The organism is Candidatus Zixiibacteriota bacterium, from assembly GCA_029860345.1.
Taxonomy (GTDB): domain Bacteria; phylum Zixibacteria; class MSB-5A5; order GN15; family FEB-12; genus JAJRTA01.
Genome location: JAOUBJ010000020.1, coordinates 1 through 57,671 on the forward strand (window position 1 = coordinate 1; position 57,671 = coordinate 57,671).

56 protein-coding genes, 1 tRNA gene and 1 pseudogene (1 of these 58 running past the window's edge) are annotated in these 57,671 nt (G+C 53.6%); 54 read left to right on the plus strand and 4 right to left on the minus strand.

Annotated features, from left to right (window positions below; genetic code table 11):
- Positions 1 to 211 precede the first annotated feature (211 nt).
- The 5 genes from OEV49_16090 to nrdR all read left to right on the plus strand — a co-directional run bounded on the left by OEV49_16090 (position 212) and on the right by nrdR (position 4,635).
- On the plus strand, positions 212 to 1,462 hold the full coding sequence (locus OEV49_16090; GenBank protein ID MDH3892587.1) for a serine hydroxymethyltransferase: 1,251 nt from the start codon (positions 212 to 214) through the stop codon (positions 1,460 to 1,462).
- Between the two features lie 225 nt (positions 1,463 to 1,687).
- Entirely contained in the window at positions 1,688 to 3,364 is a 1,677-nt protein-coding gene (locus tag OEV49_16095; protein ID MDH3892588.1) for a hypothetical protein, read from the plus strand.
- A 3-nt stretch (positions 3,365 to 3,367) separates the two neighbouring features.
- Positions 3,368 to 3,676: an MTH1187 family thiamine-binding protein gene (locus OEV49_16100; GenBank protein ID MDH3892589.1), complete on the plus strand. Its 309-nt coding sequence runs from the start codon at positions 3,368 to 3,370 to the stop codon at positions 3,674 to 3,676.
- Positions 3,677 to 3,854: 178 nt separating this feature from the next.
- Complete coding sequence (locus OEV49_16105) at positions 3,855 to 4,175, plus strand: divalent-cation tolerance protein CutA (protein ID MDH3892590.1); 321 nt, start codon at positions 3,855 to 3,857, stop codon at positions 4,173 to 4,175.
- A gap of 10 nt (positions 4,176 to 4,185) precedes the next feature.
- Entirely contained in the window at positions 4,186 to 4,635 is a 450-nt protein-coding gene (nrdR, locus tag OEV49_16110) for a transcriptional regulator NrdR (protein MDH3892591.1), read from the plus strand.
- 26 nt (positions 4,636 to 4,661) lie between these two features.
- Here nrdR and OEV49_16115 read toward each other — a convergent pair whose 3' ends face one another.
- Positions 4,662 to 5,345, minus strand: coding sequence for a hypothetical protein (locus OEV49_16115; GenBank protein ID MDH3892592.1), 684 nt, complete (start codon positions 5,343 to 5,345; stop codon positions 4,662 to 4,664).
- Positions 5,346 to 5,443: 98 nt separating this feature from the next.
- Between OEV49_16115 and tatC the strand changes: the two genes are divergently transcribed.
- The 18 genes from tatC (at position 5,444) to OEV49_16205 (ending at position 22,780) form a co-directional block, all read left to right on the plus strand.
- Positions 5,444 to 6,232, plus strand: a complete 789-nt coding sequence (gene tatC, locus OEV49_16120) for a twin-arginine translocase subunit TatC (protein MDH3892593.1) — start codon at positions 5,444 to 5,446, stop codon at positions 6,230 to 6,232.
- Positions 6,233 to 6,573: 341 nt separating this feature from the next.
- Positions 6,574 to 6,645 (plus strand) — tRNA-Gly (locus OEV49_16125).
- Positions 6,646 to 6,669: 24 nt separating this feature from the next.
- A complete protein-coding gene (locus tag OEV49_16130; protein ID MDH3892594.1) occupies positions 6,670 to 7,950 on the plus strand; it encodes a DUF512 domain-containing protein in 1,281 nt (426 codons plus the stop codon).
- The gene (gene der, locus OEV49_16135; GenBank protein MDH3892595.1) at positions 7,947 to 9,257 is read left to right on the plus strand and encodes a ribosome biogenesis GTPase Der; all 1,311 of its coding nucleotides are present in this window, start codon (positions 7,947 to 7,949) and stop codon (positions 9,255 to 9,257) included. The genes OEV49_16130 and der overlap by 4 nt, the downstream gene beginning before the upstream one ends.
- An 86-nt stretch (positions 9,258 to 9,343) precedes the next feature.
- On the plus strand, positions 9,344 to 10,636 hold the full coding sequence (locus OEV49_16140) for a SpoIIE family protein phosphatase (GenBank protein ID MDH3892596.1): 1,293 nt from the start codon (positions 9,344 to 9,346) through the stop codon (positions 10,634 to 10,636).
- Complete coding sequence (locus tag OEV49_16145) at positions 10,633 to 11,061, plus strand: ATP-binding protein (GenBank protein ID MDH3892597.1); 429 nt, start codon at positions 10,633 to 10,635, stop codon at positions 11,059 to 11,061. The genes OEV49_16140 and OEV49_16145 overlap by 4 nt, the downstream gene beginning before the upstream one ends.
- Positions 11,062 to 11,089: 28 nt before the next feature.
- Positions 11,090 to 11,440: an STAS domain-containing protein gene (locus OEV49_16150; protein ID MDH3892598.1), complete on the plus strand. Its 351-nt coding sequence runs from the start codon at positions 11,090 to 11,092 to the stop codon at positions 11,438 to 11,440.
- A gap of 29 nt (positions 11,441 to 11,469) precedes the next feature.
- The gene (locus tag OEV49_16155) at positions 11,470 to 13,377 is read left to right on the plus strand and encodes a HEAT repeat domain-containing protein (protein MDH3892599.1); all 1,908 of its coding nucleotides are present in this window, start codon (positions 11,470 to 11,472) and stop codon (positions 13,375 to 13,377) included.
- Entirely contained in the window at positions 13,377 to 13,760 is a 384-nt protein-coding gene (locus tag OEV49_16160; protein MDH3892600.1) for a response regulator, read from the plus strand. Before OEV49_16155 ends, OEV49_16160 begins: the two co-directional genes overlap by 1 nt.
- A gap of 2 nt (positions 13,761 to 13,762) precedes the next feature.
- Positions 13,763 to 14,254, plus strand: coding sequence for a response regulator (locus OEV49_16165; GenBank protein ID MDH3892601.1), 492 nt, complete (start codon positions 13,763 to 13,765; stop codon positions 14,252 to 14,254).
- Between the two features lie 32 nt (positions 14,255 to 14,286).
- Positions 14,287 to 15,288, plus strand: a complete 1,002-nt coding sequence (locus tag OEV49_16170) for a protein-glutamate O-methyltransferase CheR (GenBank protein MDH3892602.1) — start codon at positions 14,287 to 14,289, stop codon at positions 15,286 to 15,288.
- Between the two features lie 31 nt (positions 15,289 to 15,319).
- Positions 15,320 to 15,709, plus strand: coding sequence for a response regulator (locus OEV49_16175; GenBank protein ID MDH3892603.1), 390 nt, complete (start codon positions 15,320 to 15,322; stop codon positions 15,707 to 15,709).
- A gap of 16 nt (positions 15,710 to 15,725) precedes the next feature.
- Entirely contained in the window at positions 15,726 to 16,100 is a 375-nt protein-coding gene (locus tag OEV49_16180; protein MDH3892604.1) for a response regulator, read from the plus strand.
- A gap of 25 nt (positions 16,101 to 16,125) precedes the next feature.
- Complete coding sequence (locus tag OEV49_16185; GenBank protein MDH3892605.1) at positions 16,126 to 16,716, plus strand: protein phosphatase CheZ; 591 nt, start codon at positions 16,126 to 16,128, stop codon at positions 16,714 to 16,716.
- A gap of 20 nt (positions 16,717 to 16,736) precedes the next feature.
- On the plus strand, positions 16,737 to 18,491 hold the full coding sequence (locus OEV49_16190; GenBank protein ID MDH3892606.1) for a chemotaxis protein CheA: 1,755 nt from the start codon (positions 16,737 to 16,739) through the stop codon (positions 18,489 to 18,491).
- A gap of 34 nt (positions 18,492 to 18,525) precedes the next feature.
- Complete coding sequence (locus tag OEV49_16195; GenBank protein MDH3892607.1) at positions 18,526 to 19,623, plus strand: chemotaxis response regulator protein-glutamate methylesterase; 1,098 nt, start codon at positions 18,526 to 18,528, stop codon at positions 19,621 to 19,623.
- A gap of 458 nt (positions 19,624 to 20,081) precedes the next feature.
- Positions 20,082 to 21,431 carry an ATP-binding protein gene (locus tag OEV49_16200; GenBank protein MDH3892608.1) on the plus strand — a complete coding sequence of 450 codons (1,350 nt, stop codon included), beginning with the start codon at positions 20,082 to 20,084 and terminating at the stop codon, positions 21,429 to 21,431.
- Positions 21,428 to 22,780, plus strand: a complete 1,353-nt coding sequence (locus OEV49_16205) for a sigma-54 dependent transcriptional regulator (protein MDH3892609.1) — start codon at positions 21,428 to 21,430, stop codon at positions 22,778 to 22,780. Before OEV49_16200 ends, OEV49_16205 begins: the two co-directional genes overlap by 4 nt.
- A 402-nt stretch (positions 22,781 to 23,182) precedes the next feature.
- On the opposite strand, the gene OEV49_16210 is transcribed toward OEV49_16205, so the two are convergent.
- Complete coding sequence (locus tag OEV49_16210) at positions 23,183 to 23,800, minus strand: DUF4276 family protein (GenBank protein ID MDH3892610.1); 618 nt, start codon at positions 23,798 to 23,800, stop codon at positions 23,183 to 23,185.
- A complete protein-coding gene (locus OEV49_16215) occupies positions 23,797 to 24,993 on the minus strand; it encodes an AAA family ATPase (protein MDH3892611.1) in 1,197 nt (398 codons plus the stop codon). Before OEV49_16215 ends, OEV49_16210 begins: the two co-directional genes overlap by 4 nt.
- A gap of 495 nt (positions 24,994 to 25,488) precedes the next feature.
- Here OEV49_16215 and OEV49_16220 point away from each other — a divergent pair, with 495 nt between their 5' ends.
- The 11 genes from OEV49_16220 to fliJ all read left to right on the plus strand — a co-directional run bounded on the left by OEV49_16220 (position 25,489) and on the right by fliJ (position 33,887).
- Positions 25,489 to 26,253, plus strand: coding sequence for a MotA/TolQ/ExbB proton channel family protein (locus tag OEV49_16220; GenBank protein MDH3892612.1), 765 nt, complete (start codon positions 25,489 to 25,491; stop codon positions 26,251 to 26,253).
- A 2-nt stretch (positions 26,254 to 26,255) separates the two neighbouring features.
- Entirely contained in the window at positions 26,256 to 27,005 is a 750-nt protein-coding gene (locus tag OEV49_16225; GenBank protein MDH3892613.1) for an OmpA family protein, read from the plus strand.
- A gap of 175 nt (positions 27,006 to 27,180) precedes the next feature.
- Entirely contained in the window at positions 27,181 to 27,594 is a 414-nt protein-coding gene (gene flgB, locus OEV49_16230; GenBank protein ID MDH3892614.1) for a flagellar basal body rod protein FlgB, read from the plus strand.
- A gap of 10 nt (positions 27,595 to 27,604) precedes the next feature.
- A complete protein-coding gene (gene flgC, locus OEV49_16235) occupies positions 27,605 to 28,099 on the plus strand; it encodes a flagellar basal body rod protein FlgC (GenBank protein MDH3892615.1) in 495 nt (164 codons plus the stop codon).
- A 19-nt stretch (positions 28,100 to 28,118) separates the two neighbouring features.
- The gene (locus OEV49_16240; protein ID MDH3892616.1) at positions 28,119 to 28,445 is read left to right on the plus strand and encodes a hypothetical protein; all 327 of its coding nucleotides are present in this window, start codon (positions 28,119 to 28,121) and stop codon (positions 28,443 to 28,445) included.
- Positions 28,446 to 28,453: 8 nt separating this feature from the next.
- The gene (fliE, locus tag OEV49_16245; GenBank protein ID MDH3892617.1) at positions 28,454 to 28,774 is read left to right on the plus strand and encodes a flagellar hook-basal body complex protein FliE; all 321 of its coding nucleotides are present in this window, start codon (positions 28,454 to 28,456) and stop codon (positions 28,772 to 28,774) included.
- Positions 28,775 to 28,838: 64 nt separating this feature from the next.
- Positions 28,839 to 30,386, plus strand: coding sequence for a flagellar basal-body MS-ring/collar protein FliF (gene fliF / locus OEV49_16250; protein MDH3892618.1), 1,548 nt, complete (start codon positions 28,839 to 28,841; stop codon positions 30,384 to 30,386).
- 7 nt (positions 30,387 to 30,393) lie between these two features.
- On the plus strand, positions 30,394 to 31,404 hold the full coding sequence (fliG, locus tag OEV49_16255) for a flagellar motor switch protein FliG (GenBank protein MDH3892619.1): 1,011 nt from the start codon (positions 30,394 to 30,396) through the stop codon (positions 31,402 to 31,404).
- Positions 31,397 to 32,110: a FliH/SctL family protein gene (locus tag OEV49_16260; protein MDH3892620.1), complete on the plus strand. Its 714-nt coding sequence runs from the start codon at positions 31,397 to 31,399 to the stop codon at positions 32,108 to 32,110. Before fliG ends, OEV49_16260 begins: the two co-directional genes overlap by 8 nt.
- Positions 32,107 to 33,423, plus strand: a complete 1,317-nt coding sequence (locus OEV49_16265) for a FliI/YscN family ATPase (GenBank protein MDH3892621.1) — start codon at positions 32,107 to 32,109, stop codon at positions 33,421 to 33,423. Before OEV49_16260 ends, OEV49_16265 begins: the two co-directional genes overlap by 4 nt.
- Before the next feature lie 14 nt (positions 33,424 to 33,437).
- The gene (gene fliJ, locus OEV49_16270) at positions 33,438 to 33,887 is read left to right on the plus strand and encodes a flagellar export protein FliJ (protein ID MDH3892622.1); all 450 of its coding nucleotides are present in this window, start codon (positions 33,438 to 33,440) and stop codon (positions 33,885 to 33,887) included.
- 231 nt (positions 33,888 to 34,118) lie between these two features.
- Here the strand turns inward: fliJ and OEV49_16275 are convergent, their stop codons facing one another.
- Positions 34,119 to 34,865, minus strand: a complete 747-nt coding sequence (locus tag OEV49_16275; protein MDH3892623.1) for a hypothetical protein — start codon at positions 34,863 to 34,865, stop codon at positions 34,119 to 34,121.
- A 282-nt stretch (positions 34,866 to 35,147) separates the two neighbouring features.
- Between OEV49_16275 and OEV49_16280 the strand changes: the two genes are divergently transcribed.
- From OEV49_16280 to OEV49_16375, 20 genes and pseudogenes are all read left to right on the plus strand, one after another.
- Positions 35,148 to 35,354, plus strand: a complete 207-nt coding sequence (locus OEV49_16280; GenBank protein MDH3892624.1) for a hypothetical protein — start codon at positions 35,148 to 35,150, stop codon at positions 35,352 to 35,354.
- Positions 35,355 to 36,430: 1,076 nt separating this feature from the next.
- A complete protein-coding gene (gene flgF, locus OEV49_16285; GenBank protein ID MDH3892625.1) occupies positions 36,431 to 37,162 on the plus strand; it encodes a flagellar basal-body rod protein FlgF in 732 nt (243 codons plus the stop codon).
- Between the two features lie 26 nt (positions 37,163 to 37,188).
- Positions 37,189 to 37,977, plus strand: a complete 789-nt coding sequence (gene flgG / locus OEV49_16290; GenBank protein MDH3892626.1) for a flagellar basal-body rod protein FlgG — start codon at positions 37,189 to 37,191, stop codon at positions 37,975 to 37,977.
- A 6-nt stretch (positions 37,978 to 37,983) separates the two neighbouring features.
- Positions 37,984 to 38,673 (plus strand): flagellar basal body P-ring formation chaperone FlgA, encoded by a 690-nt coding sequence (gene flgA / locus OEV49_16295; GenBank protein ID MDH3892627.1) that lies wholly within the window; start codon positions 37,984 to 37,986, stop codon positions 38,671 to 38,673.
- A 27-nt stretch (positions 38,674 to 38,700) separates the two neighbouring features.
- Positions 38,701 to 39,288 (plus strand): flagellar basal body L-ring protein FlgH, encoded by a 588-nt coding sequence (locus OEV49_16300; protein ID MDH3892628.1) that lies wholly within the window; start codon positions 38,701 to 38,703, stop codon positions 39,286 to 39,288.
- Positions 39,289 to 39,297: 9 nt separating this feature from the next.
- Positions 39,298 to 40,434, plus strand: a complete 1,137-nt coding sequence (locus OEV49_16305) for a flagellar basal body P-ring protein FlgI (GenBank protein ID MDH3892629.1) — start codon at positions 39,298 to 39,300, stop codon at positions 40,432 to 40,434.
- Positions 40,434 to 41,411, plus strand: coding sequence for a transglycosylase SLT domain-containing protein (locus OEV49_16310; GenBank protein ID MDH3892630.1), 978 nt, complete (start codon positions 40,434 to 40,436; stop codon positions 41,409 to 41,411). The genes OEV49_16305 and OEV49_16310 overlap by 1 nt, the downstream gene beginning before the upstream one ends.
- 10 nt (positions 41,412 to 41,421) lie before the next feature.
- Entirely contained in the window at positions 41,422 to 41,907 is a 486-nt protein-coding gene (locus tag OEV49_16315; GenBank protein MDH3892631.1) for a flagellar protein FlgN, read from the plus strand.
- Positions 41,907 to 43,304: a flagellar hook-associated protein FlgK gene (flgK, locus tag OEV49_16320; protein MDH3892632.1), complete on the plus strand. Its 1,398-nt coding sequence runs from the start codon at positions 41,907 to 41,909 to the stop codon at positions 43,302 to 43,304. The genes OEV49_16315 and flgK overlap by 1 nt, the downstream gene beginning before the upstream one ends.
- Positions 43,305 to 43,349: 45 nt before the next feature.
- A pseudogene (gene csrA, locus OEV49_16325) lies at positions 43,350 to 43,532 on the plus strand (carbon storage regulator CsrA).
- A 186-nt stretch (positions 43,533 to 43,718) separates the two neighbouring features.
- On the plus strand, positions 43,719 to 45,659 hold the full coding sequence (gene flgL, locus OEV49_16330; GenBank protein MDH3892633.1) for a flagellar hook-associated protein FlgL: 1,941 nt from the start codon (positions 43,719 to 43,721) through the stop codon (positions 45,657 to 45,659).
- 21 nt (positions 45,660 to 45,680) lie between these two features.
- Positions 45,681 to 46,157: a flagellar assembly protein FliW gene (fliW, locus tag OEV49_16335; protein MDH3892634.1), complete on the plus strand. Its 477-nt coding sequence runs from the start codon at positions 45,681 to 45,683 to the stop codon at positions 46,155 to 46,157.
- 87 nt (positions 46,158 to 46,244) lie between these two features.
- Positions 46,245 to 48,944: a tetratricopeptide repeat protein gene (locus OEV49_16340; GenBank protein ID MDH3892635.1), complete on the plus strand. Its 2,700-nt coding sequence runs from the start codon at positions 46,245 to 46,247 to the stop codon at positions 48,942 to 48,944.
- Between the two features lie 312 nt (positions 48,945 to 49,256).
- Positions 49,257 to 51,470: a flagellin gene (locus OEV49_16345; protein MDH3892636.1), complete on the plus strand. Its 2,214-nt coding sequence runs from the start codon at positions 49,257 to 49,259 to the stop codon at positions 51,468 to 51,470.
- 115 nt (positions 51,471 to 51,585) lie between these two features.
- On the plus strand, positions 51,586 to 53,922 hold the full coding sequence (gene fliD, locus OEV49_16350) for a flagellar filament capping protein FliD (protein MDH3892637.1): 2,337 nt from the start codon (positions 51,586 to 51,588) through the stop codon (positions 53,920 to 53,922).
- Between the two features lie 15 nt (positions 53,923 to 53,937).
- A complete protein-coding gene (fliS, locus tag OEV49_16355; protein ID MDH3892638.1) occupies positions 53,938 to 54,369 on the plus strand; it encodes a flagellar export chaperone FliS in 432 nt (143 codons plus the stop codon).
- Positions 54,370 to 54,371: 2 nt separating this feature from the next.
- Positions 54,372 to 54,833, plus strand: a complete 462-nt coding sequence (locus OEV49_16360; protein ID MDH3892639.1) for a hypothetical protein — start codon at positions 54,372 to 54,374, stop codon at positions 54,831 to 54,833.
- Between the two features lie 76 nt (positions 54,834 to 54,909).
- Positions 54,910 to 55,332 (plus strand): hypothetical protein, encoded by a 423-nt coding sequence (locus OEV49_16365; GenBank protein ID MDH3892640.1) that lies wholly within the window; start codon positions 54,910 to 54,912, stop codon positions 55,330 to 55,332.
- A gap of 6 nt (positions 55,333 to 55,338) precedes the next feature.
- Entirely contained in the window at positions 55,339 to 56,226 is an 888-nt protein-coding gene (locus OEV49_16370; GenBank protein MDH3892641.1) for an HDOD domain-containing protein, read from the plus strand.
- A gap of 284 nt (positions 56,227 to 56,510) precedes the next feature.
- Positions 56,511 to 57,671 carry the 5' end (the start) of a TIR domain-containing protein gene (locus OEV49_16375; protein ID MDH3892642.1) on the plus strand. It continues 2,331 nt past the right edge of the window, so only the first 1,161 of its 3,492 coding nucleotides appear in the window; the start codon lies at positions 56,511 to 56,513; the stop codon falls past the right edge of the window.

The window sequence follows — 57,671 nt, forward strand, 5'->3', positions numbered from 1 at the left end:
ATTCCGATGCGATCATTCAATAACAAAAGCAGTGCCGAGAGAATCATATATGGACTAATAGCTTACGTACTAAACAACCCAACGGATATGCCAAATACAGAATTTACACAAAACCCTTGACAGTATGGAGTTGCCCCCCCCCCACAACTCCCATTGACCCCTCCCCAACAATTCCGTAAATTCCGCAAAACGATTTAGACGGAGTTGCGAGATGTCATACCTGAAAAATGCCGACCCGGAAATATACGACGCCATCACCAAAGAAACCGACCGTCAGTCCACCAAACTCGAACTGATAGCATCGGAAAACTTCGTGTCCGAAGCGGTGCTCGAAGCAATGGGCGGCGTCATGACAAACAAATACGCCGAAGGATACCCGGGCAAACGCTACTATGGCGGCTGCGAGTATGTCGATATCGCCGAAGGCCTTGCGCGCGATAGGCTAAAGCAACTGTTTAATTGCGAGCATGCCAATGTCCAACCCCACTCCGGCTCGCAGGCCAATATGGCGGCCTATTTCACCATGCTCAAACCGGGCGACAAAGTGATGGGGCTCGATCTCAACTGCGGCGGGCACCTGACCCACGGCCACCCGATCAATTTCTCAGGTTTCCTGTTCGATTTCAGCGGCTACGTGGTAGACAAAGTGACCGAGCAGGTCGATTACGATGAACTGTTGAAACAAGCCAAAGAAGTTCGTCCGAAACTGATCGTGGCCGGCGCCTCGGCCTATCCACGCACCATTGACTTTGGAAGAATCCGCACCATCTGCGATGAGGTAGAGGCTTCGATGATGGTCGACATTGCGCACATCGCCGGACTTGTCGCGGCCGGATTGCATCCCTCGCCGGTGCCATACGCCGACTTTGTGACCTCGACCACGCACAAGACGTTGCGCGGCCCGCGCGGTGGGATTGTCATGTGCAAAGAGCAATACGCCGCCGACCTCGACCGCATGGTCATGCCGGGTATTCAAGGTGGACCGTTGATGCACGTTATCGCAGCCAAAGCGGTCGCATTCAAGGAAGCGCTGACCGATGATTTCAAAACGTATCAGAAGCGAATTGTCGACAATGCTCAGGCGATGGCCGCCGCCCTTATGGACAAAGGACACAGACTGGTATCCAACGGCACCGACACGCATTTGATGCTCATGTCGTTCATTGACGTCCCCAAAGTCACCGGCAAGAAAGTCGAGAAAGCGCTCGATAAAGCAGGCATCACGGCCAACAAAAACACAGTGCCGTTTGACCCGGAGAAACCGTTTGTGACTTCGGGCCTTCGCTTGGGCACACCGGCCGTGACGACGCGGGGGATGGGTACCGATGCCATGCGCACGATTGCCGACTTCATCGACCGAGCTATTACCAACCGTCGCAAAGATGAAATGCTGGCGGCAATAGCTGACGAAGTCGCCGCGTTGTGTAAGGATTTTCCGCTCTACCCGGAGCGGCACCCATAAATGGTTCTACGCGCTTCGCGCCTTGGGTAACCACCAGGCAGCGCCGTGAGCGGTATGAGCGCAGTGCGAGAAACAGGCTTGTCTCTTATAGCCACAGCCAGACCGTGTGCCATCCACGGCTTGACCCTGTGTCATTCCCGCGCAGGCGGGAATCCATCTTCTAACGAATCGGGAGTGTAATAGTTGTTCGCCGTCTCCAAGGTCAGCCCCAACTTGGGCGACAGAATGTCCTTGTGGGCACGTTCCTGGCCGTACCTTGGATACCTGCTGTTCGTAACAGCCTACAGCCTGCTGTACCTGGCCGACGGTTTCAACGGCACCGATGAGGGATACCTCCAGTCGCTGGCCATGCGCATCCTCGGTGGTGAGTTGCCCTACACAGACTTCTACTTTCTCCGCCCGCCCCTTTCGTTGTACATGCAGGCCGGGCTGATCCGGGTGTTCGGCGATCAATACACCATACTTGCCGCGCGGTGGTTCTGGACCGGTGAGATGGCTCTATTAGTCATTATGCTCAGCAGCGTGTACCGAAGGCACGTCACGTCCATCGAACTATTTATCATGCTGGTCGCAAGCTGGATCGTGTCGACTTTATTGATCGCTTTCCCCTGGTACAGTTATGACGCTGTGTTCTTCGCCGTGGTTGCGTTGGTGATGATCCATAGACACTGGTTCGTCGCTGCCGGTCTTGCGATCATGCTGGCCGGAATGTGCAAACAGAACTATCTGATGACCTTGCCTGCCCTTATCTTCGTTTCAGTACTCATCCGATGGTGGAAGAAACCATGCGCAATGACCATGCGGCAAACGGGTGCGGTGGTTATTGGTTTTGTTGTCGCCGCGGTTGGCTATCTTTGGTATTGTCATGCTCTCGGGAGCGGGGTATATGCGTTTTTTCTAAACGTATTCGCGCTGCCCAGACTTACCAGCGAGATCGGAACAACCTTTGCGATTTTTCAGGACAATCCGACCGGCCTGCTCATCTCGTTGCCCACAATCGCTATGGTTGTGCTGTTGGTGTTCTTCGGCGGCCGCCACCGAAACGTAGGCTACGCTGCTTTGCTTTGCGGGTTGGTCGCGGTCGGCCTATCGTTTTGGGACCACCGTTGGTTCATATATCAATTGGTATTCCTCAACTACACGCTGCTGTTTGCCATGATCGTCCGATGCCTCATCGGTTCACGGACGGCCGACCAACCGTTGACGCACCGATTGATGCCGGTCGCTGTGATGGCGTTGTTGATTCAATACCTGGCCGGTTTCAACTACTCCGGCCTGGTGTTCAGCTACATGGGTGCCGCCCCAGGCTTGATGATTGGATACCTGATGATCCGTGAGACGTGCAGGTCGGAGCATCGTCGCATGATGTGTACGGCGTTGTTGCTTGTGATGATCGGCATCGGTGTGTTCCACAAGTATGACTTTGTGGCCCGCGACGCCGGACGGAGCCAATTGGACACCGAGTTTGCTACGCCGAAACTGGCTGGTGTCTATTCTACCGAGCGAAACGTGAACCAGGTCGATGGTCTGGTTGCTGCGGTCGAGAAGTATACAGAGCCCGGCGATGACATTCTTGTCTTTCCCGACTTCCCTCTGCTTTATTATTTGACGGGACGAAAGAACCCGACTCGGGTTGGATGGTACGCTCTGCGTGAGTTCAATCTTGAGATGCTCGACGAGTCGATAGCCGCCCTGCAAAGTCATCCGCCAAAACTGATCATGCTGCAGGAGTATCCCGAAGGCGACCATCGGCGGGTCGGCAGACCGATTGACTATGTTGCGATCAATCGTTTTCGACCGTTCGTCTTGTGGCTTTTTGCCAATTACAAAAAGTTGGAAACTGTCGGCGATGTGGCTATATTCGTTCCAGTAAGTCCGGGCGCAGATCAAGAAGGAGACTGAAAGATGCTTTTCAATTTGACTATGTTTCCGACCAGTGGTCGTAAGGCTTCGATCTCGGCCGATGTAGCCCGCGTGATCGACCTGGTCGACAAATCCGGACTGCCGTACAAACTGTCACCGATGTCGACCGCTATCGAGGGTGATTGGGATTCGGTCATGACCCTGATCAACAAAGCGCGCCGCATGCTGCGCCGAAGTCACGACCGGATTTACATCCAGATTACTATCGATGACCGCAAGGGCGCCAAGAGCCGTCTCACCGGCAAAGTAGCATCGATTGAGAAACGGCTGAAACGTGTGGTTAGAAAGTGAGTGGGAGCTCTTGTAGGTCGAAACCCCTGGCCCGAAGGGACGCCGCTGGCGGGTTTCGACGGCGCGCGCTAAGCGAAAGACAGAGCTTGTCTCTGTGTCATTCCCGCGGAGGCGGGAATCCATCTTTCTCATGTCACCCTGAGCGCAGTCGAAGGGTGAATGAAGGAAACACCTGAATATGAGCACCGATATTAGAGCCGTACTCGTCACCATCCCGCGTGACAAGGCGCAGGAGTTGGCGTGCCTGATTGTCGAGAACCGCCTGGCTGCTTGTGTGAATATCGTGCCTCGGATCGAGTCTTTCTATTGGTGGGAGGGGAAGGTGCAATCCGACGACGAAGCGCTTCTGATCATCAAAACGACCAATGCTGGCTTCGATGCACTCCAACAATTCGTCCTCGACCACCATCCTTACGATCTCCCGGAGATTGTCGCCCTTCCCATCGACGCCGGGTTGGATGCCTATTTGAAGTGGGTGGTTGGGGAAGTTAGAAAGTGATTTATCACCCATGAAATGCCCGCACTGTGGACATGAGGAAGATAAAGTCGTTGATAGCCGACCCTCAAACGAAAACCGTGCTATCAGACGAAGGCGTGAATGTCTCGGCTGCAATGAACGATTCACTACTTATGAGTACGTCGAGCAGTCCACTCTCACCGTTATCAAGTCGGACAACAGGCGCGAACCGTTCGACCGTACCAAACTGCTCCAGGGACTCAAACTGGCCTGCAACAAACGTCCGGTGTCGGCCAAACAGATCGAGAACCTGGCCGATCAAGTCGAGGGGGAGATCAATAGTCGCTCCAAAAGTGAGATTCTCAGTCAGGACATCGGTGAGATCGTGATGGATCGCTTGCGCGATGTCGACGAGATCGCCTACGTGCGGTTCGCATCGGTCTACCGCAAGTTCAAAGACAAGGAAGAGTTCCTCGAAGAGATGAAAAAGTTGCTGGAGTGACACGGTCTGCCGGCAGAGCGTTTGTACTAACCGTCGTCGTTCAATGTCGACAACGGTATGGTAACACCGATGCTGTAGCTCAGATACCGCGCCGTCCGTCCGGTGCGCACTACCCCGACACCCTCCCGGTACTCGTCGACATGGTCGAGACTGAGGACGTGGTCGTAAGTGAAGTCGAAACTAAGTCCCCACTTGGTGACAAAGAACAAGTCGACCCCGGCCATTCCCCGCCAGCCGAGTTTCCATTGCGATTCGGTCTCATCCGACAACGGCTCCTCAACATCCGGGATGGTCAGCACGGTCTCGGTCTGAAATCCGTAGACACCCGGTCCGAGCGCAACGCGGGGACGGAAGAAGCCGCGCCGGGTGTCCGCGCCTATCTGCAAACCGCCATGCAACGACACTGCGTATTCACTCACGCGCTGGTCGGCGCCGGCGAAATAGGGGTCGTCGATAATCTCGACATAGGTTTCATCGGATGAAAAGTGGGAAAAGTTGCCGTCGACCCAGCCGGCCGCAAAGCCTAAGCCCGGCACTCGGAATGTCAGACGGAAGTTTCCGGTGAAACCAGGGTCGGCGAACTGGGCGTAATTTCCCTGCGGGAAAATCCCTCCGATCGATAGGTTCAACTCGCCGATGCCTCCGGCCGAAACCGGACCGCCGACACAGAGAACCAGGCCGATTAGAAATAGTATTGGTAGTGTTTTCATAGTGCCAAAGATTATCCCAAGCGGTCGATGTTGTCAAGCGATTATGTCCTCAACATTCCGTTTGACTTTTGGACCGGCTTTGCCGAATCTTACCAGCTATGATAGATGGACCTGACTCAGCGGAACAAGCCGACGAGCATCTGGACTCCGGTTCCAGCATGCCGTTTTTGACGCATCTTGAGGAGTTGCGATGGCGGCTGCTGAAGTCGATTCTTTCGATTGTAGTTTTGGCAGCCGCTGCTTTCTACTTTCGCAATGTTCTCTTCGATTTTCTGATCCTGCCACTTGGCGACACCGAGCTTCACTTTACCGAAGTCACCGGTTCGTTCTATGCCTACATGAAGGTTGCGCTGATTACCGGATTGCTGGCGGCGCTACCGTTTGTGTTCTACCAGTTTTGGTCATTCATTGCGCCCGGTCTTTACCAGACCGAGAAGGCTGCTGTGCTGCCGTTGGTGCTGGTCTCGACCATTCTGTTCTTGATCGGCGCCACTTTCTGCTACCTGACCGTTTTGCCGACGGCTTTGTGGTTTCTGATCCACTTCTCAGAAGTGTTGGTTCCGGTGATCACCGTGAATAGCTACATCAGTTTTTCCGGAATGCTCTTGGTGGCTTTCGGCTGCGGTTTTGAGTTGCCGGTTGTTTCGTATTTTCTCGGACGACTGGGTATTATCAACGCCAGATTGATGTCGAAGGTGCGGCGGTACGCTTTTGTGGCCATCCTGATTGTGGGGGCCATAATAACGCCGCCGGACGTTCTCACGCAGGTGCTCCTGGCCGGACCGGTTTATCTGCTGTACGAGATTTCGATCATAATAGTCCGAATGACCGAACGAAAACGTGAGAAGGATCAGGCTACCGAAGAGGACGAAACGCCATCTGAGTAAGGCTACCAGGCTTTACCTCGGTATCACGGCGCGTGGGCAGGGTGTTCAGTCGGGGAAGTTCATGGTTCAACTCCGCTCACCATGAGGTGATAAATCACTTCTTGCGCTTCGCGCCCTGTGACCCTGTCAAGCATTACCTGGAGTAGCACGCGCGCAGCGCGAAAAACAGGCTTGCCTGTCACCCTGAGCGGAGTCGAAGGGTGGATATATTTTGCTATCTACTGTCCCAAACAAGGTTTGAGACGGCCACCCGCCGCACCATCTGTTTGGCACAAAAGAGACGTCTGGCCGGTTGACATCCATGCCGGGGTCAGCTAAATTGTCTAAGCTGAAAGATTTCGGCGGGCGTAATTCAGTGGTAGAATGTCAGCTTCCCAAGCTGGACGTCGTGGGTTCGAACCCCATCGCCCGCTCTTTTTTTGTGGTTGAGATTTGATATGAAGGTCCGTGAAATTGACCCCACCTCGCCGCTGTTTGGGCATGTTCGTCCCGGCTACAGGCTGGTCTCGCTCAACGGTGTCAAAGTCGTCGATTCGTTGGATTTTCAGTTTCGAAGCGCCGATGAACAGGTACACCTGAAGTTTGCCGACGCCGCTGATCAGGTTCTCGAATTTGAGGTCGACGGACTGAACGACGATCTGGGACTGATGTGGGAAGAGGGCGACATAGGGCGTTGCAAGTGTCAATGTATCTTTTGTTTCGTTCATCAGCAGCCGAAAGGGATGCGTCGAACGCTCTATATCAAGGATGAAGATTACCGGCTGTCATTTACTCACGGCAACTTCATCACTTTGTCAAATGTGTCCGACAGGGAGATCGAACGGATAATCGATCAGCGACTATCACCTCTCTACGTGTCGGTCCACACCACCGACGACCGCTTGCGCCGCGAGATGCTGGGAAACCAAAAACTTGTTCCTATCAACGACCAATTGAAGCGCCTGACCGACGGCGGCATAGAACTCCACACCCAGGTGGTGTTATGTCCCGGCATCAACGACGGTGAGCATCTCGACAAGACCGTCCACGAGTTGGCTTCGCTACATCCAAAGTTGACTTCGCTGGCCGTGGTGCCGGTTGGGTTGACGCGATACCGCCAACGCCTGCCGCAACTTCGCACATATACAACCGTTGAGTCCGGCCAACTAATCGGCACCGTGCACCGGTGGCAAAGACAGTTTTTGAAATCGCTGGGCACCCGCTTTGTCTGGCCGGCCGATGAATTCTATGTAAGCGCCGGATGTAGTTTTCCCACCCATGCATCTTATGAAGCGATGCCGCAGTTTGAGAACGGGGTCGGCATGGTCCGCGAGTTTGTCACCAGGTTCAATAGGCGACGTCGCCGACTCAGACAGTTGACCAGTCACAAGCGAGTCTTGTTCGTCACCGGCCGCTCAGCCTGGCCGGTGCTGAAGCATGAAATCTGGCCGTTTCTCACCGATGAGGTTGGCCTGGCGGCCACACTGCATCCGGTAACCAATCGCTTCTGGGGCGACACGGTGACCGTTTCCGGTCTGCTGGTTGGCCGGGACTTAGAAGCCGAACTCATCAAGATGGCGCCCCAGTACGACTGCATCGTTCTTCCGCCCAATTGCTTGAACGGCGACCGGCTATTTCTCGATGACCTGTCCTTCAAAGAACTCCAGAGTGCTCTCGGGTGTCCGGTGATTGTCGGTAAGTATGACTTCGTCGAAACCATCATGGAGGTGTTTTCATGAAGCTCCCGACGGTAGCCATTGTCGGTCGCCCCAATGTCGGCAAATCGTCTTTGTTCAATCGTTTCCTGCGTCGCCCGATTGCCGTTGTTGCGGAGCAGCCGGGGGTGACGCGCGATCGCAATTACGCCGTGTGCGATTGGAGTGGGCGCAGCTTCTATTTGATCGATACCGGCGGCATAGTGGCCGGTGCCGACGAGCTGATGGAAAAGCTGATAAGCGACCAAGCGGAATTTGCAATTGCCCAGGCCGATGTCGTGTTGTTCGTGGTTGACACTCAAGTGGGTCCGGACCAAATGGAGGTGGCAATTGCGCGACGTATGAACAAAGCTGGGAAAAAGACCCTGTTAGTGGCCAACAAGGCCGATACCGATCAGTTGGAATTGCAGCGGTTTGAGTTCTACAAACTGGGTCTGGGTGATCCCATGGCCGTATCGGCCACGGGCGGACGTGGAGCGGGGGACCTGTTGGACAAGGTTGTGGAACTCCTGCCGCCACTCGATGCCGATAAGGTCGAGTCGCCGGTTATCCGAGTGGCGCTGGTCGGTAGACCCAACGTCGGCAAGTCCTCATACATTAACAAGCTCGTTGGCAAAGATCGACTGATCGTGACACCTACGGCGGGGACGACCCGTGACGCCGTGGATACGCCCTTTCATCAAAACGGACGTGACTACATGCTCATCGACACGGCCGGACTTCGAAAGTCATACAAAGTGCACGAGAACATCGAGTTCTACTCCAATCTCAGAACCAACCGGGCTATCGCCGAGTGCGATGTTGCCATCGTGTTGGTGGATGCAACCAGTTCGGTGACGGCACAGGACAAACGTATCCTGGAGCAAGTGCTCGAAAACCGGCGTCCCGCTGTGCTGGCTGTAAACAAGTGGGACTTGATCGAGAAAGACAGTCACACGGCCGATGAGTTTACTCGTCAGATCAAAGACCTGTTGGCGCGGTTTTCCTACGTGCCGGTGATTTATACCTCGGCCCTCTCTGGACTGCGCGTGCCCAAAGTGCTGTCGCTGGTCAGCGCAGCATACGATGAAACCAAGAAACGAATCCCGACCGCCGAGTTGAACGAATTCCTACAACGGGTGATCAACCGCAAGCATCCGCCATCCCGGCAAGGGAAATACATCAAGTTCAATTACGTCACTCAAAGTGAGGTCGCACCGCCGACTTTCATATTCTTCGTCAATCATCCCAAACTGATCGACAAGTCCTACCTCGGTTATCTGAGCAATCAGATACGTCACGAGTACGGTTTCGAGGGAGTGCCTTTTCGGATGAAGTTTCGACGCAAGTAGTTCCGAATCCGGTTTTTCGGTTTCCTTTCATCCCCCAAACCCGTTACGACATAAACTGATCTGCCGGCCTGCCGATACAAATCAGTATGAACGTGGTTGCCGGACAACGAAGTGCGATTAACGACCTTGAAGCACGACTTGAGGCCAAACGCGCCCAACTGCGCGACATGGCCACTATGGGGGCGGTGATCACGTCGATCCAGGAGATCAATGCCGTTTTGTCGGTAGTCATGGACATGGCTATCAGGCTGGTCGACGGCGAGGTGGGGCTCATTATGCTCGAAACCGATGGGGTGTTGAAAGTCGAGATATCCTGGGGTGTCAACGAGGAATTCGCCAAGTCACTGATGTACCTCGACGGCATGGATTTGCCCAGCTACTGCTTCAAAGTACGTGAAACCATAACATTGAATGAACTCGACCTAAAAGCCGAAGACGGGTTTGTGGTTCAGTCACTCGTATGTGCTCCTATTCAGACGTCGGAAAAATGTCACGGCGTGATGGTGATCGTGAACAAGTCGGACGCCTCGCTTTATGGCGATGAGGACAGAGAGATTCTTCAGATGCTCCTGAACTTTGTCGCCGTGGCCATCGACAATTCCAACTTGATAAGAGCCAGGCTGGACCAACAGAAGGTCGATCAGGAAATGGCCATCGCGCGACAAATCCAGGAAACCATCCTGCCCCAGGACATAGACAGTATCGACGGTGTCGACATAGGGGTAGCATACTATCCTGCGCATGAGGTGGGCGGAGATTTCTATGATCTGATCCGGGTCGACGATTCCCGGTTCGTGGTCGTGCTCGGCGACGTTTCCAACAAGGGTGTCCCTGCGGCGCTGGTAATGTCGGCTGCAGCCGGTATTATCAAGTCGATAATCAAATCCGATACCGAAATATCGGTGTCAAAGCTGGCCGAATCGCTCAATGATATCCTGGCCAATGAGATCATTAAGGATCGAGAGATGTTCGTCACTCTGTTTTTTTGCAAGTTTGATCTGGAGGCTCGTCGCTTGACCTACAGCAACGCCGGTCACATGCCGGGGCTGTTCTGGGATTCTGGCGAAAACTCTATATGTGAACTTGCCGAAGGTGGGCCTATAGTCGGGCAGTTTCCCGGCATCCCGTTCAAACAGGGTGAACGAAAACTCCATCCGGGCGACCGGCTGTTCCTGTTTACAGATGGGCTGACCGAGGCAACCGACGCCGATGACAACCTGTTCGGACGAGAGCGAGCCGAGCAGGTATTCTCCGCGGAGACCGGTCTGGAGCCGAAAGAATTCTGTGTTCGGGTCAAAGAGTGGATCGACCGATTCAGCGAAGGAGCGGGCGAAGAAACCCACGATGATTTTACCATCATGCAGGTGAAGGTCTCATGATGAGTGTTCACCTGGAACTCGAATATCCCTCCGAAATCGCTTCAGAGGCAAAACTTGTACAGCGCCTCAGGGAGCTGTTTGCGGCCAACCATGTGAGCAGTGATGAGCAAAGGGCTTTCACCCTGGCCGTTTCCGAGGCTTTCACCAATGCCCTGATCCACGGCAACCAGTTTGACCCCGACAAGACAATAAAGATATGCCTCGACATTAACGAGTCTTCGCTCCGTGCCGATATAATTGACCAGGGCCGGAACGGGCTCAGGGATGTTAACCAGCCCCGGCAGACAGATCCTCTGGCCGATGGAGGCCGGGGTATCGGGTTGATGGAACGATATGTAAGCGAAGTTCAATTCGAACAAACCGGGGATGGGGGACTCAAGGTGTCGATAACGTTAGAACGTAAACAACTTACGAATATTGAATGAGAACTTTTTATAAACCACGGAGGACACCATGGAAATCAGTGTGAAGGAATCCAACGGTGTTGCAATTCTCAATCTTCAGGGAAGACTGGATTTGTCCAGCGGTTCCTCGCTCAAGGAGCAGGTCAAACTGCTGTTCAACGACGACAAGTCAAACGTTCATCTCAATCTGGCCGACGTGGAGTTCATCAACAGCTCCGGGTTGGGTTCGCTGGTCTCAATCATGAAAGAGACCAGATTGCGCAAAGGGCGACTGACCCTTTCCAACCTGGCCAGCTATGTACAGGAGATATTCGATATCACGCAACTGTCGCATATATTTGAGATTTACGCCACTCAGGAGGAAGCCTTGAATTCCTACCAGTCGATCAATGTCGGCTGATTTGTCGGGACAAGGAAAAAGGGGTTTGTATGAATACTGCTGTTGATCAGATAGCCGAACTGCTGGCGCGTTTGCAGTCGCCGGACTTCTACGAGAGAGAAGAGGCGGTTCGGAACCTGGGCTCATACGGCGAGGATGAGGCGGTGGCCGGCCTGGTGATGGCTCTGGAAGATCCGGACATGGGCATCAGGGAACTGGCTGCCAACCTGCTCAGTCAGATGAAGGGCAATACAGCCTCTCAGCTACTGATCAGTTTCCTCGGCCACGCCGACATCGGCACCCGCAATCTGGCCGCCGAGATTCTGGTGAAGATCGGCGAAGAAGCCGTGGGGCCGCTGCTGGACGATATCGATAATGATGACTACGACATACGCAAATTCATCGTCGATGTGCTTGGGCTCATCAAAGACCGGCGGTCGGTAGAGCAAATCTGTCGCAAACTGTATGATGAAAACTCCAATGTGGCCTGCTCGGCCGCCGAAGCGCTCGGTGAAATAGGTTCCAAAGAAGCTGTGCCGGCGCTGATCGGGTCCTTTGAAAACGTCGAAGATGCCCGTCTTCAGGCCGCCGAAGCACTCGGAAAGATCGGTGATCCATCATCTTTGGACAAACTCTATGGCTTTGCAAAAACTGATGATCCGATGATACAGTATGTCGTTCTGGAGGCAATCGGGAATATTGGCAGAACCGAATCGATATCGCATTTGATGCCGCATCTCGATGACGAAGACAGCACCATAGCCGAAACCGCCTTGATGGCCATCATCAATATCAGCCTGAAAAACGATGGAAAGATAGAGTGCGACCTGCCTTTGGACAAATTCACTCATTTCCTGTTCGACGGTTTGAAGAACCACAACCGAAAAATCACCGAATTCACCTTGAGCACGCTGAAGCACTGGTACGGGGAAGAAGTCTTGTCGCCACTGCTGGATACTTTGGATTCGGTCGAGGAAGAAGATCGTTGTCGGATTTCGGACATTCTGGTCGAGGTCGGACCTTCGTCTGTTAGCTCGATGCTGGACCTGTTCGCCGACTCTTCGCTCGTTGCCAAACTGACCATGCTGGATGTGATCAAGCAGTTCATTGATCCCAACACTGCCCAACGCTTGATTACGTTTGCCGAAGACCCTGAGCCGGACGTCAGACAGAAGATTGCTCACTTGCTGGGGATATCCGGATTCACCGGCGCTATTGAGCCCTTGAAAGTGTTAGCCGGCGATAAGATCGGACATGTTCGTTCAACGGCTTACGCGGCTTTGGGCTGGCTGGCCACGGAGAATGAAATCGACTTTCTGTTCGAAGGGTTGCAAGACTCTTATGCCGACGTTCGGCAGGCCGTGCTGGGCGCGCTTATCGTAATCGGCGCACCGCGAGTTGTCGAACGGTTCACCAGCGACCTTTATCATGATGATGTCGAACGACAGCGGTTGGCCGTGACTGCTCTCGGAATGATCGGTGACGCCGACGTGGTTGGACCGCTGCTGGGTGCCGTCAATCATCCCGATGCCTCAGTCAGAAAACTGGCGATAGCATCGTTGGGCAGAATTCAATCGGTAACCGATGTGCAACCGTTGGTACTGGCATTGTCCGACGAGAGTGCGGCAGTTCGCAAGGCGGCGGTCTCGGCACTCCTGGAAGTAAAGGGCCAGGAAGCTGTCCACGACATCCGAGCTTTGTTGGAGGACGTTGATGTTTGGGTGCGCTACCATACGATAAATGCGATTGGTGAATTGGGTGTCGCCAGTTATGCAGACCATATATTGCCATACCTGGAAGATGACCAGGACATCATACGAATCGCCGCCGTCAAGGCCCTGGCCCTGATGGGCAGCCTGGAGGCCGTTCCCAAATTGCGCGAGCTCGGGTCGGACAAAAACGAAGATATCGTGCGAGCTGTCCAGTCGGCGGTGTCGGAACTGGAGGGAAGTGTCTGATGGATAATCCGTCAATATTGGTGGTCGATGACGAACTGCTGATTAGAGACCTGTTGTATGACTTCTTTCACGATCAAGGTTGGGACATAACCGTGGCGGAAAGCGGCCAGAAAGCTCTCGACATCATGCAGGAAAGACAATTCGATGTTCTCCTGACCGATTTGCGCATGCCGGCGATGGATGGAATGACCCTGACCAGCCAGGTGCAACAGGACTATCCGGATGTTCCGGTGGTAATCATGACCGGATACCCGTCGGTCGATTCGGCCGTGGCGGCCTTGCGCACCAGGGTAGCCGACTACATAACCAAACCGTTCAACGTTAACGACCTCTTCAAGCGGGTGCTATCCCACCTGCCCAAAGAGGGTGAAGGAGCAGACTGATTATGACGCTTCAAGACCAACAGCGCGTTTTGATAACCGATGATGAAGCGGCCATCAGGGATGATCTGAGTGAGTATCTCACTAATCTGGGATATGTCGTCGATGCAGTTTCCGACGCAGCTACCACCGTGTCTTCGGTTACAGATGCCGAATACAACGTTCTGCTGTTGGATCACATGCTGCCGGACAATACGGGCCTGGACATCCTGCCCGACCTGCTTGCAACTTGTCCCAAGTTGAGCGTCATTGTGATGACGGGTTATCCCACCGTGGACATGATTATCTCAGCCGTGCGACGGGGGGCGTGCGATGTTGTGGTCAAACCTTTCGAACTCAAAGAGCTGTCGCAGGCGGTTGAGCGGGCCTTGGCTCGCAATCATCGACTGATTGAGGGGATTGTCGACGGCGGGGATGCTATGACCGACGACCATGCAGCCGGTCCCAGTGCGGACGTATACAACCGGCCGAAAGCCAGGTCGACGGCCAATAGCTAAAAAGGGCGCTTGAATTCTCAAAAGGGTGGAATATGCTAACATCGTCCACGGCTGAACCGGAAATGACCGCTGAAGAATTCGTGATGATAAGAGATTTCATCCACGAAAAAAGCGGCATTTTCTTCGCTGAAAATAAAACATACCTGTTGAAAAACAGACTCATCAAGAGAATGAGTGATCTGGAAATCAAATCGTATCGCGACTACTTCTATCATGTCAAGTACGACACATCGCTCGTTGAGTTCAAGGAACTCATGAACCTGATAACGACCAACGAAACCAGTTTCTTCCGCAACGAACCCCAGTTGCTTTCCTTTTCCGACGAAGTGCTGCCCCTGATGGTTAAGACCAAGAAAGAGGGCGGGGGACCGAAAAGTATCAAAATATGGTCAGCCGGGTGTTCGACCGGAGAGGAGCCCTACACGCTGGCCATGATGATTATGGAAAAGCTGGGTAACCTGAGCGGGTGGAAAGTAGAGGTGATTGCCAACGACATCTCCGAACAAGTCCTTTCGCAGGCTCGCAAAGGAGAATACTCGGGCATTACCTTGCGAAATGTAAAGCCGACCGTCCTCAATCGGTTCTTTGACAAAGTCGGAGACAGCTTTCGAGTGAAACCGGAGGTCAAGGCTTTGGTCAAGTTTTCGCACATCAACTTAAACGAGCCGCGCCAGATGTCGATGCACTCCGGGTTCGACACGATTTTCTGTCGTAACGTGATGATCTACTTCTCAGATGAAGTCAAGCGTCAGATTGTGCGAGGTTACTACAACAGCCTCCAGCCCGGCGGCTACTTCTATATCGGACACTCGGAAACGCTTCACGGTATTTCCAAGGCCTTCAAATTGGTCTATTTCAAGAACGCCTTGGTCTATCAAAAGGAAGCTGTAGCGGCTGCATCCGGCTCCAAACCAGGCAGCATGTCGGCCTCGGCAACGGCCGGACCATTGGCCGGGAAACCCAACGCAGCAGGCGGTGCGCGGCGCGCCATGGATCTATTGAGCAAAATAAAACCGATGACGGTGAATAGATAACGGCAAATGCCTCTACACGGGACAAGTACCTATGGCACTCAAAATATTGGTAGTAGATGACTCACCGACCGTGGTGAAATTCGTGTCTTTCTCCCTTAAGAAAAGCGGATACGAGGTTGTCACCGCCTGCGACGGGATGGATGCAATTGAGAAGATATCGAATCTGACCGAGCAGATCAGTCTGGTAATCACCGATCTCAACATGCCCAACCTGGACGGATATGGCTTGATCGAGGCCCTGCGTCAGAACCCCGAGCATGTCGGTACTCCGATAATCATACTCTCTTCGGAGGATGGCGAAGAAGATCGCAAGAAAGGTATCGAGGTAGGTGCCAGTTCATATCTGGTAAAGCCGTTCAAGGCCTCAGTCTTGATCGACGAAGTCTCACGATATTTGAATCAAGAAGAAAAAGTAAGTTGAGCAATAAGGAGGTTGCGTGGCAGATCTTAAAATTCTAGCGGTCGATGACAGCCCTACGATGCGGCGAATCATCATCAATACGCTCAAACGCGCCGGGTTCGAAGATGTTGTCGAAGCCAGTGACGGCCGGGATGCTCTGGCCAAGATGAAGGTTGAGAAGATCAACTTCATTATTACCGATTGGAACATGCCGGAGATGGATGGACTCTCGTTCGTAACTACTTTGCGCGGTATGGCCGAGTATAAAAGCCTGCCGATTCTCATGGTGACCACCCGTTCAGTCAAGGACGATATCATGGAAGCCTTGAAGGCCGGAGTCAACAACTACATCGTGAAGCCGTTCACCCCGGAGACTCTAAAGGACAAAATCGAACAGGTTCTGGCCGGTTAACGGCCTGTTTGAATAGGAGAATACGATGTCGAATAACCAACCGCTACCAATGAAAATCCAGCAGGAGATAGAGGAACTGGCTTCTTCCATCAACGAGATAGTAGTCAAGTTCAAAGAGTTGCACCACCCCCTTCTCGAGTCCAGCGAGAAAGTTCCCAAGGCCACGGAACAACTCGACAAGATCAGCGAGCAAACTGAAGCAGCCACGCATCAGATGCTGGATCGGGTCGAAAAGATCGTGCAACACGTTGAAGATTCAAAATCCAGTCTGACGGAGATCAAAAGGTGTGTCACCGAAGATCGCGTAGGCGAAATCGAAGGGTTGGCCGATGCCTTGATAGACAAAGCAAATGTCACCTGCAACGACGCCTATACCATAATGGATGCCCTTCAGTTTCAGGACATAACCGCCCAACAGATGAACCACGCTGCCGCTCTGTTGGAAGACATAGAAGCTAAACTCCAAAACATAATGGGTGCACTCAAAGGCAATCAGGATTCTCAATCCGAAACTGACTCAGACAAGAAGTCTCGCGTCTATGATCCGCACGCTGACCTCTTTGAGAAGAAGACTGATCAGTCGGCAATTGATGACATGTTTGCGCGAAAAACCTGATTCATCCTGAGAGTTTCAACATGACTACCGACACCGACTTCGAACTGGATGAAATGCAGGAGATCATAGATGATTTCCTCATCGAAGCTGATGAGTTGATCGGCTCGCTCGACAACAACTTTGTCAAGCTCGAATCCTCGCCCAAGGATCTGGATCTGCTCAACGAGATATTTCGTGCCGTGCACACTATTAAGGGTACCTCTAGTTTCCTGGGCTTTGACCAGGTCACGACTTTGTCGCATAAAATGGAGGACATTCTTAACAAACTGCGCAAGGCCGAAATGACCGTATGTCCGGAAATCATGGATATCCTGCTTGAAGGTCTGGACCTGCTGAAAGTGCTTTTGGACAATGTCCGGAACAAGGTTACCGACGAGATCGATCTTGCCGACATTCTAAATCGGTTGCAGGTCAAGATCGATGGAGCAGCCGAAGTCCCGCCGGAGACTCCTGAAGAATCAGAACCGGTGTCAACGGTTGGCAACCCACCTGCGCCGGCCGAGACAAAACCGATGCCCTCGGCGGCCGTTGCCGAAAAGGCAAAAACCAAAGCGTTAGCGCCAACTCAACGTAGTGGCGCTGACCAGACAATTCGGGTCGACGTAGATCGACTTGACAGCCTGATGAACATGACCGGTGAATTGGTGCTCAGCCGCAACGGTCTCATGCAGACAGTTGGCAAGCTGGGAACCGAGCACGATGGTGAGTATCAGCTGGAGGACCTAAACCGTGCGGCCAAAGCGGTGAATTTCATCACGACAGAACTTCAGATGGCCGTGATGAAAATGCGCATGCAGCCGGTCGGCAAGGTGTTCAGTCGCTTCCCACGCCAGGTCCGTGATCTTGCCCGCGAATCAGGCAAACAGATTGAGTTGGTCATCTCCGGTGAACACACCGAGCTGGACAAATCGGTGATCGAGGAGATCGGAGATCCCTTGATGCACATTATTCGCAACTCCTGTGACCACGGATTGGAATCGGTGGAGGAAAGGCGCCAGAAAGGCAAGGCCGAAAAAGGCACCGTGAACCTCTCCGCAGCGCAGGAAGGCTCCAGTATTATCATCAAAGTATCCGATGACGGCCGTGGCTTCGACGTTGCTGCCATTCGCACCAAAGCGGTCGAACGAGGATTGGCTAGCCGGGATGAGATCGACCGCATGAGCGACCGCGAAGCCTTTGCCTTCATCTTTGAAGCCGGCTTCTCAACCGCCCAGAAGATCACCGACGTTTCCGGTCGTGGTGTCGGTATGGACGTCGTTCGAACGAACATACAAAAGCTGAATGGCATTGTCGAGCTCGATTCCGCTAAGGACGTCGGCAGCACCATCAGCATCAAACTGCCTTTGACCTTGGCCATCATCCAGGGCCTCCTGGTCGAGAGTGACAACGACATTTTCATATTGCCGCTGTCTTCAGTTCACGAGACCGTCAAAACCGAGGGATCGGAAATACATTATGTAAATCAGCACCCTGTGTTTAGACTGCGTGATGAGATAATCCCGCTGATAAACCTATCACACATTATCAACAACGACAGCAAAGGCTTCGAGATGACAGAGAAGCCATACATAGTAGTGGTAGGGCTGGCCGAGAAAAAGCTCGGAATGATGATTGATCGGTTCCTGGGGCAGGAGGAAGTGGTCATCAAGTCCATGGGTCAGTACCTGGGTTCCACTACCGGTGTCGCAGGTGCGACAATTCTGGGCGATGGCCGTATTCGACTCATCGTTGACCTGATAGGTTTGTTCAAACTGGCGCGCAAACTTGGCGGCTGACGAAAGGGTGTCTGTGGTCGTATCACAAAAGCAAATCAAAGTACTTGTGGTTGACGATTCCGCTTTCATGCGGAAGGCTTTATCGATGATGCTGGAGTCCGATCCCGGCATCAAAGTCATCGGTACTGCGCGCGACGGGGAAGAGGGTATCGAAAAAGTTCGCAATCTCAAGCCCGACCTGGTCACGATAGATATCGAGATGCCGCGTATGGACGGACTGGCGGCTTTGCGTGAAATCATGAACACCTGCCCACTGCCGGTAATGATGATTTCATCACTGACCACCGACGGCGCCAGCGCTACTCTTGACGCTCTGGAAATGGGTGCGGTCGACTTCATCCCCAAGCAGTTATCGTTTGTCAGTCTTGACATCGTCAAGATCAAAGATGAACTCCTGGCCAAAATCAAAGACATCGCCCGCCGCAAAAACGTGCTCATGGCCTGCGCTCGACGAGCCAACTTCGCCCGGCTTACCGACACTCGCACAAAGCCGTCATCGACACGACCATCTCGTCGGGTGGTCAGCCCTACTGTTCCGATCAAATCACTAAGAAAACGAAATCACCTCATCGGACTGGTAGCGGTCGGATCATCAACCGGTGGACCGCCGGCCTTGCAGAATATCATCCCGCGACTCCCGCGCAATCTGCCGGTCGGCATCGTGATTGCACAGCACATGCCGGCGACATTTACGACATCGTTGGCCGAACGACTGGATAAACTGTCCAAGCTGTCGGTAAAGGAAGCAGAGGACGGCGACAAAATAGAACCGGGTACCGTGCTGGTTGCTCCCGGCGGAAGACAGATGACGATAAAACGCAGTACGCGGGGAGCCAATGTCCACGTCGGCGACCAGCCGACCAGCGCTCTGTACAAACCGTGTGTAGATGTAATGATGAATTCGGTCGTTAACGCCTACGGCAGTTCGACCATGGGCGTGATCCTCACCGGGATGGGCAGCAATGGTGTGGCCGGACTGAAAAACGTCAAGTCCAAGGGGGGGGTAGTACTCGCACAAAACGAAGAGACCTGTGTAGTCTACGGTATGCCACGGGCCGCTGTCGAAGCCGGTGTTACCGACCATATCGTTCCGATCGAAATCGTTGCCGACGAAATCATGACATACTTCTGAGTCGGTAATCCCTCGCCGGTATTCAATAACTCTATGTAGGGCGGGCCCGTCTTCGCCTGTGCGCCGCGGCGTGAACCGGCCGAAAGTGTTGTGCGTTTGTGGTGTCGTGGCGACCCGGCCCGACACCCGGCCACAGACCCACTGGCTGTCACGCGAGTCGCATGACAGCACCTGAAACCGAAGTTCATGGTTCGACTCCGCTCACCATGAGGTTGTCGAAACCTCGTGCCTCGACTACGCTCGGCATGAAAGATTCTTGTGCCCGGCAAATGTCCACATCTGCCGTTGTCTTATGCCTCCAACTACGCTCGGCATGACAGGTTCCAGCAACGACGGCATATCCGCGAATTCCCCCGACCGGCCCCGAAACCGGATTCGGGCTAACATGTTTTAGTTGATTGCAATTGCCGTCTGGGCGTTTTTATCACCGAATTGCGTATTGTCACTGGAATGACGTCATGGATGACAAGGAAAGAACAGCCGTACTGACAACCGAAGATACCGAGGATGTGTCTCGTTTCACCGAGTCGTATGCTTCGTTCAACCGCATCGTGAACTCCCTGCAGCGAAAATACATTGAGTTGCAAAAGGAGTTCACCAATCAGAACGAGGAACTGGCCAAGGCCAATCGGCAGCTAATCAAGCTGAGCCGTGTTCAGGCAGATATCACCAGTTTTCTCAACAGCATTCTGGATTCACTGTCAGCCGGTGTTATTGCCGTTGATCAGTCCGGGCGAGTCACACACTTCAATCCAGTGGCTGCGAGAATTATGGAAATCCCACATGACGTGCCATTGGGGAAACTGTACCGGGACTGTATCAATCCGGGTCATCCCTCTGAGGCCAACGCACTGCGGGCAGCCGAGACCGGCCGCGAAGTGTCGGCCCAGGAAAAAGAGATCGTAGTCTCCTCGGGCGCCACCCGGCAGTTGTCGGTTTCCACAACGATCTTGAGGGACCAGGATGGGCAGGCCAGCGGGGCTGTGGAACTGTTTCAGGATGTCACCAAAACGCGCAAGATGGAATCGGAACTGGCCAGATTGAACACTATGGCGGCGTTGGGTGAAATGGCCGCGACTGTAGCGCACGAGGTCCGCAATCCGCTCTCGGCTATCGCCGGTTTTGCCGGATTGTTGAGTCGTGAGTTTGACGAAAACGATCCACGGAAGGCCACGGCCGGAAAAATCACACAAGGGGTCGAGCGGCTGAACCAGACGGTCGAGACACTCTTGAATTATAGTCGCTTTCAGGAGATTAGTCGACACGAGGTTGTGCATCACGATTTTGTATTGTCGACGATTGAACAATACCGACGTGAAAACCAGAATCGCCTGCCTAATCTGCAGGTTCGCGTGGAAGAATTTGAACCTACAGAAGCGGCCCATACCATCACCAATCTGGACACCGTGCTCTACCGGCAGGTTCTCATAAATATACTCGACAATGCCGTCCAAGCCCTCAATGGCTCGGGCGAGGGCGAGATTAGGGTTCGGTCCCGCTTGTGGACGTCTGAAGAGGCGGCCCGGGTGTCCAGCCAGCATGTAGTGCTTGATGTCGATGAGACAATTTTGGAAACAATCATCTCAGATAACGGTCCCGGGATTGATCCGGAGCATGTTGACAAGGTGCTTGCTCCGTTTTTCTCCACTCGTCCCGACGGGAACGGGCTCGGGCTGGCGATGGCCTGGAAGATAATGAAAACGCACGCGGGTGATATCCTGGTTCAATCGAGTTCTGTGGGGGGGGCGGCTTTCCACCTGTTGCTACCCACCAGAATCAATCACCACAAGAGGGAGCAATCCAAATGAAACACTCAGTGTTGGTTGTCGATGACGACAACCTGGTGAATGAACTTGTCTATGAAACGCTCAATCGGGCAGGGTATGATTGCCGCACAGCTCATTCGGCTGAAGAAGCGATGGCCGAGTTGAACGACCGCGAGGCCGACATCATTCTGTCGGATCTAAAAATGCCCGGTATGGATGGTATCGAACTGTTGAAATACGTCAAAAAGTCTTCCCCGGATGTAGTTGTTATCATGATCACAGCCTTTGGGACTATCGAGACAGCGGTTCGGGCCATCAAGTTGGGCGCCGATGATTTTCTTATCAAGCCGGTCGTCCCGGAAACAATCGAGCATATCACGGCGCGCGCTTCCGAGATGCTGGACCTGCGACGCGAGAACGCTATCATGAAGCGCGACCTGACCCACAAATTCCAGAACCTGGTGGGTAAGTCGACCTTGATGAAGGAAATCTTCGATATGGTCGAGTCGGTCGCTGATGCTCGTTCGACTGTGATGATCACCGGCGAGTCCGGGACCGGCAAAGAACTGGTGGCGCGTGCGCTTCACTATACGTCGAACCGAAGCAGTGGTCCTTTCATCAAACTCAACTGCGCGGCACTGCCTGAGAACCTGGTCGAGGCTGAACTATTCGGCTACGAAAAAGGCGCTTTTACCGACGCCAAAAAGACCAACCGGGGTCGCTTTGAATTGGCCGATGGCGGCACGCTGCTACTCGATGAAATCTCAGAGATGCCGTTGAATCTGCAATCCAAGCTGCTCAGAGTAATCCAGGAGCGTGAATTCGAGCGCGTCGGGTCCAGCTCGACAATAGCTGTAGATGTCCGTCTGATTGCTACTTCCAACCGCAATCTAAAGGAATACATTAATAATGGTCGATTCCGCGAAGACCTCTTCTATCGCCTCAATGTAATCCCTATCGCCATCAGCCCATTGGATGAACGCAAGGAAGACATACCGCTCTTGGTCGAGCATTTTATCGACAAGTACAACCGTGAGAATTCTCGCCAGATAATGGGCGTCGATTCGACTGCTCTGAAACTTCTCATGAAGTACCATTGGCCCGGCAATGTGCGTGAACTTGAAAACTTGATCGAGCGGGCGGTTGTAACCACTCGTGGCGACACGCTCACCGAGGATGATTTCCCGGCCGATTTGGCGCTGGGTCCGATTGCCGACGACCTGCCGTCTTTGCGGGTGCCGATGAAACTCGAAGAGGGCAGCAAGTATCTGATACTCAAGACGCTTGAGAAGTTCAACGGCAACAAAACCAAGGCAGCGGAAGCCCTGGGCATTACGACCCGTACCATACGCAACAAATTGGCCGAGTACCGCACCGAAGAAATGGTGTAAGCAAGCTTACTTTTTTCGCGCTTCGCGCGCTTCCCCTGTCACCCCGAGCGGAGTCGAGGGACGTCGGGTGGCCGCCTCAAACCTTGTTTGGGGCGGGATATCTGTTGCGCAAGAACCACCCCCAAAGCGACTTTGAGGGTGCCACCCGGACCGTACAAATGGCTTTGTTTCCCGGAAAAAGTACTTTTCCGGCGGCTTGGGTTGGAGAGTCAGCAGGTTTATTGGCTTTGTGGGGGTAGGCTGCAATTTGTTTTTCATTCGTGGGCATAGCATGGTCCTTTACCTACGGACCTGCCGTCAGTATTTGGGGGGAAGTTGTGGGGTTTTTGTGAAGTGGGGCTTTGTTCTTGGTAGAGGCAACTGGGGGGCTGGCCTGCAGTAATTGGCGCTAAGTCCGACGGATTACAGACCGGCCTCCTTTGCAAGTCGCAACATCTCATCCAGCATCTCTGCGAATCGAGGACACTTAGTCCGGACCGTTTCAGGATCGAGAACTCCAAACAACTCCACACCATGGGTTGTCTTTTTGTATGTGCGACGCGTTTTTTCACGATACAGTCGTTGAAGCAAAACACAGGGAGGTTCGTCGAAGTTCACGGTTTCAGGTGCTGCAACTCTAGCCGGTAAGCGCTTGCTGACCTCGCTGGGAAATATCTGTGGTTGGGCAAGAAGCCAGGCTTCGACCTCATGCACGGCAAAAAACTGGTGGAATTTCAAATGTCCGACTCTTTCCTCTATATGCTGTTTCCCCCAATCGTATCTTTCCTCCGATGAAGTTTTGTGACTTGGGTAGATAGTCGGTCCGTAGAGATCAAGAATGGCAATAACGGCTATTATATCTGGTTCCTTGAGTCGCAATTTAGCTTTCTTTTCTGCTTCTGAGTATAGATCGTTCCACCCTGTGAACTTTACAGGTTTGATACCTACAGGTTTTGAGAGTCTCGGGTCCAACCAACGCTTCAGGAGTTTTGGCAAGCCCAATTTCTCTGTTTTACCCTCGCAAAACAGAAGGAACTTCACGCCTCTTCCTCCAACTCACCAGATTGAAAGTAAGAACCTAGCGAGTATTCCTTTAGCCATTCTGCTAACTTGTCATCGTCAAAATTCCGTAAGCGTGTCTCGCCATTGTCCCACCTAACCACGGTTGTAACTGGCTGGGTAGTGCCAAAGGCGTCTAAGAACTGTGGGGAGTGCGTCGTCAATATGATTTGCGCGCGTTGTGACGCTTCGACGGCATATTCAGCCACGATGGGTAGCATAGATGGATGTAGCCCAGTCTCAGGTTCATCAATAGCTATCACAGGAGCTGGTGAAGGCGAAGCTAACACGGTAAGAAGGAAGAGGAATCTCAGCGTACCGTCCGAGAGATCAGAGGCCGATTGCGCACGCTTGAGGCTTTTCCACCGCACACGCAGCTCGATTCGCTGATCCGAAGCGGGTGAAAACACAAGTTCTTCAAAATCGTCCCCAAAAGCCGCATTCATGGCTGAGTTTATGTCTTTCTTAAAGTCCCTGTCATCGGTGTAAAGCGTGTGGAGTACCGATATCAGGTTCTGCCCATCAGGTTCTACTCGCTTTTCGGGCCTTGACACCGATGGTTGGCGAATCATCGCATCTCGATTAACGTGAATGTCGTGGTAGACACACCACGAAGCCAACTCCTCCTGAAACCTCGGAATCAGTTCGTTTACCGAAAATGGACCAGCGGCAAATGAGAGTAACGTCTCTTGTTCTGGTACTTGATCTTCCGGGGCACTGAGCTTTTTCTCCTCAGGGTCGAAGACATGCGCGCGAAACTGATGCCGCTCCAAAAACTTAAAAGGCTGGTCTCTCTGGCCCAATTCTACCTCATAGAAGTTACCGAGAAGCTCATGATCGATGCGATACGCGCTACTTTGGCCAATTCTGCCCAATATCAACTCATAGGTCAGTGATTTCCTTTCAGAGTCGCCGTACTTGTCCAAGGACGAGCCCTTTACTCTCACACAGATTTGGTCGTCAATACCGTCCCAGACCAGCGGCTCCATGCCACCGGATCTTTGAACATGTTTTCCCAATCGACCCTGAGCAGACACCGCCATAAGCTCAAGCAGCCTCAAAAGATTTGACTTGCCGGTGGCGTTCGGTCCAATCAGTACGTTTAGATTGCCCGGCTCCCATCTGATGTCGCGAAGCGATCTGAATCCCTTTACATCAAGTCCAATTATCTTCATGTCTATCTCCAGTCAGCGCGTCTTCAATTCAAATACTCCAAGGCAATACCCTCCGAACCCAAGAGGTCGTAGGGTCTGTCTTTGTAACGCCACTACTATAGCTTATGGCAAAGATTCACAATCTCCCCATAATAGCAAGCAAAAACCCCGCAGTACACCCGTACACCGTTGTATGTGCGTCATCGGCTCGCCTCTCCCAACCCGCAGCTTTTCCCTTCAAATCCGCACAATCCTGCCGATATACTCAAGAAGAGGCTGAATCCGGTTGGCGGGTTCACGCCGCGGCACGCAGGCGAAGACGGAACCGCCCTACAAGAATTGTCGAAACCTCGCTTCGCGACCCCTTCGGGGCAGGGGTTTCGACCTACATTTCCCTTCAAAACAGCCGAATCCTGCCGATATACTCAAGAGGAAGCTGATTTGGGCAATAGCAGTTTTTGGCCAATGCCCAGCCGCTGAAATAGGTCGCTATACGTAAGAGGACGACGTTAGCAGATGGATATAGCAACTCTGATGGGATTGGTTCTGGCCGTCGGTGCAATCGGCGGCGCATACTTGCTCGAAGGCGGCAATCCGGACGCAGTGTTTCTCACCGCGCCGATCCTAATCGTGCTCGGCGGCACCATCGGTGCAACCACGATTACAACCTCAATACGTACCGTACTCCAGGTGCCGACTTTTCTCAGGTTGGCCTTTTTCGGCAGTTCGCATCCGTCCAATTTTACTATCGAGAGAATCGTCAAGCTGGCCGAGAAAGCTCGCCGCGACGGTATCTTAGGGTTGGAGCGAATGTTGTCGGAAATCAGCAACCCGTTTTTTCGCAAGGCGGTCCAACTGGTGGTCGATGGTACCGAAGTGACCGTACTTAGAGAGATTCTTGAAACTGAGATTGCGTATATTGAAGATCGTCACCGTAAAGGGATCGCCTTTTTCAAGAAGGCCGGTGGTTTCTCGCCAACTATGGGTATCCTCGGCACCGTGCTGGGATTGATTCAAGCACTCAGCGACACCTCCGATGCGTCGCGCATGGCCGGCTCGATTGCCGTCGCTTTTATCGCCACGTTGTGGGGAGTCGGTCTGGCCAACTTGTTTTTTCTGCCCATTTCCGACAAGTTACAGATGCGTCACGAAGAAGAACTGGCCCATCTGGAACTGATCCTGGAGGGTGTAATCGCGCTTCAGTCCGGTGACACGCCGCGCAATGTCCGCACTCGTCTGATCGGTTTCGTGGCTCCGCGCCATCGTTATCAAGAGGTGTAAGAATGCCTCGTCTTCGCCGTAAGAAATCCAGTGATGACCAGGAAAACCACGAACGCTGGCTTTTGACCTACGCCGACATGATCACGCTTTTGTTGGCGTTGTTCATAGTGATGTATTCGATGTCTCAGATAGATGCCAAGCGATTCGGCAAAATGGCCGAGGCGCTCAACGGCATACTCAAAGGTGGGCAGACCATTATCAACCAATCTGGGGAGGACCAGTTCAAGACCGGCCATGGTGTGCTCAAACTGGGCGACCTGCGCATGATCCAGCGTCAGGTTGAGGAGCAGACCGAAGTTAAGGGGCGTTCAGAAGAGGTACTGACCGAAATAACCGAGCGCGGCCTGGTCGTGCATATTGTCGAGTCGGCGGTGTTCCAACCTGGCTCGGCTGACCTGCAACCTGCGGCCATGCAGTTGTTGGACCTGGTCTACGAGACGATCCGAGGTACGCCCAACCACATTCGGGTCGAGGGTCACACTGATGACGCGCAGATAAAGTCGACTCGTTATCCATCCAACTGGGAGCTGTCGGCGGCTCGGGCCACTGAAGTAGTGCGTTACTTCGTAAGCAATTACAATATCGATGAAGGTCGCATCTCGGCGCTTGGCTACGGCGAGTTTCGGCCTATCCGACCCAACAACTCGATTGAGAACCGTGCCCTCAATCGCCGCGTGGATATCGTGGTGCTGACCCGCGAGTTGTCGCAAAAAGAACCGTCCTCGCAATTGTACGGCGAGGCGGATCAATAGCAAAAACTTCCGCCGTCAGGCGGCAATCGTTTCCCATTCAAATAGACAAACGTACCGCGTCGCGTTCACGATTGAGTCGTAACCGCCCGCAATACATGGAAATAGGGAAGAGGCGCCGCTTTTGGCATTAACCTTGCTCAATAGCCATGCGAAGAAAAACGTATGAGTGATTTGCATGGTAAACAAGACAGCTAGTTTCGTGTTCAACCGAGTCGGAGTTCCCAAGTTCGAGAAATACCTCGACCTGGCTTCGTTTCGTCACAAACTGGTCGGCGGCAATGTGGCCAATGTATCGACGCCCGGCTATCGCACCCGCGATATCGACTTCAACGCCGAGTTCGCCCGTTTGACCAAAGAGACCGATAATCTGGCCGGACTGACCACGAACAATGCACACCTACCGCTCGGCTTTCACTCCGAACGACCGCCGGAGCCTGATGAGGTGAAGGTTTCCGAAGGTGAGATGAACTCAGTCGACATCGACAAAGAGATATCGAACCTGGCTCAAAACGAGTTGGTGTTTACCGTTGCGGCCAGACTGCTCAAACAGAAATTTGACGGTCTGCGCAAGGCAATAACGAGCAGATAAAGGAAAACAGATGGCCGGTATACTCAACGCTATCGAGGTATCATCGCAGGGTCTCTCCATTCAGCGTGCCCGGATGAATACCGTGGCCCGCAACATCGCTAACGCCGAAACCACGCGCACCGAAGAAGGCGGGCCCTACCGTCGTCGTCGCGTACTGGTGGAAGAAGAGAAAGTCCGGACCGGATTTCGTAATTTGATCAAACATGCCGGTACCCAGCTTTCGCGCACAAGTAAGAAACATATACCGGCGCACTCGAATTTGGTGACGCGCAATGTTGAAACGCCTACGGTCGACTTCGATGAAGCCGTCGATACCGAGTCGAACTTCAAGATAGTGCATGATCCGTCTCATCCCGATGCCGACGCTGAAGGATACGTCGAGATGCCGGATGTTGAAATTGTTACCGAGATGGTAGACATGATGGCCGCCACGCGTGCCTATGAGGCCAACACGGTGGCTATATCGGCGGCCAAGAAGATGGCCGAGTCTGCAATGGATATCTAAGTTCAGGAAGGAATAGAAAATGCAAGTTAATCCCGTAGGCGTACAGTCCTATCAACAACTCAACCGTCAGGATAAAGCAGCCGGCGGCGCCGACGAGTCCGGTCAATCGACCGAGTCGACCAAAGTAACGATTAATCCGACCGATCAAGCCGGTGAATCTCGCCTGGCCGTGAAAGTTCCGCGCGGCAGTTATGCCGACAATTTGTCCGGAGCCGAGATGCGTGCCCTGGACCTTTTGTTCAATCGTTTTACCGACGCCACCAGGTTCGGTGCCGGCTATGCCGATGATGCCGACAGCGACGTTGCCGAGGCCGGCATGGGTAAAGTAATCGATATGAAAGCATAGGCTTCGGAATGGGCATAGGCATCAACAACACTCAGCGGCTTGTCCCCGGTCTCATCGAGCGTCCCGGCGGCAAAATTGTCGACCTGCCGAAAGATGAAACTGTCAAGCAGGCCAATTTCACCGAGATGCTGAGTGGATTGGTGAATAACGTCAATGAGCTGCACGACGAATCGGGCCGGATTCAACAGGCCTTCCTGGCCGGTGAGCCGGTCGAGTTGCACCAGATCATGATCAAGGCCGAACAGGCCGGTATTGCCACCGACCTGCTTTTGGAGATACGAAACAAGTTAATGACCGCTTACAATGAAATAATGCGCATGCCACTGTAGGCAGCAGGCGTTGAGCCCGGTCGACCACGGATGGTCTAAGCACCGGAACCGATAGGAATGGTTTATGGAGGCTCTGAAAGAATACTTAAAGAACATATCAGGATTTGTCGGCCGCATGTCGCCCAGCCAGGTGATGATGCTTTTGGGTGTCATCACCGGCACACTTGTCGGCGTCGTGTTCCTGGTCGGCTGGCTTAACACCGTCACCTACGAACCACTGTACTCGGACCTTGATGAGGCCGAAGCAGGGGAGGTGGTGGCGTACCTGGGCCAAAACAACATCGACTACCAACTGACCAGTGGTGGACGCACAATCGAGGTGCCGTCATCCGATGTCTATCAGGCCCGAATCGGTCTGGCCACGCAGGGGCTGCCGCGCTCGGGAAGCATCGGGTACTCGCTGTTTGATGAGAACAACCTGGGTATGACCGACTTTCTGCAAAACCTGAACTTCCGGCGTGCGCTGGAAGGTGAGTTGACTCGCACTATTATGCAATTGCGTGAGGTCGACGCCGCCCGCGTGCACATCGTGATTCCCAAGGATCGACTGTTCAAGGAAGATCAGAAGGAAGCCACGGCCTCCGTAGTGTTGAAACTCAGAGGTAGCGGGCTTGGGAAACCACAGGTGGCAGGTATCTCGCACCTGGTGGCATCCTCGGTTGAAGGACTGTCGCCGGACAATATTACGATAGTCGACTACAACGGTAACCTCCTGTCGTCCGGACAACAGAATGACGCTTTGGCCGGTTTGACCGCCTCGCAGATGGAGGTGGGTCAGAATGTTGAGAAGCATTTGGAGTCTAAAGCGCAAACAATGCTTGACGAAGTGTTGGGTGTCAAGAAGTCGGTGGTGAGAGTTACGGCCGAGCTGAATTTCCAGCAGTTGGAACGAACCTCCGAGATATTTGATCCCAACGCACCATCGATTCGTAGCGAACAACGGACCCAGAATTCCGGATCGGTTACCGACCGCAACGAAGAGAACGCCGAGAGCTCAGAAGAGGATGCTCAGGAAACGGTGATCACTAATTATGAACTCAACCGAACCATGGACCATATCGTTAACGCCGTCGGAACGATTGAGCGTTTGTCGGTAGCGGTGTTGGTTGACGGCAACTACTCTGAAGTGGAAAACGCAGACGGTGTTGTGGAGACTGTTTACGAACCGCGTTCACCAGAAGAACTGGACCGTCTTGAGGCGATCGTCAAGAACGCTATCGGATATGACTCCGAACGCAACGATCAGGTTGAAATGTTGAATCTATCTTTTGACCGCAAGAATCTCGATACCGACCGTGAGGCACTCGATGCCATGTACGTTCGAGAATTCTATCTGGAGATTGCCAAGAAAGTTGGATACGTTCTGTTGATAGCCTTCCTGCTTTTATATCTGAAGAAAAAGTCCCGGAAGCTCTTTGGCGCCCTGTCGGGATTAATGCCACCGCCACCGCCGCCGCGCACCCAGGCGGTGACCCCGGAGCCGGTGGAGGAAGAGCCGATAGAGATAATTCCGGAAACACGAAAACCGAGGCTGGTCGATAAGATGCAGGAGACAGCCAAGAAGGAACCGGAAGAGATTGCCAAAGTCATCAAAACCATGATGATTGAGTAGACCGACTATGAACTACGAAGATATGCAACCGATGCAAAAAGCCGCTGTGGCTTTGGTCGCATTTGGTCCCGAAGTATCGGCCCTGGTGCTCAAAGGTATGTCCGAACAAGACCTCGAAAGGATCACCGTTGAGATTGCCAACCTGCGCGACGTGCCCGCAGAGATCGAAGAAAAAGTGATCAGTGAATGTCATCAGATTTTTATGGCGCGCCACTACATCTCACAGGGTGGTGTTGACTTTGCCCGCAGCATACTGGAAAAAGCTGTCGGAACCGGCAAGGCCAAGGAAATTATGCACCGGCTGGAGTCGACCATCAAGTCAAGTGGCTTTTCACTGTTGAAAGACATCGATCCCAAACAGCTGACGGGTTTCCTGCAAAACGAACATCCGCAGACTATCGCTTTGATTCTGACTCAGTTGACTTCGCAACATGCCGCTGCCGTATTGGCCGAGTTGTCACCGGAGTTACAGGGTGAAGTGTCCTTCCGGATCGCCACCATGGAAAAGATCGCACCGGATATTTTGCGCGAAATCGAGCAGACGCTGGAAGGTCACTTTGAACAGTCGGCCGGTGGTGAGATGTCGACATCCGGCGGCGCGAAAGCACTTGCCGAAATCCTCAACCTTATCGATACCTCGGCTGAGAAGAACGTCCTGCAGTCTATGGAAGCGGGAGACCCCGACCTGGCCGCGGAAATCAAAAACATGATGTTCGTGTTCGACGATATCGTTCTGCTGGATGATCGTTCGGTGCAGAGGCTGCTTAAGGAAGTTGAGACCAAGGACCTGTCGCTGGCCCTCAAGGCCGCTTCGGACGAAGTCAAGGCCAAGATCTTCTCGAATGTCTCCGAGCGTGTCTCGGTGATGATCAAAGAAGAGATGGAGTTCATGGGTCCTACACGTCTCTCCGATGTGGAAGCGGCTCAGACGCGCATCGTAGAAGCCATCCGTCGACTGGAGGAAGAAGGCCAGATCATCATCTCCGGTCGTGGCGGCAAAGAGGATGTCATTGTCTAAAATAATCCGCCAAGTTCAGAAGGCGCCGGTCGTGTACATCGGCGAGAAACATCTTGATCGTGACAAGGAAATCCTGGCCGAACGAAAGCTGGGAGAGCTTCTTCCTGAAGTGGTGGTGCTTACCGACCCCGACGGAGCCAAGTTAATCCCGGTGCAGGAAGTCGACAAAGTAGAGCGCTATCTGAACGATCGGGTGCAGAAGGCAACTCAAATCAGTCTTCAGGACGGACAGAAGGCCGGGTACGACCGAGGATTGAATGAGGGCCTGGCCAAAGCAAGCGAAGTGTTGAATCAACTCGATGCGGCAATCAAGGATGCCGTCAACCAACGCGAATCGCTTCTTCTTGAAGCCAAGCAAAAGATACTCGATTTGGTCATACAGATCAGCCGAAAAGTAACATACGACGCGGTCAAGGCAGACCCGGAACTCACCCTGGGGATGATCAGTGGAGTCATCGACAGTTTGGTGGATCGTTCCCGCCTCAAGATCAAGGTCCATCCGGATCATCTGCCGATCATCGAGCAAAACATAGAGTCCTTTCTCAAAGGCTCTACCACCATCAAGGAAATCTCTATCGAATCCGATCCTCGCGTTCGCTACGGCGGCTGTTTCATCGAAACACCGACCGGCGACATCGATGCTCGTTTGGAATCTCAATTTGAAGTCATAGAAGAGACCATACTTGCCGGCGAGGAAAGGTTGTGACGCACGTTGCCTACGATGTTTATGCAGAACGGATAGCAGCGGCCTCTCCGGTTAGACACTTCGGTAAAGTAACCAAGGTGATCGGTCTGGTAATTGAATCGGCCGGGCCGGCGGTGTCGGTGGGTCGTTTGTGCCACATTGAAAACTATGATACCGGGAGCCGAATCAAAGCCGAGGTGGTTGGATTTCGTGATGACCGGATTTTGCTGATGCCGTTGGGGCCTATCTCGGGTATCACCCCGGGCGCAATTGTCACCTCCACTTTCGAACAACTGCGCATCCCGGTGGGAGATCAACTTATCGGTCGCATACTGGGCGGGTTGGGTCAGCCGATTGATGACAACGGTCCGCTGATAAGCACCATGATGAGACCAATCCACGCTGAGCCAATTCCCGCCTTGAAACGCCGTCGCATAGAAGAACCATTGCGCACAGGTATCCGGTCCATGGACATGACCTGCGCCGTGGGCAAAGGTCAGCGCATGGGTATATTCTCCGGTTCCGGCGTCGGGAAGTCTGTCCTTTTGGGCATGATGGCGCGGGGATCATCGGCCGATGTCAACGTCATCGCGCTGGTGGGCGAGAGGGGCCGCGAAGTGCGCGAGTTTATCGAACGCGATCTCGGCGAGGAAGGGATGAAGAACACGGTGGTCGTTGCTGTGACTTCGGATCAACCATCGCTCATCCGGGTCAAAGGCGCCATGGTTGCAACAACTATCGCCGAGCACTTCCGTGACCAGGGTCGCGATGTCATGCTCTTGATGGATTCGCTTACGCGCATAGCCATGGCCCAACGAGAGATCGGAATCGCGGTGGGGGAACCTCCGACAACCAAAGGTTACACTCCTTCGGTGTTTGCTCTATTGCCGAAACTTCTGGAGCGGGCCGGACAGAGCGAAAAAGGGTCTGTGACCGGGATCTACACGGTATTGGTCGAGGGAGATGATTTCAACGAGCCGGTATCCGACGCCGTCCGTTCAATTTTGGACGGGCATGTCTCTCTGTCGCGACGGCTGGCATCGCGCAACCAGTTTCCCGCGGTGGATGTGCCCGATTCGATCAGCCGTTTGGCCAAGGATGTCACCACCGACTCAGAACAGGCGCTGGCCGGGGAGGTGCGGGAGTTGTTGTCGGTATATCGTGAAGCCGAAGACCTGATCAACATAGGCGCCTACGTCAAAGGGTCCAACCCCGGAATCGATCGCGCTATCGATAAGCATGAGCCACTGAACAATTTCTTCCGTCAGGCAATCATGGAACTGGCCGATCATGCACAATCGGTACAGAGACTCAAAGAAATACTCGCTGACTGACGCGGGGCACCGCCATGAAGAAATTCAAGTACCGCCTTCAGGCTCTCTTGAGGGTCAAAGAACATATCGAGAAAGAGCGTCAAAAGGTTCACGCCGTAGCCGTGCAAAAGGTGCATCAACAGACAGACGAACTTGATCGAATTCATGACTCCCGCCAGGAAAACCTGTCTTCACAGCGTCGGCAGATGACACAACATGTTTCGGTGGCCGAGATGCTCGTCTACTCGCGTTACCTGACCCGTCTCAAACGAGAACAGTTGGCCGGGACGGAACTGTTGAATGTTTTGAAGGGTGAGGCGGAAGAGAAGCGAGTCGAACTGGTAGCTGCTGCCAAAGACCGACGGGTTCTTGAAAAACTCAAAGAAAAACAATCGACCAAGCACCATGCCGAGATCGATCAGGCGATGACGAAAGAAAACGACGAGATAGCTCTAATCTGTCATCGCCGCAAAGAAGAGGGTTGAGTTTCTGGCAGGTGCAGTCAGGCGACTCGCCTGGTGGCAAGCCACTCTTTCGCGCTTCGCGCGCACTGCCCAGATTATTGCCTGGTAGGTCAAGATTCCAGTGATTCTCACAGCTTGGCGGGTTCACGCCGCGGCGCGCAGGCGAAGACGGACCCGCGCTACAATCGCTTGATAGAGTCACAACTCGCAAAGCGCAAGAGGGCCGTTTAAGGCTGAATTATCACCCCGCTGCTAGTAGCAAGGCGGGGGAGGGGGGCCGCTCTGGAACATGAAGTCTACCAGATATACCAGATCACTGATATCAATCACTTCGAGCGGATCGGCGTCGAGATTGGCTTCGCCGATGCAGACCGGTCCGGGACCACTGAGGAACATGAAATCAATCAAGTATACCAAGTCGGAAATGTCGACGATGTCGTCGGGGCTGTTGTCGATGTTGCCCCGATCACCCAGGCAACATCCACCGGCCTGAATGTCCAGGTATCCACTGATTACTTGTGGGGCGAAAGGCTCGTGGAAGTCGTCGGAGAATACTGTGCCGTACTCAACCTGGGGGGCTGTCAACGTGGCCGTATCTACCGTAACCAATTGGGGGTCGATGGTTGACAGGTAACCGAAGTGTATAGTGCCCAGTAGTCCTTCGCCGGGCGGGACCAGATTCTCAAAAGCGATAAAATAAACCGACAGCCCGGAGTCAATCGGCGCCCAACCGGTTGCAGAGTATCCGGCCAGCCGACCCCCGACGAATGAAAAGGAATCGACTGTCACGTCCGGTGAATCCCAACCGATCGTCACCTCGATGCCCGACAATGGTTCATCGTTGACGAAGGTGATCGGCAATTCGCCACTACCACCGGCGAAAGCAGTCGATGTGTCAATCCTGAGCGTGTCTGGTACGCCCGGGTCTTCGGCATATACCGTTCCGATGGTTAGATTCAGCCCTAACGCTATGGCGGCGATGGCAAGGTAAGATTTCATTCTGTCACACATGCTAATTCCTTTGTCCTTATACTATCTGTCCTGTAGCAAAAACAATGCAAATTAGCAAGAATTCGATATGTATTAGTACTCGCGTAAGTAGTTGTACCGGTGCTTACTCGGTTCTCTGCAAATATACGCAAAATCGGCTTTTCTGGCAACGGTTTTCTGGCTTCAGAAGACTGCAAGAGGCTTCATAATCTGAGCCTTTTGTGGTGTCGTGGGCGCCTGTTTTGGTGCGCCGTGGTTCAATTATCCATCAATCCTGCCGATGCATCTATTATGGCTACTAAGAACCCAATCCGTCAGGTCGGTCGGTGCGCCTATATCAAGGCCTGCTACCTGGCCGAAGAATTGAAGTGTTTTGGTTACAAGACCGATTGCCCGTTGTACCAGAAATCCAACGGCGAATACTTCGATGAGGGCAGGTTCAATACTGCTATGGACAAGCTAATCAACAAGACAATCGCCAAGTACGAAGTGCCATAGGCAAGCCGGGTGGCAAGCCACCTCAATTGCGCTTCGCGGTGATAAATCACTTTTTGGCGCTTCGCGCGCCCCTTCTGTCATCCCGGACTTGATCCGGGATCCATCTTTGTTAACATGACCAATTTTTGGTATGCTACACGCGGACCATGGGTTACGAACAATTGGGTTCGTTTTGGGTACTTTCAAGTTTGCATATTATCATCTCCCCCTATTTTGCGTGGACACACGCGCCATTACAGACTTATCCAGTCTACCTGTGAGACTGGTATTTTGCGCGAGATCGATAGGGTTTTTGTCATGCTGGACTTGATCCAGCACCCAGGTGATAAATCACTTTTTGGCGCTTCGCGCGCTTGTAACCATATTCTGAGCACCAATGAACGTCACCCTGAGCGGTGGGTGGCTCATTCTGTTCTCCGCCCCAAACAAGGTTTGAGACGGCCACCCAGTCGAAGAAAGAAGATTCATGCTTTGACTCCGCTCGGGGTGAGGTTGTGGCGGGGAGCAAAGGGGGCCTGACCTGCGAAGATTGTCGAAACCTGCCTTCGGCAGTCCTTCGGACCAGGGGTTTCGACCTACAAGACTGACCTACGGATGAAAATCTCGCCCCTCGACTCCGCTCGGGGTGAGGCTGTGTCAGGACCGCTGGAAACCCGGGGCAAACCCACGGGTCACCCATCGACACAAATGGCAGGTCTCTAAGAGAAGAGAGACCTGCCCTACAAGAGAAGATGGACCCCGGCCTTCGCCGGGGTGACAGATCAGAGACGCGGGTCTCGCAATGACGACTGGATTCTGGCCTCCGCCAGAATGACAGAGCGAAGAGGTCCATTGTCGCCTAGGCACCCTCCTCACCCTTCGACTGCGCTCAGGGTGACATGAGCAGGGCGCGAAGCGCATAAAGCCATTTATGGCCGGAAAAATACTCCAAACGTCAAGAGTAAACCGTTCCCGGTTATAGCGCGTGAGCAGCAGGGGAGACCTTGGCGCGCAGGTCCAAGCGCCTACCATTCAGCAGTTTATCCACGTAAGGCAGGTTTGGCATGGAGGCTGCTAATAGGAGGACGGAGAAATATATGATTAAAGGACTTTTTACATCCGCCTCCGGCATGGTGCCTCACATCAAGAGGCAGGAAGTGTCGGCCAACAATATCGCCAACGCCGGGACACCTGGGTTCAAAAAAGACATGGTCTTCACCCAGGAGATGTCGCGCGCTCAGAAGAAATTCGTGCCGCGTCGATCCGACTGGGAACAACCGATGATCGAAGATGTCTACACCGATTACGCTCCCGGTAACATGGATAAGACCGGAAACACCCTTGATCTGGCTATCGAAGGAGATGGTTTCTTCGTGCTTGAAGCTCCTGATGGAACCAGGTTGCTGACCCGTTCCGGCAGCTTCAACGTCGACGCCGATGGCTTCCTTGTGTTTTCCGACGGCTTCAAAGTTCTCGGCGAGGGCGGACCCATCGAAGTCGGCGACGGTCTGGTGTCGGTCGCTCAGACCGGTGAGATTCAGTCCGACGGCGCAATCGTGGGTCGGATAGTGCCCGGCGCTGTGACCGATATCAGCCAGTTGCAGAAGATCGGTGATTCACTCTTTGCGCTTCCCGAGGGCACCGAGTTGATCGCGGTTGAACGATTCAACATCAGGCAGGGGTTTATCGAAACATCCAATGTCGATATCGTCCGTGAGATGATCGACATGATGGTATCGTTCCGCGCCTATGAAGCCAACTCGAAGGCTGTCCGTTCTCAGGATGAGTCGTTGGGGCATCTGTTCCAGCGGGTCGGCGGCAGTGGATAGATAAATAGTAAACAAAGGAGTCGAGAATGATAAAAGCGATGCGCACCGCAGCCTCCGGCATGGTCTCGCAGCAGATGAATGTCGACAACATCGCCAACAACCTGGCCAACATGAATACAACCGGTTTCAAGAAAAGCCGCATTGAATTTCAGGACGTTCTTTACCAAAAGTATCGCCGCGCCGGAATGGCTTCGGCAGTTGGCAGCAGGGTACCGGCCGAATTGGCCATCGGCTACGGCACCAAACCGGTTGCGACCGTGCGTCAGTACAGCGTAGGTGATTTGATGCAGACCGGCAACCCGCTGGATTTGGCCATTACCGGCTCCGGCTTCTTTCAGTTGCAGCATCCCGACGGCGGTACCGTCTACACCCGTGACGGCGGTTTCAAACTATCCGCCGATGGCCGCTTGGTCAATAGCGATGGATACATACTGCTTCCCGAAATAAGCATTCCCGAAGATGCTACCTCGATAGCCATCGGCAAAGACGGCTCTATCCAGGTGATGCAGGTTGGATCGGACACACCTACTGAAGTCGGTCAGTTGGAGCTGGCTCGTTTCATTAATCCGGCCGGTCTCTCAGCCATAGGTCGCAACATGCTTGAGCTGACTTCGGCTTCGGGCGATCCGATTACCGATATAGCCGCGCAGAACGGCATGGGGGAGATCGACCAGGGATACCTCGAGATGTCCAACGTCAAAGTGGTCGATGAGATGGTCAACATGATTGTCGCCCAGCGTGCTTACGAAATGAACTCGAAGGCTATCCAGACGGCCGATGATATGGCCTCGATCGCCAATAGCCTCAAGAGATAGATGAACATGAAAAAGTCACTAACCACATTGTTTGCCTGCCTGATTCTGATGTTCATAGTGTCGTCAGTGTCGGCTTTGGACGCGGATGAAACTATCCGGACAAAGTTTGCGGCCATGTACGGACTGGATACAGCCACGTACACGATAGATATCCTGTCCAACAATCTAAAGAGCGCCGATGTAAGCGCTGAGCAACTGACGCTCAGGCCGCTGTCGCAGAAGGAGCCGCTGGGGCTTTTTTCGATGATGGCCGATGTGAAAAACGAGGGCGAATTGTTGGAGAGTGCGCAGATTAGGCTGAAGATCAGAAAGTTCGCTGATGTCTTGGTGTTGCTGGACAATGTGCGTCGCTCCAAGAGTATCGCACCCGAGCAACTGCTTCTGAAGCGCATGGAAGTCACCAATCTCAGGCAGCGTCCACTGGTTGAACTGTCCGAACTTGAGGGGGTACGCGCCGGTCGCAATCTGAAGCGCGGCGCTATTCTGACAGCCGATGATCTGGAGCTTATTCCGGATGTGGAAAACGGTCGCGACGTGTCTATCGTTTATACCGAAGGGATGTGTCGAATCTCAGCCGATGGACGCGCGCTGCAGGCCGGCCTGGCCGGTGACTATATCAAGGTCAAAAACAAATCGTCGGGCAAAATCATTTTGGCCCGGGTGGTCGATGCGACCGCTGTTGCCGTCGATCCGTAACCTTATGTGATCATGGAGAGAACTGAAATGAACTATCGGAAGGTTCTGTTGATACTCGCGGTTTTGTTGCTTCTCCCGTTTGCGCTCAAGCTGCGCGCAGAGGACTTTGGGAGAAACCAATCTTTGTTCACCGACATTAAGGCTCATGCTGTCGGTGACATACTGACAGTACACATTTTCGAACAAAGCCGCGCTTCATCGCAGGTTGAAACCAAGAACGAAAAGAGCGCCAACTACTCGACCCAGGGCGGTCCCGGAATCGGTCCTCTTGATTTTGTGCCTTTGTTTGGAGTCAATGCCGACGCCAAAACCACGCACGACGGAAAAGGGGAGAACCTGCGCAACGGAAGTTTGCGGGCCAAGATGTCGGTGACGGTTATTGGCCTGAAGCCGAACGGCGATCTCATTATTGAAGGCTCCCGCACCGTCGGCATCTCCGGCGATCGTGAGGTGCTTACTCTTACCGGCGTGGTGCGTTCCAAAGACGTCACGGCCGAGAATACTGTGCCATCGCATCTGATTGCCGATGCAGAGATACATTACACCGGAAAGGGACCGTCCAGCACGGCCGCCCGGCCCGGTTTCGTCACCCGTTTTATCAACTGGCTTTTCTAGGAGGAATCCATGTTGACTGCATTATATGCGCGACTGGCGACGCCCACAGGATTGGTGATGGTGCTGGTGATTATTATGAGTTTTTGGCAACCGGCCGAAGGGGCCAAAGTGCGTATCAAGGATATCTCGGCCTTTCAGAATACGCAGGAGGTCGATCTGATCGGCTACGGTCTGATTATCGGTCTGGACGGCACCGGCGATGGTAGCGGCACACAGTTTACTATTCGCTCGCTGACCAATATGATGGAGCGGATGGGGCTCACTGTCGACGCCCGCAAGGTGAAAGTGAAAAACGTGGCGGCAGTGATGATCTCCGGGCGGATATCGGGCCACCAGACCGAAGGGACATATTTTGATGTCACCGTATCATCGGTCGGCGACGCCTCTTCGCTACAGGGTGGAACTCTCCTGATGACTCCACTGACCTCGTCCGACGGTACCGTGTACGCAGTTGCCCAGGGTCCGGTCTCTATCGGTGGTTTTAATGTCCAGGTGGATGACGGCAACAAGATCGTGAATAACTACACCCTGGTGGGACGGATTCCCAATGGGGGGAAGATAACCAAACCGGTGGAGGCAGAACCACAACTTAAACGTGAGTTCTTCCTGTCATTGCACAATCCGGATTTCACCACCTCAAGCAGGATTGCCGAACGCATCAACATCAAGTACGGGCTGACGTCGGTAGCCGTCGACGCCGGCACGGTTAAGGTGATGATTCCGGACTCGCTGTCTTATCCTTCACTTCGTGCAACCTTCGTTTCGGACATCGGACTCCTGCAAGTGGTGCCCGACAACACGGCCCGTGTTGTGATCAACGAAAAGACCGGCACGATAGTAGCCGGGCGACATGTGACCATCGAACCGGTAGCCATCGCGCACGGCACGATCACCGTCAATATCGAATCTTCGCCGGTGATCTCACAACCGGAGCCGTTCTCCTCAGGTGAGACGATTGTGACACAGTCACCGCGGCTGGGCGTCGATGACCAAAAAGCGCGCGTTGTTCATCTGAAGGGGGCGGTTTACCTGTCACAGGTGGCCAAGGCGCTGAACAAGATCGGCGCTACGCCGCGCGATATCATATCGATTTTCCAGGCCCTCAAACAAGCGGGAGCACTACGTGCCGACTTAGTGATTCTCTGATGAGTGCGATTAGTCCCAAAGTTGCCCTGACCGACTTTCCGTCGACCGGTATCGAGCGGCTCAAGGGCGTACAAGCCAAAGGGGTCGAGGCCGAGAAGGCTCGACTGCGCAAAGCGACCAAGGAATTTGAGTCGTTTTTCAACTACTACATGTTGAAAACGATGCGTAAGACTATCCCCAAGGGTGAGTCCGGTCAGGGGCTTCTGTCCAGTGACAATAGCAAAGACATTTTTTCAGATATTTTCGATAATGAACTGGCCCGTATGATGTCGGGCGGACGCAATGGTTCCATCGCCGACATGTTGTACGCGTCGATGGAAAAACTAATCGATGCGGGTTACACTCAGGCGGAGAAAAAGCTGCCGATCAAAGATCTTGGCGCGGTAAGGCCGTCGATGGATCTCGGTCAACCGACGTTTCGGAAGATATCCGGCGACCCTTCACCGGCCAAACTGAAACACGAAAAATCAGAACCGATATCACTGAATCGTAGGCCGACCGAGGGCGCTCGTTCTACAGATGAGATAATGCGGAAATACGGTCGTCACATTGAACAGGCGGCTCGGGTTCACGCGCTGGACCCGGCTCTACTGGCCTCGGTCATTCGAGCCGAGTCCAATGGAGATGCCAACGCCGTTTCCCCGGCGGGAGCCAAAGGACTTATGCAGTTGATAGACTCAACCGCCGCCGACCAGGGTGTCAAGCGTGTCTTTGACCCGGGCGAGAATATATCGGGCGGAGCGCGATACCTGAGGCAATTGTTGGATCGCTTTGGCGACACAAAACTCGCCTTAGCCGCTTACAATGCGGGTCCCGGCAACGTAATTAAATACAGAGGGGTACCGCCATTTGAAGAAACGCGGTCGTATGTAACCAAAGTTCTGGACAGTCTCCAGACAATGCGTGACCGCGCACCTTCACACGATACTAAAGCGCCAAATCAAACTGTCGATAAGATAGATACACAGAAACCGTGAGCAATTGGATATGATAAATCGGTTGATTGACATTATTGGCAGGGAAGCCTCCCTCTTCGAATCTTTTCTCACACTGTTTGAGAAGCAACAGGACATGCTGGTGACAAACGACGCCGACGGTCTGCACGAAGTCACCGAGCGGTTGCGCGAGAAAGTCATCGAAAGTCGCCAGCTGAACAAACAGCGCGAAGAGTTGGTCGAACGAATCAGACTCGATAACCAGATCGAGGGTGACTTGAATGTGACCCGACTGCTTGAGATAGTAGACGACGAGCAGGCCACGCAGTTGATTCGTTTGCGCGAATTGATCACGAGCCTCAACGATAAGATTGCCACCACGCGCAACCAGAATGCGGTGCTGCTGAATCAGTCGCGTGAGTATATCAACAAGATGATGGGCATGCTGTCAAAACTGAGCCATCCGGAACCGGCCTATAGTTCGACCGGCAGCGGCGACCAACAAGCATATAATGTGGCGCTGGACAGGAGAGCCTGATGCCGGGACTATTTCAAGGACTTGAGCTGGGCAAACGGGCGCTGTTGACCCACCAGTTGTCGCTTCAGACAACCGGCCACAATATAGCCAATGTCAACACCCCGGGCTATCGCCGCCAACGTGTTGGTGTGAAGACGACAATCCCGGAATTGCAAACATACGGTTCCATCGGCACCGGAATCAAAGCAACCGATGTCAGACATATTCGTGACCTCTTTCTCGGTAACCAGTTTCGGCAGAATAGTAAGTCGCTGGGCCAGTGGTCTTATAATTCCAAGACATTGTCGCAAGTGGAAGCGCTTTTCAACGAGCCGGGTGACAATACTCTGGGGAACCTGATCACAGAGTTTTGGAATGGATGGTCGGAACTGTCGGTCACGGCGGGCAATATCAACTTCAGAGAAAACGTGCTTTCCGATGCCAACAAGCTGGTCAACGGCCTGCATGACATGGCCCGGCAATTGACCGATCTTCAGGACTCGGTTGACCGCGACATGGTAAACCTCACGGCCGATGTGAATCGACTGTCGACGGAGATCGCCCGGCTCAATCATGAAATCGAAAGATCGGAACTCGATGGTGTGGTGGCCAACGATTTGCGTGACAGCCGCGATCTGCTGATAGACAACCTTTCGGTGATTGTCGACGTGAATACTTCCCAGAATGAAGATGGTGATATGATTGTGTATATCGGTGCGATGGCTTTGGTCGATGGCGACAAGGCGCTGTCTATCGGTACCGAAACGGTTAATGAAAACGGGTCAGTCAAGCACAACCTGGTTTGGGAGGGAACCAAGATATCTTTCAAGAATCTCAACGGCCAGATCAAGGGTCTTTTGGATTCTCGGGACAAAATAATCCCGGACTATCTTTCCCGGCTCGACGACATCGCCAAAACATTAGTCGACGAGGTGAACGCCTTGCACACTACCGGTTACGGTTTGAACAATTACACCGGTTATGAGTTTTTTGACAGCCGTTTCACGACGGCCGCTACTATTCAGATCAATCAGGAGGTGGCTACCGATCCCGAGAAGATCGCGGCAGCCACGCAGATGGATTCGCAGAGCGACAACACCATGGCTTTAGCCATCTTCGATCTGAGCGATCAACTCCTTATGAAAGATAATTCGATGACCATAAACGACTTCTACAACAGCCTGGTAGGGACACTGGGTGTTGAGACTCATGAAGCGGGGTCGTTTACGGACAACTATGAAATCCTCGGACAACAGATCCACAACGCTCGCCAGTCGGTGGAGGGTGTGTCGTTGGACGAGGAGATGGCCAACATGATAAAGTTTCAACACGCGTATGACGCAGCCGCCCGTGTGATCACCACCGTCGACCAGGCGCTGGATACGGTCATTAATCGCATGGGAATCGTCGGACGCTAAACAAGGACGTTGTTGCCGGTGAACGGCAGCACCACGGAGGGTTGAGTGTTAATACTAACAAGGAAGTTAGGAGAATCCATCACCATCGGTGATGATATCAAAGTTTCGGTCCTGGGTATACACGGACGCCAGGTCAGACTGGGTATCGACGCGCCGAGTGAAGTGGTGGTGCATCGCGAGGAAGTCTATGTCAAGATTCAGGCGGAGAACCGTCGGGCTTCCAAGTCGATCAAGAGTGATCTGCTCGGTATGATGAGTGCGATCAAGGGAAAAATCAGAGGTAAAGAGGCGGACAATGTCAAGACGCCCAGGATTGACTACAAATCGGTCAATCGCCAGAAGCGAAGACCTCGCAAACCCGGAGGATCCGGCAAGTCTGCTGATTCATAGGCAGTCCGGCTGAGGAGCAATACAGTGCGTGTATCTAACAATATGCTGGCCGACCGAGTGGTATTCAATATGCAACGTTCACTCAGGCGGTTTTTTGAGTTGCAGACTCAGATGTCGACGGGGCGACGGATCAACAAACCGTCGGACGACCCGCTGGGCACGTTGAGGGACCTGGACTATCGTAAAGAACTGGCCAGGATCGAACAGTATCGCTCCAATGTCGATACCGGTCTCAACTGGCAGGCCAATTACGACAGCGCTCTGGCCGACCTGGGTACCAAGATGTCGGATGCCTATGTACTTGCCGATGCTATGGGCAACGACACCATGGATGCCGGGGAACGTGAAGCCGCTGCTATCCAGATCGATGATATCATAGAGAGCTTTCTCCAAATCGCCAACAGTGATCTCGGCAACGAGAGTATTTTCGCCGGATTCAAGACCGACAGGAATGCTTTCGATTCTTACTCCGACGGGATTGTCTACCGTGGTGACTACGGGCAAATCGAATTTGATATCGAATCGTCCTCCCGCTTGCAGGTCAACCTGATCGGGGCCGACGTATTCCTCAGAGATTTGAGTATCCTGGGCGCCGATGCCGACTTGAACATAGGGATTCTGGGCGGCAGCCTGCTCACCTCGATGAACAACGGCAACGGTGTCGACCTGACGACCGGCGGCACACCCGGTACGATAGTCCTGAGCGACCGCAACCTGGGCATTGATTCCACCATCGATATCTCGGCGGCTGTAACCATCGACGATGTCATCAACACGATCAACGCCCAACTGACAGCCGACGGTATCAATGACGTCACGGCGACGCTCGGGCCCAACAACAACGAGATTATGTTCGATACTACCGCCTCCGGAGAAATCAGCGCTGTCACATCGTTGGGCGTGATAAACGACGGGCACGGAATGGATATGCAGCCCGGCAAGCTGGTTGTTTCAGACGGCGGCGGCATAAGTGTCGAAGTGGATTTGTCGTCAGCGGCCACGATCGGTGACGTGATTACTCAATTCAACGCCGCCATGGCTGCTGCAGCGCCGCCTGAGATGGCCAACGTTTCTATCGGATTGAATGCCACCAACACCGGACTTGAAATCACGGACGCCAATGGGGTCCCGTTGGGTTTGACTATCTCGGAGTTTGATACGACAGACAGTACCGCCGCCGATCTTGGTATCGCCGGTGCGATTGATCCTGTTCTCACCGGTAGAGACTTGAACCCCTCGGTCAGTTTTGAAATCACCGAGACGACCGGCACAACCGCCGCCGACCTGGGAATATTGGGAACCTTCTTCAACGATTTTTCAGGGGCTGATCTTGACCCGATCTTGCTGGCCACGACCAATCTGAGCCAACTCAACAACAACAACAGTTTTGCGGGAAATGAAATCGTGATTCATCACGGCGAGGCCACCCGTACTATCGATCTGTCCGATCCGGCTCTGGTTACGGTTCAAGACCTTCTCGATGCCGTCAACAATTCCGGGCTGGATATTATAGCCTCGATTAATGCTGACGCGAGGGGGATTCAGATCGCCAACAACGACCCTACTCGGTCGCTGGTTATCGAGGATAGCGACGGCGGCCGGCTCACCAAGGATATGGGCATCTATGGTTCCAGCGACATGGTGGGGTCGCTTATTGCGCTGTCCAACGCTTTGCACAGCAATGACGCCGACGGGATCAGGTCTCTCATTGGCAATATGACCGACTCGATCAGCCAACTCCTGAACAGCAGAGCCAAGGCCGGCGCCCGGGCCATGAGGCTTGAGTCTACGGCCTCGCGTCTTCAGGACTCGGAGATCGGCTACACCCAGCTTCTGGCCAATGTGGAAGATGCGGACATGAGCAAGCTAATAACGGACCTTGCCACATTCGAGAACAATTATCAGGCTTCGCTTATGGCCGTGGCCAAGATTATACAGCCAAGCCTGTTGAACTTTTTGCAATAGGCTCAATCAAGGATAGGATTTATGATTATTGACAGTGTCAGATTCGGTCGGTTGGAGATTCCCGACGACAAAGTCATCACCATGCAGCGACCAATTCTCGGTTTCGAACACCTTGCGCAGTTCTGTTTGATACAACGCGAGGAGATGGCCCCGTTTCATTGGCTCCATTCCACGAAAGATCCATCGGTCGCGTTTATCGTACTCAATCCGGCGATCTTTTTCGAGGATTATCGCATTGAGGTCAACCCGAAGGAAATCGCCGAGCTGGAGATCGATGACTTGAAGTCGGTCGAGACCTATGCAATCGTAACCGTGCCTGAAGACCCCAAAGAAACGTCCGTGAACCTTCAGGGTCCTATTCTGATCAACACCGAAAACGGTTTCGCCAAGCAACTGGTCTTGGTCAACTCGGACTACCGAGTGAAGCATCTGATTGCCGATGAGTTGGCATTCGATGATGTCGCGATCACCCCGGAACAGGAATTGGTCGAGATCTAGCGGCGACAGGCAGGGAACGGGACCGGCAGGACTCGCGCCGGTTTCGTGACGAAATGCCGGTACGATTCGCTCTCGCTCCGTCAGACTATGTCCAAAGCAAAAAAGAAAAAGGCTTCGGGTGCCAAGAAGAGACCGGCCGGTAAGCAACGGCGTACTATCGTTAAGGGTCAAGTCGGTAAACCTTTGGACAGTCTCCTGACAGCCGTCCGCACCCATCCCGACGACATTGCGGCTCGACTGGAACTGGCCGAGTATTACCTTAACAACAATCAAACTCAGAACATCGTGGCGGCGATTGAAGGTCTGCAAAAGTGGTATCCATTTGCCGATCGCAGACAGCGGGGAAGATACAATTTCCTGGCAGGTTTCGGTCATTTACATCACAAGAATCTGGTGGCAGCGGAGAAAGCGGGCCGGCGGGGGCTCAAGGAATTCCCACAGGCGCTGGACTTTGTTTATCTGCTGACCGAGGTGCATCTTTGCATGCGTGAGTATGACAATGCTATTGAGTACGCATCAATGTTCATTGAACAGTGCGAGAAGGCCGGGGGAGAGCTTTCAGGCGCTGATTATTGCACCAAGGCCGGCCAGGTAGCGTGCGTGTATGACTTCCTCGGGACTGCTTACAGAGAGACCGGGCAATCAGAACAGGCCGAAAAGAACTATCGCCGGGCCATAGAATCAGACGGCGGAGACCACTTGCCCTACCTGAACCTGGTCAGATTGCTCAAGGCCAAAGGAAACACCGAGAAAGCAGAAAGCATAGTCGATCAGGGGATGTCTGCTTGTCGGCAAGTGTTGGAGTTGCGCATGTTGAAATCGTCGTTCAGAAAACGGGCGACTATCTCCGCCTGTCTGATGGTCAAGAACGAGGAAGAACTGCTGCCCGGCTGTCTTGAGTCCGTTCGCGACTGGGTCGACGAGATCATTGTGGTCGACACCGGTTCGACAGATAGAACAGTTGAGATTGCAGACTCCTATGGCGCTGTAATCCACCACCAAGCCTGGGAAGGGGATTTTTCAAAACACCGCAATTACACCCTGGAATTGGCCACATCGGACTGGGTGTTTATCATCGATGCCGACGAGCGTTTTGATACCAGGGACGTTCCTGTGCTGCTGGAGTTGATCGGCAGTGGTGAGCACAGTATTATCTCTATCGGAGTGTTCAATGGTTTCAAAGGCGCTAACCACACGGTCACTTTCACCAACTCGGTGCGTTCCTGGCGCCGCGAGCTCGACCTGCGATACGAGGGGATCGTGCACAATGTTCTGAAGATTCCTGATGACGTTCTGATATGTCGAGCGCCGATCAAAATGGAACATCTTGGCTATGATCTTTCGCCTGAGAAGCTGGAGGCCAAATTTGATCGGACGATGGAACTCCTTCACAAGCAAGTTGCGTCCAAGCCCGACGACGGATTTGCCTGGTTTAACATAGCCCAGGCTCTTCGCGGTCGGCTTGATAAGCCTGATCCGGAACTCAGACGGCAAGCGATCGGCGCAGCCGAGAAGGCGGTAGAATACAACAAATCCGATATACCCACCGAGTTTCCTCAGCACATAATGGCGCTCAACCATGTTGCCGCTATCAGTTTTATCGAGGGGAAACTCGAACGGGCCGAAGACTATGCCAGGCGTGCTCTACGGCTCAAACCGGACTACCTGGATCCACTGATGCTGCTGGGCATGATCTGCAATCGGCAGGAGCATTACCAGCAGGCCATCGACGCATATCAGACTTATCTTGATTCGCAGGCGCTCTTTTCGGAGCACGAGGAAGCTTCATCCATGATCCTCTACTATTCGGATTCTCGTGACGCCGCTCTGTATGGAATGGGGCAAGCCGCTTTTGCTCTCGGCGATCCACAAGAAGCCCAGAAATACTACCGAAGGGTGCTTGAGCAAACACCTGACTACGCCGACACGGCCCTGCAACTGGGTAACCTTTACCTGGTGGAAAGCCGACTATCCGAGGCCTGCGAACAGTTCCGGAATCAGTTAGATGGGTCCAATCCGCTGGCCATGGCTGCGGCCGGCTTGGGCTACATCAGTGTCTTGCAGGGGGACACCCAGGAAGCGCTCCGACGGTATCAACAGGCTGTCGATCTGGAGCCGGACAACCCGGTGGTCCTCGGCAACTGCGGTGTTTTTTACCGAGAGATCAATGAGCCGGACAGGGCCATCGAGTACATTGAAAAATCGCTGGCCATAAACAGCGACCAGGTTGTCCTTAAGCGCCACCTGGGTGAGTTGCGTTTCTCTGCAGGCTTGTATGCAGAGGCTGCCGAGCATTTTCGACAAGTCCTGGTCTCGGTCGGGGATGACCCGGAGATTCTCAGCGAACTGGGTAACTGTTGTTTCAGAATGAATGACTTCAAGGCTGCCGAAAAACACTACCATAAGGCAACTCAATGCCCTGAGCCGCCATCGTTTGTGTTTCGCAATCTCGCCTTAGCATTAGCCGGGCAGGGCAAGAACGAAGAGGCGGTGAAACCGCTGTTGACCTACACAGCGATGGAGCGTGAGGATATGGGGGCGGTTTGTCTCTTGGGGGATATCTACTTCGAGCTCGGCAGGCACCAGATGGCCCTTGAGCGGTATGAGAAGTTTCTGACTGCCTGTCCTCACGATGTGCTCGGAGTCTACAAGCTCTCGGAGTGCTATCGTGTTATGGGACATGGGGATTCGGCAGTTTTGGGGTTTCGGCGGGCGCTTGAATTGGACCCGGAGTTTACCCCTGCGCGGGAAAAATTGACAAGTTTGACCGCCTCGGTAGCAACTTAGACTTTCGGGCCGGGCTGAGAGGGGGAAATTCCTTCGAGAAAAGTGGCAAACTGTTGGAGAAATCCCATAAAGTTGTTCAAGCATTTGCCGATTATCAAGTTAAGAAAGCTATTGAACTCAGAAAAGGGTAATAACAGGATGGGTCCCGGAAAGGAGAAAAGAAGACAGGTTCTTTGTAGGGCAGGGAAGGTTATCTCGGACGATAACTCTGGCAATGAAGACATCGGAAGTGACTTTGTATTGAATACAAACCAATCTAATAAACTGAAAGAGGGGTAAGGACGCCCCCAACGTTTCAAGGAGGATTGACACATGTCACTTCGCATTAATCACAACCTGGCGGCTTTGAACGCGCACCGCAACCTGGTCAACACTACCAATTCGTTGTCCAGTTCGATGCAGAAGCTGTCGTCCGGTTACCGGATCAACAAAGGTTCCGATGATCCTGCTGGTTTGGTGATCAGTGAACAATTCCGTGCGCAGATTGCCGGTCTTAACCGCGCGATCGGAAACTCGGAAGGTAGCATCAGCATGATTCAGACTGCTGAAGGTGCTCTTACCGAGATGAACTCTCTGCTCGTGAGCATGAGAGAACTGGCCATCCACGCGGCCAACGAAGGCTTCAACGATGCCGACCAGTTGGCTGCCGACCAGGCGGAGATTCGTAACGCTCTGGCTACGATCGACCGTATCGCTGCCAACACCCAGTTCGGTACCAAGAACCTGTTGGACGGCACCAAGGAAAACGTCGCCACTATCACCAGTGGTAACACCTCCCTGGCTACGCTGACCAACTCCAACCTGCGCACCGGCACCTACTCGATCGCGGCCACCAAGACCGCCGATCCGACAGCAGCCTTGAATACCACTTCACTGGGTATCTCGCTGAACTACACCGACGGTAATCCGACCAACCTGGCCGAAGGCGTGCACAACCTCGATGTCGTGCAGGCTTCCGACGTGGCCAAGCGGACCTCCAACAGTGTGGATATCACCGATGCCTGGGGTAATGGTCTGGAAATTGCGAATGGTGTTCTCGATGCCGCCGCCACCGCGACTCTGACTTCAGTTGCCGCCGGAACCACGGCTGTTGCCGCCAACGCCGGTAGCTACACCGTTCTGGTCAGCTACCAGGAAAACGGTGGGACCCCGGTCACCAACAAGGCCATCCAATTCGACGTGGCCGATACCGATAGCTGGGCAACTATCGAAGCTGCCCTGCAGACTGCTCTTGACAACGACACCGATTTGGCCGGCAAGGTCAACTCGCAGTTGAGCACCGCCGATGGTGGCGCCAGCTACTCCATGCAGTTAGTGGCTGCCAACAAGGGTGCTCAGTACTCGATCCGCACTGAGGCTTCTTCGTCAACAGCCACCACCGCAATTCTGTCGTTCGCGCAGGGTGATGACCGTGGCGTTTCCGATGCCAACCTGACCTTCACCACTGTTACCGATCAGCAGGGTACGTTGACGGCCGAGAACATCCAGATTGCCGATGCCACCTACAGTGACATGGCTACTTTGGTCACAGCATTCAACACCGCTATTGCCGCTGCCACCTATGCCAGCGCCACCAGTGACATTAAGGCTGTTCTGGACGGTACCGACAAGATCCAGATTCAGTCCGTTGATGAAGGCTCTGACTATTCGATCGCTCACGTGACCGTTGGCGCCGACACCGAAGAACTCCAGAATGTTCTGGGCTTTGGTGGAAGCGACACTCTCGCTGCGTCCGGTGTTGATGCCATCATCAACTTCAACGACTATGCGAACACGATCACCTCGATCAAGGCCGATGACGGCGGAACTCAGCAGACGTTCACTCTTGAAACGGCTGCCCTGGGTGACGCTTCCCGCGCCACTCTGGATATCCAGTATGCCGAGGCTACCCAGAGCGGAACGGAAACCGGAATCAACACCGGCGCCATGCTTCTGACTGCTACGGCGACTAAGTTCTCGGTCCAGCTCAACGGCGGACCGGCGACTATCGCCACGGCCGGCCAGGACGCCACCATCTACAATGGCGACCGCACCGAGCATATCACAGTCAACTATGGTCTGACATCCGCCGGTGGTAACGAGACCATCAGCAACACCGATCAATCACTGGTCTTCCAGATCGGTGGTAACGTCGGCCAGACCGCCAACATTTCACTGCGCAATATGGCAGCTACTGCTCTCGGAACCAACAATGACGGGAACATGTTTGCCAACCTGTCGCTGATCGATGTGACTACTTCGGCCGGCGCCCAGGATGCGCAGAGACTTATCGACCAGGCTATTAATGAAGTGTCCACGACTCGTGGTACTCTCGGTAGCTTCCAGAAGAACACTCTGGAATCCAACCTGAGAAACCTGCGTGTTGCCGCTCAGAACCTCACGGCTTCCGAGTCGCAGATTCGTGACACCGATATGGCCAAAGAGATGTCCGAATTCACCAAGAACCAGATCCTGATGCAGGCCGGCACGGCCATGCTTGCTCAGGCTAACCAGGTTCCGCAGGTGGTTCTGTCACTCTTCGGTTAATAGGTTAGTACATAGGAACTTTACATTCCGGGGGGGAGGGTTCTTCCCCCCGGAAATCGATTATGCAAATGCTACCGGAATATGACATTGAAGTCGGAAGGTACAGGAGGTAACAATGCCGGGCACACAGTCTATCGCGGGAATCAACTCCGGGCTTGATACCAACGCCATCGTCGATGCAATGATCGAATTCGGGCGTGCCAATGCGTATGTCCTCGAAGCCCAACAAGCCGAAAAAGGGAATATCATTACCGCCCTCAAGGCGCTTGAGGCTAAGATCCTCGGCCTTAAGGCGCAAATCTCGCAGTTGAACCGCAGTTCGACATTTGAAAAAACCTCAGTAACAGTATCCGACTCGGCCTATCTGACGGCGTCGGGCTTTGGCAAGGTCGGCACCGGGCAGTATGATCTTCAGATTCTTTCGTTGGCTCGCAACCATCAGATGGCCAGCCAGGGATTCGATGACCAAACCTCCGACGATATGGGCACAGGGACAATTGATATCCAGGTCGGGAACGGATCGGTGCGAACGATCACCATCGACAATACCAACAACTCTCTGATGGGAATCAAGAATGCCATTAATGAGGCCGATATCGGCGTCACCGCTACCATCATAAATGACGGCTCCGACACCAATGCAAATCGCCTGGTCCTGAGCGGCGACCTGACCGGTCGCGAGAACAGTATTGAAATCACCTCCAACCTAACCGGTGGCCTCAACCTGAACTACACTGATAGCATATTCGACGTTCCGGAAACAATTACATCCGCCACCGGCAGTTCCTCGACGATTTCGCTTGGCGCCAGCGCTGATTTCACCGGCGCCGAACACAAAACTTACACCTTTACCGTCCAGGGTACAGGCGAACAGACGATCGGCTCCGGCACGATTACTGTCGACTGGACGGATGGTACCAATTCCGGCTCTATCGATGTGGACGCAGCCGGGCAGGTGCAACTGACAGGCGCAGGCGCCGACGGACTTTGGGTGGACTTCGGCGCCGGCATTCTCACCGCCGGTGATGAATTCTCGGTGTCGACATTCACACCAACGCTGCAAGAGGCTTCCGATGCCAAAGTGTCATTGGGTTCGGCGGGTGGGTCCGGTTCTCCGATTACCGTTACCTCCACCACCAATACCATCAGCGACCTCATTGCCGGAGTGACCCTGAATCTCAAAAAGGTAACCGACCCCGGCGACAGCGTCGGAATCGAGGCCAAGCTTGACACCACTTCGGTCAAGTCCCAGATCAAGAGTTTCATAACTGCCTACAACGATGTCATCGGATTCATCGACCAACAGAACGAATATGACGCAGATACCGGCTCGACCGGCGTGCTCTTCACTGACTCCAGTGTATGGACGATGCAGCGTTCCTTACGCGCGGCTGTCGGTCGGGGTGTAGCCGGTCTTGGTGGAGAGTTCAACCAGCTCTTTTCTATAGGCATCCGGACCAATGCCTCGGGCGAATTGGCGATTGTGGACGCCTCCAGGCTCGATGCGGCTTTAGAAAACAATATTGACGAAGTCGTCCGGTTGTTCACAGCCGGCGGCGACTCCACTAACTCTCTGATAGAATTCGTAGCGGCTGATGCGCAGACCCAAACCGGCTACAGTTACCTGGTGGACATCACCAATGCAGCCGAGAAAGGCACCTATGTCGGCACCAGCCTGGCTGATCCGGCCACCACCGGCATAACGATAACATCCACCGACGACGAACTGAGGTTGAAAGTCGACGGTGTTATCTCCGGGACTCTTCAACTGGCACATGCCACCTACAATTCATCAACCGCCCTGGTAGACGAAATTCAAAAACAGATAGACGCCGATTCGGTGCTTAAAGGGCGCGGCGTGACCGTCGAATGGATCGACACCGGTGGCAACGGATACCTTAAGTTCACCAGCGGTACTTACGGTTCCGAGTCGAAAATCGACATTGATACCGGCTTGAACAATCCGGCTGACGCAGTCCTTGGCCTTCAGAATGGAACGGCCACTGACGGCGAGGACGTGGCCGGGACCATCAACGGTGAAACAGCCGAAGGCAAGGGTCAGGAACTGACCGGCGTCGAGGGTAACGAGTTCACCGCCGGACTCAAACTTAGAATCAACCTCACCAGTGCGCACGTGGGCGCCGGGGCTGAAGGTTTTGTAACACCAACCAAAGGAATTGCCGCCAAAACCAACGATCTGCTGACCAGCTTGACCAGAGCGGTCGACGGAACTTTCGCCAGACAGATATCGAACTATGAAAAGCAGGTTGAAGTTCTTGCCGATCGTATCTCCGATATCGACGAGCGACTGGCTGTACGGCGGGACACTCTTTTGCTTCAGTTCTTCCAAATGGAAACAGCTTTGGGTCAGTTGAATTCGCAGCGAGATTTCCTCAACCGGCAACTGGCCGGTATAAACAACAACTGGGGACTTATACAGAAAGATAACTAGATAGGAAAGTACAGAATGGATGGAACCTTACGGTCGTATGAAGCTGTCGACACGCTCGGCAAAACTCAAGTTGAACTGGTAATCAAAGTCTATGACGGTGCTTTGGCCTCTTTTCGTGCGGCCCAGGCAAGCTACACCGACCAACAGTATCAGGCAGGTTACGAACACCTCGAGAAAGCCAAGAGTTTCGTGGTGCATCTGTATACCACTCTCGACCTGGAACAAGGGGGCGAGGTTGCCGCCAATCTGGCCAAAATATACAGTTACGTTGTCAGTCGGATCGACGCCGTGGAGGCGACCAAAGATTTGTCCGAAATTGACGATATCATAACTGTATTGACCAACCTGAAATCAGGCTGGACGGAATTGAAACAACAAGAAGCCAAATCCACCCTGCCGGTTCCGACCCCGCCACCGGCCGGCGGTGGTTTCGCGACATCCGGATAGACATGGACAGCTTGGATTATAATGCCATCAGTCGACTGGAACGAGAATTGATCTTCGTTCTCAAAGAAGAATACTCATTCTATCAGTCACTCTATATCACGATGGATAAGCAGCGTGATTCGATCAAGTTCGATCAGGATGAGCACCTGCTGGACCTCTTTGCCGAAATCGAACGTTGTCACCGACGCATCAAGACATCCGAAGACAAAGTTGTCACGCTGAAAGCCAAACATCCGCAGATGTTCCGCGTGGCCGCGGCCAAGCCGGAGGTCAAGAAACTGGTGAACAGTATTGCCACCATGGTCAAGAAGAATATGACCCTGGTCGCTGAGAGCGAAGAGTATCTCAGGAAGCGTTACGAACGCATAAGATCGGAATTGGGAGAACTCAAGAACAGTCGCAAGATTCTTCAGTATATGAGCGAGGGCGACCATGCCCCGCAGTTTGTCGATGGTAAGAACTGAAGTTGTGTGGCTGGTATAGATCGTGGATGACCACAAAGATGATCGTCACCGAAATAGGAAGGTAGATGGTGATGCTATGAAAATCGGACCAAGTCAAGATCAACCGGCGTTGAACGAACCGATCAAAAAAGCGGTCGACAACGCCCGGGAATCGTCGGGCGGCACCAGCGCGGAAGAACAGTCGAAGGAGACCAGGAGTCCCAATCAGGCCGGCCTGACCGAGGACACCGTGCAACTGTCTAAGGCCCAAGGAACGCAGATCGATCCGGTTGGCTACGACAGTCAGGAGCTGCGTGACCAGTTGGCGGCGGCCAGGGCTCGGGGCAATGATCAAGTGTCGACGACCGGGGCCAAGAAGGAAGCCGCTAGCACAAAACTCGAAGCTGTGCGCCAACGGATCGACAGCGGGTTCTACTTCTCGAAGGAAGTGAAAGAGAAAATCGCCGACATACTCGCCGCTGAGTTTATCGGCAAATTACCAGAGCAGGAAGACCTGTAAGACAACATGGAAACAGCCACGATTGACAACAAAGTAAAGCAGGTGATCTCGAATATTCGGAATCTGCCGACGCCTCCGATTGTATTTCACCAGATTCAAAAGGTGATCTCCGACCCCAACTCATCGGCCGGGCAGGTTGCCTCGGTGTTGGCCGAAGATCCGGCCATGTCGGTCAAAGTGCTGAAACTGACCAACTCGGCATTCTACGGCCTGGCCCGCGAGATCGAGTCGGTCAAACATGCGGTTATGATTGTGGGCATGGAGGCTATCAAGAACCTGGTCTTGTCGGCCTCGGTGCTCGATATGTTCAAGAGTTCAGATATCGACCAGGAGTTTCAGGAAGCGTTCTGGCGTCATTCATTGGCCACGGCTTTCTGTGGGCGCTTGTTGGCGCGTCGACTTAACGCGCACGGCATGGTCGACCCCGATACCGCGTTTTCATCCGGTCTGCTGCACGATGTGGGTAAACTGATAATCTCCTGTTTCCTGCCTGAAGAAAACGCCAAGTTCCAGGAGGCCCGCAAGGACGACGAGGAGTCTCCGGATTTTGAAGTCGAGGAACGGGCACTTGGATTTAACCATGCTCAGGTCGGGGGCTTTTTGGCCACTCAATGGAAACTGCCCAAACGTCTGGCCGACTCAATCAGCTATCATCACCGCCCGCAATTGAGCGAAGATGAACTCCCCGTTGCCTACCTGGTACATTTGGGCGACCATATCGCCCGGAAGACTTTCCTGGACCCCAAGCGCGGAGACATTATCGGCAGCCTGGAAGATGGGGTCATGGAGTTTCTGCAGATCACCGACGATGACATGATGACATTCGTGGCCTTGTTGCGCGAAGAGTATGTCAAAGCCGAGACTTTCATGCAGATGGCCGGCATGTCGTCGTAGTCATTCCATAACCAAATCCACCTACGTCATTCTGGCGAAGGCTAGAATCCAGTCTTCACCCCTTGGCACAAAGCAATTGCAATAGTAGGGCAGGATCCCTGTGATCCTGCCGATTTCGGCGGCATCGCAGGGATGCCGCCCTACTAAGAGAAGATTATTGATAAATCGAAGAGAGTTTTGTATCTTTTTGCGCTTGCTGGTAAAAGACCCATCGATTCAATGGTAGGATATCCAAAGGGGTCTCATGCGGGCGCAGGCCGGGATCAATGTATTGAGGATGAAGAATGGCAGATGGCTTCAAGTATGACGTATTCCTGAGCTACAACTCGAAAGACAAACCACGGGTGCTGCGGCTCGCGACACAGCTGAAGAAAGCGGGGCTGCGGGTGTGGTTCGATAAATGGGTGGTCAAACCTGGCGACGATATCTACCTCGCCATCGAGCGCGGAATCGAAACCACACGTACGCTACTCCTCTGTATGACCCCGAACGCACTTGCCTCCGACTGGGTGGCTCTGGAACGGAGCAGCGCCATCCATCGCGATCCGGCCAACGAAGGGCGCCGCTTCATCCCACTGCTGCTGGCCGACTGCAAACTGCCGGACACGCTGAGGCGCTACAAGTATGTGGATTTCCGGGAGGAGTCGGACGAGGAGGCAGCGTTTGCCGAACTGCTGAGCGTCTGCCAGCCCGATGCGGTTGATGCGCCGCTCATGGCCAAGCCCGCGCCGAAGAAGAAGATACTGAAGAAGAAGCCACCTCCAAAGAAGCCGAGGCCAAAGACACCGCCGGAAGAGACCGAGCCGCTGGCGGTTCTGGAACGCAAGCTCACCGGGCACAAGGGCTGGGTCTGGAGCGTGGCCGTCAGCCCGGATGGGACATGGGCGGCGTCCGGCTTACTAGACAGTACGGTCCAGATTTGGGATATGGAGACTAGTGAGTGCCGGGCGACGCTGAAAGGGCATACGGACCACGTGAACTCCGTTGCGATTACGCCGGATGGGAAACGAATTCTGTCGGGTTCGGCTGACCATTCCGTTCGTGTTTGGAATGCAAGCTCGGGACGGAGACTGGCGATGTTGAAGGGTCACACGCATCACGTCCGCTCGGTGGTCGCCTTGCAGGACAACGCCCGCGCGCTTTCTGGCGGATCGGACAACATGCTCAGGTTGTGGGACCTCTCATCGCGTTCATGCCTCAAGACCATAGATTGCGGGCCGAACGGCGGCGACAACATTTTCACCTGCGCCGTCAATCGGGCGGGGACACATGCGCTGTCGGGGCATCGGGACGGACGAATTCGACACTGGGATCTGGAAGCGGGCGAGTGCCTCGCGACCCTGAAGGGCCACTCGTCCATTGTGAAGTCAGTCCAGATCATGCCGGACGGACGGTTCGCTGTTTCGGGTTCGGACGACAAGACGGTCAAAGTCTGGGACCTGGAA

Excerpts from the sequence above, each read along its gene's own strand:
- OEV49_16090 (MDH3892587.1), top strand. The coding sequence starts at position 212 with ATGTCATACCTGAAAAATGCCGACCCGGAAATATACGACGCCATCACC.
- OEV49_16095 (MDH3892588.1), top strand. The coding sequence starts at position 1,688 with ATGTCCTTGTGGGCACGTTCCTGGCCGTACCTTGGATACCTGCTGTTC.
- OEV49_16100 (MDH3892589.1), top strand. The coding sequence starts at position 3,368 with ATGCTTTTCAATTTGACTATGTTTCCGACCAGTGGTCGTAAGGCTTCG.
- OEV49_16105 (MDH3892590.1), top strand. The coding sequence starts at position 3,855 with ATGAGCACCGATATTAGAGCCGTACTCGTCACCATCCCGCGTGACAAG.
- nrdR (MDH3892591.1), top strand. The coding sequence starts at position 4,186 with ATGAAATGCCCGCACTGTGGACATGAGGAAGATAAAGTCGTTGATAGC.
- OEV49_16115 (MDH3892592.1), bottom strand. The coding sequence starts at position 5,345 with ATGAAAACACTACCAATACTATTTCTAATCGGCCTGGTTCTCTGTGTC.
- tatC (MDH3892593.1), top strand. The coding sequence starts at position 5,444 with ATGATAGATGGACCTGACTCAGCGGAACAAGCCGACGAGCATCTGGAC.
- OEV49_16130 (MDH3892594.1), top strand. The coding sequence starts at position 6,670 with ATGAAGGTCCGTGAAATTGACCCCACCTCGCCGCTGTTTGGGCATGTT.
- der (MDH3892595.1), top strand. The coding sequence starts at position 7,947 with ATGAAGCTCCCGACGGTAGCCATTGTCGGTCGCCCCAATGTCGGCAAA.
- OEV49_16140 (MDH3892596.1), top strand. The coding sequence starts at position 9,344 with ATGAACGTGGTTGCCGGACAACGAAGTGCGATTAACGACCTTGAAGCA.
- OEV49_16145 (MDH3892597.1), top strand. The coding sequence starts at position 10,633 with ATGATGAGTGTTCACCTGGAACTCGAATATCCCTCCGAAATCGCTTCA.
- OEV49_16150 (MDH3892598.1), top strand. The coding sequence starts at position 11,090 with ATGGAAATCAGTGTGAAGGAATCCAACGGTGTTGCAATTCTCAATCTT.
- OEV49_16155 (MDH3892599.1), top strand. The coding sequence starts at position 11,470 with ATGAATACTGCTGTTGATCAGATAGCCGAACTGCTGGCGCGTTTGCAG.
- OEV49_16160 (MDH3892600.1), top strand. The coding sequence starts at position 13,377 with ATGGATAATCCGTCAATATTGGTGGTCGATGACGAACTGCTGATTAGA.
- OEV49_16165 (MDH3892601.1), top strand. The coding sequence starts at position 13,763 with ATGACGCTTCAAGACCAACAGCGCGTTTTGATAACCGATGATGAAGCG.
- OEV49_16170 (MDH3892602.1), top strand. The coding sequence starts at position 14,287 with ATGCTAACATCGTCCACGGCTGAACCGGAAATGACCGCTGAAGAATTC.
- OEV49_16175 (MDH3892603.1), top strand. The coding sequence starts at position 15,320 with ATGGCACTCAAAATATTGGTAGTAGATGACTCACCGACCGTGGTGAAA.
- OEV49_16185 (MDH3892605.1), top strand. The coding sequence starts at position 16,126 with ATGTCGAATAACCAACCGCTACCAATGAAAATCCAGCAGGAGATAGAG.
- OEV49_16190 (MDH3892606.1), top strand. The coding sequence starts at position 16,737 with ATGACTACCGACACCGACTTCGAACTGGATGAAATGCAGGAGATCATA.
- OEV49_16200 (MDH3892608.1), top strand. The coding sequence starts at position 20,082 with ATGGATGACAAGGAAAGAACAGCCGTACTGACAACCGAAGATACCGAG.
- OEV49_16205 (MDH3892609.1), top strand. The coding sequence starts at position 21,428 with ATGAAACACTCAGTGTTGGTTGTCGATGACGACAACCTGGTGAATGAA.
- OEV49_16215 (MDH3892611.1), bottom strand. The coding sequence starts at position 24,993 with ATGAAGATAATTGGACTTGATGTAAAGGGATTCAGATCGCTTCGCGAC.
- OEV49_16220 (MDH3892612.1), top strand. The coding sequence starts at position 25,489 with ATGGATATAGCAACTCTGATGGGATTGGTTCTGGCCGTCGGTGCAATC.
- OEV49_16225 (MDH3892613.1), top strand. The coding sequence starts at position 26,256 with ATGCCTCGTCTTCGCCGTAAGAAATCCAGTGATGACCAGGAAAACCAC.
- flgB (MDH3892614.1), top strand. The coding sequence starts at position 27,181 with ATGGTAAACAAGACAGCTAGTTTCGTGTTCAACCGAGTCGGAGTTCCC.
- flgC (MDH3892615.1), top strand. The coding sequence starts at position 27,605 with ATGGCCGGTATACTCAACGCTATCGAGGTATCATCGCAGGGTCTCTCC.
- OEV49_16240 (MDH3892616.1), top strand. The coding sequence starts at position 28,119 with ATGCAAGTTAATCCCGTAGGCGTACAGTCCTATCAACAACTCAACCGT.
- fliE (MDH3892617.1), top strand. The coding sequence starts at position 28,454 with ATGGGCATAGGCATCAACAACACTCAGCGGCTTGTCCCCGGTCTCATC.
- fliF (MDH3892618.1), top strand. The coding sequence starts at position 28,839 with ATGGAGGCTCTGAAAGAATACTTAAAGAACATATCAGGATTTGTCGGC.
- fliG (MDH3892619.1), top strand. The coding sequence starts at position 30,394 with ATGAACTACGAAGATATGCAACCGATGCAAAAAGCCGCTGTGGCTTTG.
- fliJ (MDH3892622.1), top strand. The coding sequence starts at position 33,438 with ATGAAGAAATTCAAGTACCGCCTTCAGGCTCTCTTGAGGGTCAAAGAA.
- OEV49_16275 (MDH3892623.1), bottom strand. The coding sequence starts at position 34,865 with ATGAAATCTTACCTTGCCATCGCCGCCATAGCGTTAGGGCTGAATCTA.
- OEV49_16280 (MDH3892624.1), top strand. The coding sequence starts at position 35,148 with ATGGCTACTAAGAACCCAATCCGTCAGGTCGGTCGGTGCGCCTATATC.
- flgF (MDH3892625.1), top strand. The coding sequence starts at position 36,431 with ATGATTAAAGGACTTTTTACATCCGCCTCCGGCATGGTGCCTCACATC.
- flgG (MDH3892626.1), top strand. The coding sequence starts at position 37,189 with ATGATAAAAGCGATGCGCACCGCAGCCTCCGGCATGGTCTCGCAGCAG.
- flgA (MDH3892627.1), top strand. The coding sequence starts at position 37,984 with ATGAAAAAGTCACTAACCACATTGTTTGCCTGCCTGATTCTGATGTTC.
- OEV49_16300 (MDH3892628.1), top strand. The coding sequence starts at position 38,701 with ATGAACTATCGGAAGGTTCTGTTGATACTCGCGGTTTTGTTGCTTCTC.
- OEV49_16305 (MDH3892629.1), top strand. The coding sequence starts at position 39,298 with ATGTTGACTGCATTATATGCGCGACTGGCGACGCCCACAGGATTGGTG.
- OEV49_16310 (MDH3892630.1), top strand. The coding sequence starts at position 40,434 with ATGAGTGCGATTAGTCCCAAAGTTGCCCTGACCGACTTTCCGTCGACC.
- OEV49_16315 (MDH3892631.1), top strand. The coding sequence starts at position 41,422 with ATGATAAATCGGTTGATTGACATTATTGGCAGGGAAGCCTCCCTCTTC.
- flgK (MDH3892632.1), top strand. The coding sequence starts at position 41,907 with ATGCCGGGACTATTTCAAGGACTTGAGCTGGGCAAACGGGCGCTGTTG.
- fliW (MDH3892634.1), top strand. The coding sequence starts at position 45,681 with ATGATTATTGACAGTGTCAGATTCGGTCGGTTGGAGATTCCCGACGAC.
- OEV49_16340 (MDH3892635.1), top strand. The coding sequence starts at position 46,245 with ATGTCCAAAGCAAAAAAGAAAAAGGCTTCGGGTGCCAAGAAGAGACCG.
- OEV49_16345 (MDH3892636.1), top strand. The coding sequence starts at position 49,257 with ATGTCACTTCGCATTAATCACAACCTGGCGGCTTTGAACGCGCACCGC.
- fliD (MDH3892637.1), top strand. The coding sequence starts at position 51,586 with ATGCCGGGCACACAGTCTATCGCGGGAATCAACTCCGGGCTTGATACC.
- fliS (MDH3892638.1), top strand. The coding sequence starts at position 53,938 with ATGGATGGAACCTTACGGTCGTATGAAGCTGTCGACACGCTCGGCAAA.
- OEV49_16360 (MDH3892639.1), top strand. The coding sequence starts at position 54,372 with ATGGACAGCTTGGATTATAATGCCATCAGTCGACTGGAACGAGAATTG.
- OEV49_16365 (MDH3892640.1), top strand. The coding sequence starts at position 54,910 with ATGAAAATCGGACCAAGTCAAGATCAACCGGCGTTGAACGAACCGATC.
- OEV49_16370 (MDH3892641.1), top strand. The coding sequence starts at position 55,339 with ATGGAAACAGCCACGATTGACAACAAAGTAAAGCAGGTGATCTCGAAT.